Source organism: Ferranicluibacter rubi (assembly GCF_011603255.1).
GTDB classification, from domain to species: Bacteria; Pseudomonadota; Alphaproteobacteria; order Rhizobiales; family Rhizobiaceae; genus Ferranicluibacter; species Ferranicluibacter rubi.
The window spans coordinates 511691-566474 of sequence record NZ_JAANCM010000001.1 but is presented as its reverse complement, the minus strand read 5'-3'; the positions used below and the strand labels follow the sequence as shown (position 1 = coordinate 566474).

General features: G+C 63.9%; 58 protein-coding genes, 2 tRNA genes and 1 other RNA gene (2 of these 61 cut by a window edge). 28 read left to right on the top strand and 33 right to left on the bottom strand.

Annotation, left to right across the window (positions count from 1 at the left end; all coding sequences use genetic code 11):
* Together G8E10_RS02680 and G8E10_RS02675 are read left to right on the top strand one after the other, a co-directional pair.
* Positions 1–438: the 3' portion of an ABC transporter ATP-binding protein gene (locus G8E10_RS02680; RefSeq protein ID WP_167126594.1), read on the top strand. 501 nt of this gene lie to the left of the window's left edge; 438 of the gene's 939 nt are visible here — the last part of the coding sequence; the start codon falls outside the window, past its left edge; the stop codon is at positions 436–438.
* Positions 435–1223 carry an ABC transporter permease gene (locus G8E10_RS02675; protein ID WP_167126592.1) on the top strand — a complete coding sequence of 263 codons (789 nt, stop codon included), beginning with the start codon at positions 435–437 and terminating at the stop codon, positions 1221–1223. Before G8E10_RS02680 ends, G8E10_RS02675 begins: the two co-directional genes overlap by 4 nt.
* An 84-nt stretch (positions 1224–1307) precedes the next feature.
* Here G8E10_RS02675 and G8E10_RS02670 read toward each other — a convergent pair whose 3' ends face one another.
* The 6 genes from G8E10_RS02670 to G8E10_RS02645 form a co-directional block, all read right to left on the bottom strand.
* Positions 1308–1550, bottom strand: a complete 243-nt coding sequence (locus tag G8E10_RS02670; protein WP_110727455.1) for a hypothetical protein — start codon at positions 1548–1550, stop codon at positions 1308–1310.
* 112 nt (positions 1551–1662) lie between these two features.
* The gene (locus tag G8E10_RS02665; RefSeq protein WP_167126589.1) at positions 1663–2394 is read right to left on the bottom strand and encodes a TfuA-like protein; all 732 of its coding nucleotides are present in this window, start codon (positions 2392–2394) and stop codon (positions 1663–1665) included.
* Positions 2395–2407: 13 nt separating this feature from the next.
* Positions 2408–3577 carry a YcaO-like family protein gene (locus G8E10_RS02660; protein WP_167126586.1) on the bottom strand — a complete coding sequence of 390 codons (1170 nt, stop codon included), beginning with the start codon at positions 3575–3577 and terminating at the stop codon, positions 2408–2410.
* 5 nt (positions 3578–3582) lie between these two features.
* Positions 3583–3786 (bottom strand): hypothetical protein, encoded by a 204-nt coding sequence (locus G8E10_RS02655; RefSeq protein WP_092931565.1) that lies wholly within the window; start codon positions 3784–3786, stop codon positions 3583–3585.
* 99 nt (positions 3787–3885) lie between these two features.
* Positions 3886–5772, bottom strand: a complete 1887-nt coding sequence (locus G8E10_RS02650) for a hypothetical protein (protein WP_167126583.1) — start codon at positions 5770–5772, stop codon at positions 3886–3888.
* Positions 5772–6221, bottom strand: a complete 450-nt coding sequence (locus G8E10_RS02645) for a helix-turn-helix domain-containing protein (RefSeq protein WP_110727447.1) — start codon at positions 6219–6221, stop codon at positions 5772–5774. Before G8E10_RS02645 ends, G8E10_RS02650 begins: the two co-directional genes overlap by 1 nt.
* 788 nt (positions 6222–7009) lie before the next feature.
* On the opposite strand from G8E10_RS02645, the gene G8E10_RS02640 reads away from it, so the two are divergent.
* Together G8E10_RS02640 and xth are read left to right on the top strand one after the other, a co-directional pair.
* Entirely contained in the window at positions 7010–7189 is a 180-nt protein-coding gene (locus tag G8E10_RS02640; protein WP_132711754.1) for a hypothetical protein, read from the top strand.
* A 64-nt stretch (positions 7190–7253) separates the two neighbouring features.
* The gene (gene xth / locus G8E10_RS02635) at positions 7254–8027 is read left to right on the top strand and encodes an exodeoxyribonuclease III (RefSeq protein ID WP_167126580.1); all 774 of its coding nucleotides are present in this window, start codon (positions 7254–7256) and stop codon (positions 8025–8027) included.
* Between the two features lie 50 nt (positions 8028–8077).
* Here the strand turns inward: xth and G8E10_RS02630 are convergent.
* Positions 8078–8153 (bottom strand) — tRNA-Ala (locus tag G8E10_RS02630).
* A gap of 216 nt (positions 8154–8369) precedes the next feature.
* Positions 8370–8762 carry a TIGR02300 family protein gene (locus tag G8E10_RS02625; protein WP_092931577.1) on the bottom strand — a complete coding sequence of 131 codons (393 nt, stop codon included), beginning with the start codon at positions 8760–8762 and terminating at the stop codon, positions 8370–8372.
* A gap of 219 nt (positions 8763–8981) precedes the next feature.
* Between G8E10_RS02625 and G8E10_RS02620 the strand changes: the two genes are divergently transcribed.
* The 3 genes from G8E10_RS02620 (at position 8982) to rpsA (ending at position 12279) form a co-directional block, all read left to right on the top strand.
* Positions 8982–9806 (top strand): hypothetical protein, encoded by an 825-nt coding sequence (locus G8E10_RS02620; protein ID WP_167126577.1) that lies wholly within the window; start codon positions 8982–8984, stop codon positions 9804–9806.
* The gene (cmk, locus tag G8E10_RS02615; protein WP_110733120.1) at positions 9803–10435 is read left to right on the top strand and encodes a (d)CMP kinase; all 633 of its coding nucleotides are present in this window, start codon (positions 9803–9805) and stop codon (positions 10433–10435) included. The genes G8E10_RS02620 and cmk overlap by 4 nt, the downstream gene beginning before the upstream one ends.
* A gap of 137 nt (positions 10436–10572) precedes the next feature.
* Positions 10573–12279, top strand: a complete 1707-nt coding sequence (gene rpsA / locus G8E10_RS02610; protein WP_092931583.1) for a 30S ribosomal protein S1 — start codon at positions 10573–10575, stop codon at positions 12277–12279.
* Positions 12280–12415: 136 nt separating this feature from the next.
* On the opposite strand, the gene G8E10_RS02605 is transcribed toward rpsA, so the two are convergent.
* Entirely contained in the window at positions 12416–14770 is a 2355-nt protein-coding gene (locus G8E10_RS02605) for a hypothetical protein (RefSeq protein WP_167126574.1), read from the bottom strand.
* Positions 14771–15056: 286 nt separating this feature from the next.
* On the opposite strand from G8E10_RS02605, the gene G8E10_RS02600 reads away from it, so the two are divergent.
* The gene (locus tag G8E10_RS02600) at positions 15057–16439 is read left to right on the top strand and encodes a nicotinate phosphoribosyltransferase (protein WP_167126571.1); all 1383 of its coding nucleotides are present in this window, start codon (positions 15057–15059) and stop codon (positions 16437–16439) included.
* Positions 16440–16498: 59 nt separating this feature from the next.
* On the opposite strand, the gene G8E10_RS02595 is transcribed toward G8E10_RS02600, so the two are convergent.
* A complete protein-coding gene (locus tag G8E10_RS02595; protein ID WP_167127121.1) occupies positions 16499–17125 on the bottom strand; it encodes a ribonuclease D in 627 nt (208 codons plus the stop codon).
* A gap of 181 nt (positions 17126–17306) precedes the next feature.
* Here G8E10_RS02595 and G8E10_RS02590 point away from each other — a divergent pair, with 181 nt between their 5' ends.
* A complete protein-coding gene (locus G8E10_RS02590; protein WP_167126568.1) occupies positions 17307–17639 on the top strand; it encodes a hypothetical protein in 333 nt (110 codons plus the stop codon).
* Positions 17640–17767: 128 nt separating this feature from the next.
* On the top strand, positions 17768–18799 hold the full coding sequence (locus tag G8E10_RS02585; protein ID WP_167126565.1) for a hydroxyacid dehydrogenase: 1032 nt from the start codon (positions 17768–17770) through the stop codon (positions 18797–18799).
* 47 nt (positions 18800–18846) lie between these two features.
* Here the strand turns inward: G8E10_RS02585 and G8E10_RS02580 are convergent, their stop codons facing one another.
* The 6 genes from G8E10_RS02580 to G8E10_RS02555 all read right to left on the bottom strand — a co-directional run bounded on the left by G8E10_RS02580 (position 18847) and on the right by G8E10_RS02555 (position 22300).
* Entirely contained in the window at positions 18847–19074 is a 228-nt protein-coding gene (locus G8E10_RS02580; RefSeq protein WP_167126562.1) for a hypothetical protein, read from the bottom strand.
* A 171-nt stretch (positions 19075–19245) separates the two neighbouring features.
* Complete coding sequence (locus tag G8E10_RS02575; protein WP_110800359.1) at positions 19246–19449, bottom strand: hypothetical protein; 204 nt, start codon at positions 19447–19449, stop codon at positions 19246–19248.
* A gap of 357 nt (positions 19450–19806) precedes the next feature.
* Positions 19807–19893 (bottom strand) — tRNA-Leu (locus tag G8E10_RS02570).
* A gap of 95 nt (positions 19894–19988) precedes the next feature.
* Complete coding sequence (locus tag G8E10_RS02565; RefSeq protein ID WP_167126559.1) at positions 19989–21458, bottom strand: phosphomannomutase; 1470 nt, start codon at positions 21456–21458, stop codon at positions 19989–19991.
* A gap of 129 nt (positions 21459–21587) precedes the next feature.
* Positions 21588–21947 (bottom strand): YqaA family protein, encoded by a 360-nt coding sequence (locus tag G8E10_RS02560; protein WP_425530813.1) that lies wholly within the window; start codon positions 21945–21947, stop codon positions 21588–21590.
* A gap of 62 nt (positions 21948–22009) precedes the next feature.
* The gene (locus tag G8E10_RS02555) at positions 22010–22300 is read right to left on the bottom strand and encodes an Rdx family protein (protein WP_110727426.1); all 291 of its coding nucleotides are present in this window, start codon (positions 22298–22300) and stop codon (positions 22010–22012) included.
* Between the two features lie 219 nt (positions 22301–22519).
* Between G8E10_RS02555 and G8E10_RS02550 the strand changes: the two genes are divergently transcribed.
* Positions 22520–22969, top strand: coding sequence for a DoxX family protein (locus G8E10_RS02550; protein WP_110800356.1), 450 nt, complete (start codon positions 22520–22522; stop codon positions 22967–22969).
* A gap of 63 nt (positions 22970–23032) precedes the next feature.
* Here G8E10_RS02550 and infB read toward each other — a convergent pair whose 3' ends face one another.
* From infB to rimP, 4 genes are all read right to left on the bottom strand, one after another.
* A complete protein-coding gene (gene infB / locus G8E10_RS02545; RefSeq protein WP_110800355.1) occupies positions 23033–25699 on the bottom strand; it encodes a translation initiation factor IF-2 in 2667 nt (888 codons plus the stop codon).
* A 106-nt stretch (positions 25700–25805) separates the two neighbouring features.
* Positions 25806–26519, bottom strand: coding sequence for an RNA-binding protein (locus tag G8E10_RS02540; RefSeq protein ID WP_132445751.1), 714 nt, complete (start codon positions 26517–26519; stop codon positions 25806–25808).
* 6 nt (positions 26520–26525) lie between these two features.
* Positions 26526–28148, bottom strand: a complete 1623-nt coding sequence (gene nusA, locus G8E10_RS02535; RefSeq protein WP_132711732.1) for a transcription termination factor NusA — start codon at positions 28146–28148, stop codon at positions 26526–26528.
* 82 nt (positions 28149–28230) lie between these two features.
* Complete coding sequence (gene rimP, locus G8E10_RS02530) at positions 28231–28866, bottom strand: ribosome maturation factor RimP (protein WP_281517371.1); 636 nt, start codon at positions 28864–28866, stop codon at positions 28231–28233.
* Between the two features lie 304 nt (positions 28867–29170).
* On the opposite strand from rimP, the gene G8E10_RS02525 reads away from it, so the two are divergent.
* Positions 29171–30802 carry an MFS transporter gene (locus G8E10_RS02525; protein WP_167126553.1) on the top strand — a complete coding sequence of 544 codons (1632 nt, stop codon included), beginning with the start codon at positions 29171–29173 and terminating at the stop codon, positions 30800–30802.
* A gap of 9 nt (positions 30803–30811) precedes the next feature.
* Here the strand turns inward: G8E10_RS02525 and G8E10_RS02520 are convergent, their stop codons facing one another.
* Both G8E10_RS02520 and recR read right to left on the bottom strand, forming a co-directional pair.
* Positions 30812–32065 (bottom strand): lytic murein transglycosylase, encoded by a 1254-nt coding sequence (locus tag G8E10_RS02520; RefSeq protein WP_167126550.1) that lies wholly within the window; start codon positions 32063–32065, stop codon positions 30812–30814.
* Position 32066: 1 nt separating this feature from the next.
* Entirely contained in the window at positions 32067–32672 is a 606-nt protein-coding gene (gene recR / locus G8E10_RS02515) for a recombination mediator RecR (RefSeq protein ID WP_110727410.1), read from the bottom strand.
* Between the two features lie 91 nt (positions 32673–32763).
* Between recR and G8E10_RS02510 the strand changes: the two genes are divergently transcribed.
* Together G8E10_RS02510 and G8E10_RS02505 are read left to right on the top strand one after the other, a co-directional pair.
* On the top strand, positions 32764–33384 hold the full coding sequence (locus tag G8E10_RS02510; protein WP_167126547.1) for an MOSC domain-containing protein: 621 nt from the start codon (positions 32764–32766) through the stop codon (positions 33382–33384).
* Between the two features lie 85 nt (positions 33385–33469).
* Complete coding sequence (locus G8E10_RS02505; RefSeq protein WP_167126544.1) at positions 33470–34018, top strand: hypothetical protein; 549 nt, start codon at positions 33470–33472, stop codon at positions 34016–34018.
* An 11-nt stretch (positions 34019–34029) separates the two neighbouring features.
* Here G8E10_RS02505 and G8E10_RS02500 read toward each other — a convergent pair whose 3' ends face one another.
* From G8E10_RS02500 to ffs, 3 genes are all read right to left on the bottom strand, one after another.
* Positions 34030–34353, bottom strand: coding sequence for a YbaB/EbfC family nucleoid-associated protein (locus tag G8E10_RS02500; RefSeq protein WP_110800348.1), 324 nt, complete (start codon positions 34351–34353; stop codon positions 34030–34032).
* A gap of 23 nt (positions 34354–34376) precedes the next feature.
* The gene (locus G8E10_RS02495; RefSeq protein WP_167126541.1) at positions 34377–36287 is read right to left on the bottom strand and encodes a DNA polymerase III subunit gamma/tau; all 1911 of its coding nucleotides are present in this window, start codon (positions 36285–36287) and stop codon (positions 34377–34379) included.
* Positions 36288–36404: 117 nt separating this feature from the next.
* An RNA gene (ffs, locus tag G8E10_RS02490) (signal recognition particle sRNA small type) lies at positions 36405–36501 on the bottom strand.
* 123 nt (positions 36502–36624) lie between these two features.
* Between ffs and G8E10_RS02485 the strand changes: the two genes are divergently transcribed.
* Positions 36625–37032 carry an HIT domain-containing protein gene (locus G8E10_RS02485; protein ID WP_343289677.1) on the top strand — a complete coding sequence of 136 codons (408 nt, stop codon included), beginning with the start codon at positions 36625–36627 and terminating at the stop codon, positions 37030–37032.
* Positions 37029–37997 carry an NAD(+) diphosphatase gene (gene nudC, locus G8E10_RS02480; RefSeq protein ID WP_167126535.1) on the top strand — a complete coding sequence of 323 codons (969 nt, stop codon included), beginning with the start codon at positions 37029–37031 and terminating at the stop codon, positions 37995–37997. Before G8E10_RS02485 ends, nudC begins: the two co-directional genes overlap by 4 nt.
* Positions 37998–38079: 82 nt before the next feature.
* Here the strand turns inward: nudC and G8E10_RS02475 are convergent, their stop codons facing one another.
* The 3 genes from G8E10_RS02475 to G8E10_RS02465 all read right to left on the bottom strand — a co-directional run bounded on the left by G8E10_RS02475 (position 38080) and on the right by G8E10_RS02465 (position 40932).
* Positions 38080–39141 (bottom strand): porin, encoded by a 1062-nt coding sequence (locus G8E10_RS02475; RefSeq protein WP_167126532.1) that lies wholly within the window; start codon positions 39139–39141, stop codon positions 38080–38082.
* 175 nt (positions 39142–39316) lie between these two features.
* Positions 39317–40171 carry a prephenate dehydratase gene (locus G8E10_RS02470; RefSeq protein ID WP_132664201.1) on the bottom strand — a complete coding sequence of 285 codons (855 nt, stop codon included), beginning with the start codon at positions 40169–40171 and terminating at the stop codon, positions 39317–39319.
* Positions 40168–40932: a 3-deoxy-manno-octulosonate cytidylyltransferase gene (locus G8E10_RS02465; RefSeq protein ID WP_167126530.1), complete on the bottom strand. Its 765-nt coding sequence runs from the start codon at positions 40930–40932 to the stop codon at positions 40168–40170. Before G8E10_RS02465 ends, G8E10_RS02470 begins: the two co-directional genes overlap by 4 nt.
* Before the next feature lie 180 nt (positions 40933–41112).
* Here G8E10_RS02465 and G8E10_RS02460 point away from each other — a divergent pair, with 180 nt between their 5' ends.
* Positions 41113–41775 carry a c-type cytochrome gene (locus G8E10_RS02460; RefSeq protein WP_132445787.1) on the top strand — a complete coding sequence of 221 codons (663 nt, stop codon included), beginning with the start codon at positions 41113–41115 and terminating at the stop codon, positions 41773–41775.
* Positions 41776–41861: 86 nt separating this feature from the next.
* On the opposite strand, the gene G8E10_RS02455 is transcribed toward G8E10_RS02460, so the two are convergent.
* Positions 41862–42806 carry an AEC family transporter gene (locus G8E10_RS02455; protein ID WP_110733103.1) on the bottom strand — a complete coding sequence of 315 codons (945 nt, stop codon included), beginning with the start codon at positions 42804–42806 and terminating at the stop codon, positions 41862–41864.
* Positions 42807–42936: 130 nt separating this feature from the next.
* On the opposite strand from G8E10_RS02455, the gene G8E10_RS02450 reads away from it, so the two are divergent.
* Together G8E10_RS02450 and G8E10_RS02445 are read left to right on the top strand one after the other, a co-directional pair.
* The gene (locus G8E10_RS02450; RefSeq protein WP_110727393.1) at positions 42937–43209 is read left to right on the top strand and encodes a DUF982 domain-containing protein; all 273 of its coding nucleotides are present in this window, start codon (positions 42937–42939) and stop codon (positions 43207–43209) included.
* A gap of 163 nt (positions 43210–43372) precedes the next feature.
* On the top strand, positions 43373–43636 hold the full coding sequence (locus G8E10_RS02445; RefSeq protein ID WP_281517369.1) for a BON domain-containing protein: 264 nt from the start codon (positions 43373–43375) through the stop codon (positions 43634–43636).
* A 26-nt stretch (positions 43637–43662) separates the two neighbouring features.
* On the opposite strand, the gene G8E10_RS02440 is transcribed toward G8E10_RS02445, so the two are convergent.
* Both G8E10_RS02440 and rsmI read right to left on the bottom strand, forming a co-directional pair.
* Positions 43663–44028 (bottom strand): YraN family protein, encoded by a 366-nt coding sequence (locus G8E10_RS02440; protein WP_167126527.1) that lies wholly within the window; start codon positions 44026–44028, stop codon positions 43663–43665.
* The gene (gene rsmI / locus G8E10_RS02435) at positions 44025–44945 is read right to left on the bottom strand and encodes a 16S rRNA (cytidine(1402)-2'-O)-methyltransferase (protein ID WP_167126524.1); all 921 of its coding nucleotides are present in this window, start codon (positions 44943–44945) and stop codon (positions 44025–44027) included. The genes G8E10_RS02440 and rsmI overlap by 4 nt, the downstream gene beginning before the upstream one ends.
* A gap of 231 nt (positions 44946–45176) precedes the next feature.
* On the opposite strand from rsmI, the gene dnaN reads away from it, so the two are divergent.
* Complete coding sequence (dnaN, locus tag G8E10_RS02430) at positions 45177–46295, top strand: DNA polymerase III subunit beta (RefSeq protein ID WP_092931645.1); 1119 nt, start codon at positions 45177–45179, stop codon at positions 46293–46295.
* A 47-nt stretch (positions 46296–46342) separates the two neighbouring features.
* Here the strand turns inward: dnaN and G8E10_RS02425 are convergent, their stop codons facing one another.
* Positions 46343–47254, bottom strand: coding sequence for an arginase family protein (locus G8E10_RS02425; protein WP_167126521.1), 912 nt, complete (start codon positions 47252–47254; stop codon positions 46343–46345).
* A 201-nt stretch (positions 47255–47455) separates the two neighbouring features.
* Here G8E10_RS02425 and pmtA point away from each other — a divergent pair, with 201 nt between their 5' ends.
* From pmtA to G8E10_RS02400, 5 genes are all read left to right on the top strand, one after another.
* The gene (gene pmtA / locus G8E10_RS02420) at positions 47456–48052 is read left to right on the top strand and encodes a phospholipid N-methyltransferase PmtA (RefSeq protein ID WP_132664189.1); all 597 of its coding nucleotides are present in this window, start codon (positions 47456–47458) and stop codon (positions 48050–48052) included.
* A 7-nt stretch (positions 48053–48059) separates the two neighbouring features.
* Positions 48060–48698 carry a histidine phosphatase family protein gene (locus tag G8E10_RS02415; protein WP_167126518.1) on the top strand — a complete coding sequence of 213 codons (639 nt, stop codon included), beginning with the start codon at positions 48060–48062 and terminating at the stop codon, positions 48696–48698.
* On the top strand, positions 48691–49404 hold the full coding sequence (gene pyrF / locus G8E10_RS02410) for an orotidine-5'-phosphate decarboxylase (RefSeq protein ID WP_167126515.1): 714 nt from the start codon (positions 48691–48693) through the stop codon (positions 49402–49404). The genes G8E10_RS02415 and pyrF overlap by 8 nt, the downstream gene beginning before the upstream one ends.
* Positions 49405–49441: 37 nt before the next feature.
* Positions 49442–49729, top strand: coding sequence for a DUF1330 domain-containing protein (locus G8E10_RS02405; protein ID WP_167126512.1), 288 nt, complete (start codon positions 49442–49444; stop codon positions 49727–49729).
* Positions 49730–49841: 112 nt separating this feature from the next.
* Positions 49842–50822, top strand: coding sequence for a complex I NDUFA9 subunit family protein (locus tag G8E10_RS02400; protein WP_167126509.1), 981 nt, complete (start codon positions 49842–49844; stop codon positions 50820–50822).
* A 519-nt stretch (positions 50823–51341) separates the two neighbouring features.
* Here the strand turns inward: G8E10_RS02400 and G8E10_RS02395 are convergent.
* Complete coding sequence (locus G8E10_RS02395; RefSeq protein WP_167126506.1) at positions 51342–52148, bottom strand: undecaprenyl-diphosphate phosphatase; 807 nt, start codon at positions 52146–52148, stop codon at positions 51342–51344.
* 195 nt (positions 52149–52343) lie between these two features.
* Between G8E10_RS02395 and G8E10_RS02390 the strand changes: the two genes are divergently transcribed.
* The 3 genes in view from G8E10_RS02390 to G8E10_RS02380 are tightly spaced (each overlapping or abutting the next) and all read left to right on the top strand, a layout consistent with a single transcriptional unit that may run on beyond the window.
* Positions 52344–53036 (top strand): glutathione S-transferase family protein, encoded by a 693-nt coding sequence (locus G8E10_RS02390; RefSeq protein WP_092931663.1) that lies wholly within the window; start codon positions 52344–52346, stop codon positions 53034–53036.
* Positions 53017–54192 carry a tRNA epoxyqueuosine(34) reductase QueG gene (gene queG / locus G8E10_RS02385; protein ID WP_167126503.1) on the top strand — a complete coding sequence of 392 codons (1176 nt, stop codon included), beginning with the start codon at positions 53017–53019 and terminating at the stop codon, positions 54190–54192. The genes G8E10_RS02390 and queG overlap by 20 nt, the downstream gene beginning before the upstream one ends.
* On the top strand, positions 54192–54784 hold the 5' portion of the coding sequence (locus tag G8E10_RS02380) for an SDR family oxidoreductase (RefSeq protein ID WP_167126499.1). It continues 280 nt past the right edge of the window; 593 of the gene's 873 nt are visible here — the first part of the coding sequence; the start codon lies at positions 54192–54194; its stop codon lies off the right edge, out of view. Before queG ends, G8E10_RS02380 begins: the two co-directional genes overlap by 1 nt.

Genomic DNA, 54784 nt, shown 5'->3' with positions numbered 1-54784 from the left:
CCCATCATCCGCGCCAAGGCGCAGGAGGATCTGCTGGCGATCCAGCGTCTCCTCGGCACCACCATCATTCTCGTGACGCACGACATGGAGGAGGCGTTCTACCTCGCGGACCGTATCGCCGTCATGGACAAGGGCGAACTCGTGCAGTACGGGCCGCCGGCCGAGCTGGTCGAGCGCCCTGCGACGGATTTCGTCGAGACATTGATCGGCGCCACGGAGCGTCCGTTCCGCATGCTGTCGATCGAGACGGCGGGCGCCGCTGTCGAACCCGGAGATGCGCAAGGCGCCGCCATCGCCGCAGCGACGACCCAGCGGGATGCGCTTGCCGAACTTCTGTGGAGCGGCCGGGACGCCGCACCGATCATAGGCGCCGACGGTCAGCCGATCGGCCGCATCACGCTCGATGGGCTGGTCCGGCGTGCTGCGAGGCGCCGATGACGGTTTCTCCCACGACGGCCGACCGTGCAGCGGCACGTCCACGGGCAAGAGCGTGGATACCGCTCGCCCTGCGGGCGCTGCTGCTTGGCACGCTTCTCACCTTCCTCGTCGCGCCCTCGATCTTCGAGCCGATCCTGAAGCCGCTGGTTCAGGACAATGCACCGGCGATCTACAATCAGGGGAGCCTCTTCACCCTGACGCTGCTGCACCTGCGCATCGTCGCCATTGCCACGACGGCGGCTATTCTGGTTGCGGTCACCCTCGCCATTCTCGTGACGCGGCCGTTCGGAGCGGAGTTTCTCGCTTTGTCGCGCAGCCTCGTCAATGTCGGGCAGACCTTTCCCCCGGTCGCGGTCCTTGCTCTTTCGGTGCCCGCCCTCGGCTTCGGGGAGAAGCCGACGCTGGTGGCGCTCTTTCTCTATGGTTTGCTGCCTATCTTCGAAAACACCCTGACGGCGCTGACCACTCTGCCGCCAGCCGTAATGGAGGCCGCGCGGGGTGCCGGCATGACGGACAGGCAGCGTCTGTTCCGGGTCGAGCTTCCGCTTGCAGCCCCGGTCATTCTCGCCGGGATCCGGCTGTCGATCACCGTCAGCCTCGCTACGGCGACGATCGGCTCGACCGTTGCGGCGCGGACCCTTGGCGAGGTCATCATTGCCGGCCTCCAGTCCAACAACCTCGCCTTCATCCTGCAAGGTGGCCTCATCGTCGGCGCGCTCGCCGTGCTCATCTACGATGGTCTCTCGGCGCTGGAAGCCCGCCTGCGCCGCCGCGCCGGCCTCTGATGGGCCCAGACAAGAAAGCCCCGGCCGGAGGCCGAGGCGACGTAGTCCGTTCGTAACCGGACGAAGGCAAAGCCATAATGGCAATTAATGCGCGCGGAGCCTCTGCAGGCTCGAATCGGGGAAGGCGAGACCATCGAAGGTGCTGTCGCCTTCCTGCAGGACCGAGCGCAAAGCGAGATCGAGGCAATGCACCGCATTTTCCATATTGAGATCGATCGCATTCTGCCGGGCGAACACGATCAGTCGGGCGAGGGCCCGGACTTCCTGAGGGTCTCGCTCTGCGTGAGCGACGTCGATATGTTCCGCGTGCGGGTTGCTGAGTGTCATGTTCCAAGCCGTTCCGTTGTCCCGGAATGACTGTAGCGACTGACGCAGGAAATCGCGCGTGACACAGCCGTGACATGCAAAGCGTGACCTGTCACAAGCCCGTGAAGGTTCTTCAAAACATTAGAAGTTTCGCATTTTCGCGGTCCACAAGGTCCCGCCAGAGTGTCGTCTCCTGGAAAACCCAATCAGGCCTTTCGTGCGACCGTCCGACGTCGTGTGCTTTCATCGCGGCGACCAGAAGCAGGGCGTCCTCACGCTTCTTGTTGCGCGCGCAGGCCTTCAGTTCCGCTTCGAGCCGCTTGCGAAGCGTTATGTCCGGCAGCGCGACGCGATCGGCGATCGCCCGCCATGTCCGCTCCTTGAAATACAGCTGTCGTGCTGCCGCCTCGATCCGGTTGCAGAGATCCGGCGTAAGGCTGGCCGGCAGATCGGGCTGCTGCAGCGTGGCGAGGATATTGACCAGAGGTTCGGTAAGGCTCACCCATCCCAGCTCCGCGGGCGCGTGAAGCTGCGCCACATCGGCATCGTCCACCAGCGTGCCATCGGCATAGGCCTGCGCAATGGTGCCGACGCCGACCATTCCGAAGGCACGGCACTCCGCAGCCCGCAGAGCCCCCATGCTGGCGGCACCGAAGACGGCGACACCCTCGGACAATGCGTAGAGGATCTCCTTGTGCCAGACCGGCGCCGTATATTCGAACCCGCCATCGACCAGACCGATCGCGGCGGCACCATCGCGCACGGCGCGATAGAGATCGCCCTGGATCGCCGGCGGCCGGATGTCGAGGCCGGGCGCGACCCGCGCGGCATCCGGCAGAGTCGGCCCGATGAACAGAACCTTCATGCTCGCCTCATCATCATTGTGTCAGTGCTTGGCGGAGCGCGCGCGTCCCGTATCGCTGCCGGCGCTTTCCCTCGGGATTTTCGAGCGCGGGTGCGAGAACCTTCACGACGGCAAAGGGAAGGTCGGGGCGGGAGAGCCGCACCGCGATCATCGGGCCGGCACGCCGCGCATGGAGATGGTCGATCAGAGTTTCGGGCGTGCGCGAAGGCCGGTCAACGAAGTCCCGAGCGCCGGGCACTGCCATCATGGTCTGTCGGGTGCTGTCCGCCAAGGGTCGGTCGTAGTCGGCGGGAAACACGTCGTCCCGCGCACCGCTGATATAGGTCAGGCGCGACTGGGCGCTTTCCGTCATGGCCCGGAGGGCGGCCTGCCGGGGCAGGGGGTGCGCGCCGCATCCGAAGGTCACGTCCACATGCCGCAGCCGCCCCGAGAAGGACGTTCCGCCAGGGCCCAGGAACGCGGCGAAGCAGGGAATATCGAGGTCGCCGGTCACGTCGAACAGACGCAGCGTCAGTCCCGCATCCGCGATTTGGCGTTCCAGTTCGTGAATGGCAGGGCAATCGAAACCGGCAGTGTCCACGCAGGTCGCCTGTCGCGCCGCCTGGGGGCGCAACTGCCAGAGCGCATGCGCATCGCGTTCCACGCGCTCCATCAGCCCATGAAGGATCGCCTCCTCCAGCGTGTTGCCGGAGGCAAGCCCATCGGAGGATTGCCAGTAGCGGCTGTCCCGGATCGTTCGGTCGAGGACGACGGCCTGCCAAGGCACGAAGATCGTCTCGCCGCTCACGAGATCCTGCCCCGCGACCCAGTCCGTTTCCTTGTCTGCCGAAAGCGGATCATGACCGGATGACACCAATCCCGCCAGCGCATGAAAAGCCTGTCCGCGGCGCGTCAGGTCCGCCATGCTCGCTTTAAGCACCGCCACAGCGGGATCGCAGGCGACCGCCCGTTCCAGTGCTTCCATGACGGCGGATGTCCGTGCATCCGCATCCGTCGCACCCTTGCCCTGCGCCACGACGATGGATTTGGCATTGGGCGTGTAGGCGCACCAGACGGGAATACCGATGCGGTCGAGCGAGGTATGCCGCGCGACCCGTGTAATGCCGAAATCGGCGAGAAAAGGTGCAACGCGGTCGAAGGTCTCGGCCGCGGTGCACTGTCTGGCAAAGCTTTGAAGGCGCAATGGCGTCAGTCGAAGAGGCCGGAGAAGGCCTTGTCGGCCGGATCGAGCGCGACGGCGAAGTCCACGCCGCGGATGAACGGCGCGCTGGACGAGCGCAGTTCGCCGGCTCGACCGTCCGTGTCTTCAAGCGGCTTTACAGTGCCCGCCTCGACATCGGCGACATAGAGCTGGCTATCCCCGGGAAAGCCGAAAACAACAGTTTTGGACATGCGATTTCCTTCATGGCGAGAATGAAAAGACAACCGGTTGCGGCCTGAGGTTGAGGGCAGCAGAGGCGGTCTCGGCAGGATCGACAGGCGATTCTGCCGTTAATATCCTGCCCTTGAAAGACCTTCACGGTAAAGCTCTTTCTGCCAGGTTTCGCGTATCGGTAGAACCGACAGCCAGCGGTCGAGGTCGAAATGCGGATTGGCTTCGCGATCCTTGCGTCGGTATCGACGCGCCGTCGGGATGTCTCCGAGCATGGCGAAGGCGGCCGCTCTCAGCCGATCGGCCGAGGACTGGTGGGCCATTCTGCCGATGTAGTCGATGGCATCCTGATAATGGCCGACGAAGTAGCTCGCACCCGCCGCACTCCAGAAATAATCGTCCGGGCTCAGCGGATTGAGCTCGATCGCCCGTTTTATCTTGCGCAGGCCCTCATCGGGCCGCGAGGCATGAACGAGCGAGTCGGCATAGCTGTAGATCGCATCCGCGTAATGCGGGCTGAGGGCCTCCGCGCGCGCTAAGGCCTCGAGGCTCTCGTCGAGGTCGCCGAGATAGAGCTTCGCAACGCCGAGTTCCTTGTAGCCGGCAGCACTTTCGGGGTCCTGCTCGATGGCAAGCCGGGCATGGTCCTCTGCCTTGTGGAGAAGGCCCTTGTCACCGCGCGCCGTCAGCACCCACTCCAGCGAATAGGTGCGTGCGAGCCCGACAAAGCTCGGTGCGAAGTCCCGCCGATACTGAAGCGCCTCGCGAAAGCCGCGACGTGCGCCACGAATGGAGGGCAGGGAAAGGTCCTTCGTCTGGCGGGCGCCGGAGAGATAGGCGCGATAGGCATCGGGGTGATGTTCGTATTCGACCAGGGGATTCTGATTGCGCTGCAGTTCCGTCGCGATGCTGTCCGCGATGATCGTCGCGATCACCTTGCGGTGCGAGGAAAAGGGAACGTCGAGGTCGAAGCGCTGCGCCCAGATGACCCGATCGAGCGGAACGAAGATGATCTGTACCATCAGGCCTTCCGCGCAGAGTGTCGTATCCACGAGATAGGAGACGGCATGCGTTTCCAGCATGGCGATCTTGTCGTTGCTTTCCTGGATCCGCTTGGCGGTGTGGGGCGCGACGATCGAGATGTTGCGCAGGGTGCAGAGGCTGATGGCGATGTCGTCGATCAGGGCGGCGACCGTTCCGGTGAGTGTCCGCGATGCGCCGACCCGCAAGGCCGGCGGCAAGAGCGCCAGTCTCGGCAGCGATGCCGTTACCGTCAGCGCGCGTTGCACGCGCGGCACGACCTGGGCGTAGACGGGCAGGCGCGTGTCCGATGACGTGCTTCCGGGCGTGGCCGTCGCTCTTAGGGTCGGCAGCGAGGCCTGCCCGTCGGCGGTCGAGAGCATCGCCTGCCGTGCCGACGGAGCATTGTCCTCAAGAAGGGCCCGAACCGGCTCGTCATGCACATTGCGCTCGAGGAGCAGAAAGGCAGCTTCCCGCATCGCTGCGGTATCCGGGCTGGCAGAGGCCTCGCCGGGAAGGGAAAGCAGCCGCTCGCGCAGGCAGTGATAATGCGTATCGATCTGCAGATCGGCCCAGCGGCGCAGGGGGCCGTCCGGGAGCTTGCCGCCGAGGAAGCGTTCCCGAAGCAGCGCCAGCATGGTTTCGAGCGACGTCTCGTCTCGCCGGAAGCAGCCGGCATCTATGGTCAGGCGCTGTCCGTCGTCACCCAGCGTGATGGATGTGTCGTCGATATCGAGAATCACGCTGCGATAGGCTAACTGCGCCTTGCGAATGCGCGAGACCATCTTGCGCAGGTTTATGTGCTGCGCCTCCCGGTCAGCCTCCGGCCAGAGAAGGGCCGAGGCTTCGTCCCGTCGCAGGACGGGACGGTCTCCCAGGCGCAGCATGCAGACGAGCAACAGGGCCTTCTGCGGAAAGGCGAGGTCTTCGCCGCACGCCGTTTTCAGGGCCAGATTGCCGAAGGTCTGCAGCCGCAGCGGTGACATCAGGAGGCGTTGGCGGAAGCCTGCACGGCGGGAGCATCCGCCGGCTGCCGGGCGGCAGCCTCTTCGCCCTGCGCCAGCGACGTCACGAGGGCGACGACCGTCTTGCGGATGTCGGGGCTCTTGATGGAGGAGAACGCCTTGTTGAGCGACAGGCCTTCGCGCGTGGACAGAAACGCATTGACCGCGTCGAAATCCGCGGCTTCCGGCCGGGTTTGGTCGCTCGGGTTGTCCTGAAAGAAGTAGCTGATCGGCACGCTCAGAATGTCGGCGGCGGCCTGAAGCCGGCTTGCGCCCATCCGGTTCACGCCCTTCTCATACTTCTGGATCTGCTGGAAGGTAATGCCCAGCCGGTCGCCCAGCGCCGTCTGGCTCATCCCGAGGATAAGCCGGCGCGCACGAACACGACCTCCGACGTAAATATCGATCGCATGGGGGGCCTTCGCGTTCATAGTCGCTCCTGCAGAAATACCGGCTGAATTCTCGTTTGCGCGAGAATGTATGATTTTTCAGAAAGAGCAATGAATTTCCCGCAGGGTTGCGACTGCGAGCTCACGGCACTTCTGGTTAGCAACCGATAACGTTTTCCGCCTCGATCCGCTACCCTTTTTGGCAAGCAAGCAGATCGTCATGTTCGAGGATTGACACGCGCCATTGTCTCGAATGTCGAAAGCTTAACGATATGCAGACACCGCCAACGCTGCTCCGGGCTCACATAAACCCTTATATTGGGACCCCTATATCTGGAGGTGCGAGAGCCGCTTTGGAAACGATGAAGATTTGGTCAATATCGGTGGCTCATTTCGAGCGGTATGTTCCAGCTGCATAGCTGCACTGCAATATCACGACTTTCGGATCTTCGGTTTTACCGTATGATGGTCCTCATCGAAGCACGCACCTCCTCCCGCGTCCTTCGAGTTTCAGGGCTCCGATCCTCCTCCCCGGACCCCTGTAGGAATAGCGGCACTCCTCCTCCCAGCTGCTGTTCGGTTCTTTTGGAAAGCCTGCCGCACCTCCTCCCGCGGCAGGCTTTTCAGTTTCTGGAGGAGGTTTCCCAGTCCTCACGCTTGATCCCTCCTCGTCCTGCACCGTTTGCCTCCATGGTGCTGAAGCGTGCCTGTCTGGCATCACGCCACTCCTGATGCAGAGCCATGCGATGCGCGTCCCGCGCCAGAGCCCGAGACGCATCCTTTTGCTGGATATCGCGTTACCCCGGTATCGTTCGCCAAAGGAGAAGGCCATGTCCAAGCGGGAATTGATCGATACGGGTACGGACAAGCGCTATGTCCGCCGCGACGAGGAAGGCCGTTTCAAGGAGAGCGTCGATGTCAGCCGCTCGCTATCGGCCGACGCACGCCATGATGCGAAGACGACGGCGAAGCCCGGAGAGGGTGACAAGGGCGACCGGCACGGCGGCTGACGCTTCGGACCAGATGGCCTGCCTTCTCATGGTCAGGCCGCACGGCTCGAGAGCGGGACGGCACATGCGGATTGCGACCTACAACGTTAATGGTATCAACGGTCGGCTCGACATCCTTCTGCGCTGGCTGAAGGAGAGCCGCCCGGACATCGTCTGTCTGCAGGAACTGAAAGCCCCCCAGGCCAGGTTTCCCAAGCAGGCTCTGGAAAAAGCGGGCTACGGTGCCGTCTGGCATGGCCAGAAGGCGTGGAACGGCGTCGCCATTCTTGAGCGAGATGCCGTACCTATTCTTACGCGACGCGGCCTTCCCGATCGAACCACTGACGACGAAAGCCGCTACATCGAAGCCATCGCCGGCGGTGTGATCGTCGGTTGCCTCTACGCACCGAACGGCAATCCGTATCCCGGACCGAAATTCACCCGAAAGCTGGACTGGTTTAAATCTCTGACGCGCTACGGCGAAACGCTTCTGGAGTTCGGCATGCCGGCCGCACTTATCGGCGACTTCAACGTCATGCCCACAGATCTCGACGTCTACAATCCCGCCCGCTGGCAGGACGACGCACTTTTCCGTCCCGAGGTCCGCAAGGCCTATCGCGACCTCGTCGAAACCGGCTGGACAGACGCCGTCCGCGCGCTGCACCCCGACGAGCAGATCTTCACCTTCTGGAAATATCTCCGCAACGCCTTCGCCCGCAATGCCGGCCTGCGCATCGACCACTGCCTCCTCAGCCCCGATCTCGCACCCCACCTCACCGCCTGCGGCGTCGACCGTCACGTCAGGGGATGGGACAAGACCAGCGATCACGCGCCAGTCTGGATCGAGCTATCGCTGTAAGAGCGCGGTGAAACGCTGGAGAGTGAGAGGAATTCGTATCGAAAGAGATTTGGTGGAGCTAAGCGGGATCGAACCGCTGACCTCTTGCATGCCATGCAAGCGCTCTCCCAGCTGAGCTATAGCCCCATAAAGGGTCCGGCAAGGCCGGTTCCGGGTACCGCCGGCGCTTCGTGCCGGGCAGGTGCGGCTTATTACTTCCGCTTCCCGGAGATGGCAAGCCATAAAATTGGTGGCATCGATATTTTGTTGAAATCCCGACGAAAAAGCTCTGCCGTAGGCCAAAAGAAAGGCCTGCCTCTCGCGGGGAAAGGCAGGCCTTGAAACGTTCGATGATGGAAACGATCAGACTTCGTCGTCGTCGTCGTTGACGCCGATCAGGTCGGACAGGCCGTCATTGTCGTCGTCTTCGTCTTCCTCGAGGAAGGTGTCGTCGTCGTCATTGTCGATCTCGACTTCGTCATCGCCCAGATCCGGGATGTCGTCGCCGTTCGCGCCCTCGTCGGCCTCTTCCAGGGAGACGAGTTCGACCTCCGGGTTCTCGGTGTCGACTTCGGCGACGTCCTCTTCCTCGGCTGCAGCCTTTTCCATGACCTTGGCGACGGATGTCTCCTCGAAGAAGGAGAGCGGATAGGACTTGCCGGTGTACGGAGACACGATCGGGTCCTTGTTCAGGTCATAGAACTTGCGTCCCGTTTCCGGGTCGATGCGCTTGGTTCCGAGTTCCGCTTTTGCCACTGTCGATGCCTCTTGAACGGCCGGACGAACCGGCGTCAGCCGGAATGCCGGCGGTAAACCTAAGATGAATTAGCCGGTCCCCTTAATCGTAAGGGCGGAAACTGTCAAAGCCAAAACGTGAATGGCAACGGTTTCCATGCGCGGGAAGGGGTTGTAAGGCGTTGCCGGACGGCGGACTGCCCGCCGGGCGAAGCAAGATATCATAACGACGGAATCACGATGATCTTCCTCTGGCGCTTCCTCCTGGTTCTTGTTCTCACCGCCCTGACGCAGATCGGAGGCCTTGCCTATCTCGTCTCGCTGGGGCTGGCGCGTCTTGCCGGGTGGCGCAAGGGCGTGGCGACCTTCTCTGTGTTTCTTGTCGTCTATGCCGGGGCGACAGTCCTCACACAGTCTGTCGCGCCGGTCTTCGGACGGGTGCCGCTGTCCTGCGGGCAGGCGGATATGCCGCTGGCGGTCCGGTCGCCGCTCTTCTGCGCGCTCAATCGCAACTACGTGACGCCCGCCATGAAAACCGCTGCGCTCGCCCTCGCGCGCCACATGGAGACGACCTATCCCGGCACTGTCACGCTGGCACTCGATGCGAACTTTCCGTTTCTCAGCGGCTTCCCGCTTCTTCCGCATCTCTCGCACAATGACGGCAGAAAGCTCGATGTGGCCTTCTACTATAGGGCACCCGACGGCGAGCCGCTGAACGGCGTCACGCGCTCGCCGCTCGGCTATTTCGCGTTCGAACAGCCGCAGCCCGGCGACGTGCTTCCCTGCGCCGGGCGGCACGACCTGTTGAGCTTTCGCTGGGATCTCGATGTGCTGCAGCCGATGTTCATGCGTCTGCCGCTCGACGAGGCCCGAACCGCTGCCGCCGTTTCCTGGCTTTCGACGCGTGGGCAGGATCTCGGTGTGGAAAAGATCTTCATCGAGCCCCATCTTGCCAGGACGCTCGGCGTGGAGAACGAGATCGTCCGGTTTCAGGGATGCCGCGCAGCGCGTCACGACGACCATATTCATTTTCAGGTGAGACCCCACATTTCAGGTGAAACATGACATTCATTATTGCCATCGATGGACCGGCTGCGGCGGGCAAGGGCACGCTTTCGCGCCGGATCGCCGAAACCTATGGGTTTCACCATCTGGATACCGGACTGACCTACCGCGCGACCGCCAAGGCGCTGCTCGATGCCGCCCTGCCGCTCGATGACGAGGCGGTTGCGGAGGCCATGGCGTTCAAGGTCGATCTGGCTGGGCTCGACCGTTCTGTCCTTGCAGCCCACGAAATCGGCGAAGCCGCGTCGAAGATCGCGGTCATGCCGGCTGTCCGCCGCGCGCTGGTCGAGGCGCAGAAGGCATTTTCCGGACGTATCCCCGGTACGGTGCTCGACGGGCGCGATATCGGAACGGTCGTCTGCCCGCAGGCGCAGGTCAAGCTGTTCGTCACGGCCTCGCCCGAAGTGCGCGCGCGGCGTCGTTTCGACGAGATGACGGGACACGGTGTGCCCGCCGATTATCTTGCCGTGCTCGCCGATATCATCAAGCGCGACGAGCGCGACATGGGCCGCGCCGACAGCCCCTTGCGCCCCGCCGAAGACGCGCACTTGATCGATACCTCGGAAATGGGTATAGAGGCGGCGTTTTCAGCGGCGAAGTCAGTGATCGACGCCGCGTTAGCGCACTAGCAGTCCGAACCGACCGTCCCCGCGCCGGAATTGTTCCCGATACGATGCCCTATGGGGCAATCGGGAGCGGAGGGTCATCGGATATGATCAACGCAAACCCCCGGCGCCCGTGCCTTGCGGCACGACCAGGAGTATTCATGTCTGAAGCACAACCCACCCGCGACGATTTCGCAGCGTTGCTGCAGGAATCCTTCGCCCAGCAGGATCTGGCCGAAGGCTACGTCACAAAGGGTGTGATCACGGCCATCGAGAAGGACGTCGCTATCGTCGACGTCGGTCTCAAGGTCGAAGGCCGCGTCGCTCTGAAGGAATTCGGCGCGAAGGCCAAGGACGGCACGCTGAAGGTCGGCGATGAAGTCGAAGTCTATGTCGAGCGCATCGAAAACGCTCTGGGCGAAGCCGTTCTGTCGCGCGAGAAGGCTCGCCGCGAAGAAAGCTGGATGCGCCTGGAAGTGAAGTTCGAAGCCGGCGAACGCGTCGAAGGCGTCATCTTCAACCAGGTCAAGGGCGGTTTCACCGTCGATCTGGATGGTGCCGTTGCCTTCCTGCCGCGCAGCCAGGTCGATATCCGCCCGATCCGCGACGTCACCCCTCTGATGCACAACCCGCAGCCCTTCGAAATCCTCAAGATGGACAAGCGTCGCGGCAACATCGTGGTTTCGCGTCGTACGGTTCTGGAAGAGTCCCGTGCCGAGCAGCGTTCTGAAATCGTTCAGAACCTCGAAGAAGGCCAGGTCGTTGACGGCGTCGTCAAGAACATCACTGATTACGGTGCGTTCGTCGACCTCGGCGGCATCGATGGTCTGCTGCACGTGACCGACATGGCATGGCGCCGCGTCAACCATCCGTCGGAAATCCTGAACATCGGCCAGCAGGTCAAGGTTCAGATCATCCGCATCAACCAGGAAACCCACCGCATCTCGCTCGGCATGAAGCAGCTCGAGTCGGATCCTTGGGATGGCATCGGTGCGAAGTACCCGGTCGGCAAGAAGATCTCCGGTACCGTCACCAACATCACCGACTACGGTGCATTCGTCGAGCTGGAGCCGGGCATCGAAGGCCTGATCCACATCTCGGAAATGTCCTGGACCAAGAAGAACGTACACCCCGGCAAGATCCTGTCCACGACGCAGGAAGTCGACGTTGTCGTTCTCGAAGTCGACCCGACCAAGCGCCGCATCTCGCTCGGCCTCAAGCAGACGCTCGAGAATCCGTGGCAGGCATTCGCGCACAGCCATCCGGCTGGCACGGAAGTTGAAGGCGAAGTCAAGAACAAGACCGAATTCGGCCTGTTCATCGGCCTCGACGGCGACGTCGATGGCATGGTGCACCTGTCGGATCTCGACTGGAACCGTCCGGGCGAGCAGGTCATCGAGGAATACAACAAGGGCGACATGGTCAAGGCCGTCGTTCTCGATGTGGACGTCGACAAGGAGCGCATCTCGCTTGGCATCAAGCAGCTCGGCAAGGATGCGGTCGGCGAAGCCGCCACGTCCGGCGAACTGCGCAAGAATGCCGTCGTTTCGTGCGAAGTCATTGCCGTCAACGACGGTGGCCTCGAAGTTCGTCTCGTCAACCACGAGGACATCACCTCGTTCATCCGTCGTGCCGACCTGTCGCGCGACCGTGACGAGCAGCGTCCTGAGCGTTTCTCGGTCGGCCAGACCGTAGACGCCCGTGTCACGAACTTCTCCAAGAAGGACCGCAAGGTCATGCTTTCGATCAAGGCGCTGGAAATCGCCGAAGAGAAGGAAGCCGTCGCACAGTTCGGTTCGTCCGACAGCGGCGCGTCGCTCGGCGATATCCTGGGTGCAGCCCTCAAGAACCGCGGCGGCAACGAGTAATCGTTGCCGGGTTCGACAGTCTGTCGAACATGGTTTGAAACAGAAAGGCCCGCGGCGAGACATCGCCGCGGGCCTTTTGCATGAGGTCGGTGCCGGAACGGACGTGACGTCGGCGGTCAGGGTGGTCCCGAGGCGTTCAGGGAAGGTCCGAAAGGCGCTGGTAGAGATCGTAGGCGTCGTGACGCTCGCCGTCGTCTTCCACGGGCGGTTCGGTAGCAGGCGCTTCGTCATGCTCTGAGGATGAGCCACTCTCGCCATCCTCACCCCCGGCAAAGCCCGCCTCGTTCTCCCGGCGCTCGCGACGAGGCTCTTCGTCCTCGACCTGTACGCTGCCGGCATCGGCAACAGGGAGGTAGGGCACGAAGGGATAGCCGATCGTTTCACGAGCGATGACGGCCTCCATTCCGCGCGGCAGAAGCGGCACGGGAAGGGCATCCTCGCCCGGGTGCTGAGGAGCAGGCGCCTGCGTGGCGCGATCCTCGTCGATGCCCGTCAGCAGGTCGGATGTGACGCCGTGGTGTGCGGACGGACGGGGAACGGTGGCCTCGTCCTGTTTCTCTGGAGAGACGTGGGGCTCTTGCGGTGCGGGCGCCTCTGAGGTCTCGCTGAGGCTGCCGGACAGCATGTAGAACAGCGTCTCCCATTCATCGAGTTGCCCGATCGTATTCGCGACCTCGCGGACACCGGTCGTCATCAGGGCGATTTCGACTTTGGGCAGGAGACGATCGAGCCCTCGGGCATCGGACTCGGTCGAACGATGCGCATTTACGCTGCGATCCTCATCGAGGGAGGCACCGAGTCGTCGCGCCCGTTGCCCGTTATGCTCCGGCACGGCGGAACGGTCCGGAATATCTCCGGCCGATGGCGACGTGGCAGGCGATCCAGCCTCCTGTTGCGAGCGTGCAGCAGGCATGTCGGATACGATCGTGCGCCCCCGAAAGGTGATCGTCTCCTCGATGGGACGAAGTCCTGAGGGACGCGGCTGGCCTTCTGCCTGTTGCGGGGCAAGGCGGTTTGCCGTCGTGGCGAGAGCCGGCACCGTCTTCGGTGCAGGTTCACCCTCTTGCGCTGAGGGTGGCGAAGAAGCAGCGGCCGTCTGATCCATCAGCATCCGCGTTGTGTTGCGGGGCGTTTGTTGGGGTCCGGAAAACGCCTGCGGGGCGGACGGCGTGGTGGGCTGTGCCGCGGGGCGCGCTTCGTCTGTTCCGCTCGTCGCTATGGCCGGCACCGCCACGGAGCCCTTGGTTAGCGGATCGGTTTGGGATATCGGACGCAGCGAAAGGGGCGCCATGTGCTCGCCCGTGCCGGCTTCATCCGGTTGCAGGAGGGCGGTTGCCGCTTCAGCCCCTGTCGGCGTCTGGCTGCCGACATTGGCGATGCCATGCCTTGCGAGAACGGATGCTTCTGCCTCGGAGATCGTATCGCTTGTCGGGGACGTGGCGGGCGATGAAGCCGCAGGCCCCGCGCGGGGTGGCTGGTCTTCCGTTGCTGGCTGCGTGTCCAAAGCGGCTGCGATGTCAGGTGACACAGAACGGCGCTCGGGTACGAGAGTTTCCGGCAGTTCAGGCATTTCTTCCGGCATTGAGACGGCGGTCAGGCGCGCGTTGGGCGTCTCGTCATCCCCGATCTTCGGTGGCGATCCGGTATCACCCGTCTCGACGTCGGGCGCAGCCATATCCGCACCGGACGGATCGACTTCGGTCGGGGGGTGATCCGTGCTGCGGTCGAGCAGGACATCGACGGCATGTCCCCTGGCGATGGCGACGGCCTGCGCGAGCGCATGGGCGTCGGAGGCGAGGAAGGCTGCGACCTCCCGCAATGGCGGCACGGGTTCGTCTGCTGTCTGCGGGATGGCGTTGGACAAGGGGGCATGCGGCGCCCGCGCTGTCGTCTCGGGAGAGAAGGCCTGCCCCAGTGCCTGCTGCAGATGCGGTGCACCGGGTGCCACGCCGGGCGCCTGCGAGAAGGCCATGCGGGTGGGAAGCGGCGCCTGGATGGTCGGCTGGCGAAAGACAGGCTGGTCATCGTCGTCCGGGAAGAGGGCGGAGACGGGATCGGGATGCCAGAGACCGTCGCGCGTCAGCGGCAGGTCGATCCGCAGATCGAGCGTCAGTGCCGGCCGCAACGTTTCCACCAGCATCTTCAGGGCTGCGAGCAGCGGCTGCTGGTCGAGCTGCTTCTCGAGCAGCGCACGGGCAGTGGGCGGCAGAACGTCCATATGGGCGGCCAGCCGGCGTGTGAAGTCGCGCAGGCTTTCCTGTGGCTGCGGCGGAAAATCGACGATCCGGGCCAGGGCTTCGGTCAGGCGCGCCAGCGCAACGCGGGTTGCCGGATCGGCATTCGCCATGTCGCGCAGCACGATCTCGATGACGTGGAGGATGGCATCGAACCGCTTCGTTACAGCAGACGGCAGCGCGTGCCGGTCCTTTGCCGTACCGCCATCGGTCAACGCTGCGGCGGCACTCCGGGAAATGGCGGCCGATGTCTGCATGGCAGTCTCCGTCCATAATCCGGCCAGGGCCGGGTGCAGTTGCTGAAAAGCGACGCAGGGAACGGGTGTGCCCTGCCGGCCGGCGGGTTCAGGTGCGGCAGAAATGCCGGCGTCATGATGTCGATGGGCGCGTCATGCGCATGCCCGACAGGATACACCTGGAGGCAGCACGTGCCGGGAAAAGAGCCGGCTTGGCATGAATGTCTCCAGATTAGCGCAACATGGTTACGATATCGTTACCGGACTGCGGATCACATGCCGCGCGATGGACGGAAGGCCGAACGATATGAACTGGGCAAATCTCATCCTCAACACCGACAGCTACAAGCTCAGCCATTTCCTGCAATATCCGCCGGAAACAGCCGCGATTTCCTCCTATATCGAAACGCGCGGCGGCAGCGATCTCATCGACGTGGTGTTCTTCGGTCTCCAGATCTTCCTGAAGGATGTGCTGAGCCACCCGGTGACCATGAGCGACGTTGCCGAGGCCGAGGAGGTGGCGCAGGCGCACGGCCTGCCGTTCGACCGCGCCGGCTGGACGCATATCGTCAACGCGCATGGCGGCTACCTGCCGCTGAGGATCGAGGCGCTGCCGGAGGGCACCCTGACGCGCCGGGGCGTGCCGCTGGTTCAGGTCGTCAACACGGACCCTGCCTGCTGGTGGCTGACATCGCATATCGAGACGGCCCTCTTGCGCGCCGTCTGGTATCCCTCCTCGGTGGCCAGCAATGTCCGCAAGGTGAAGCTCGCGCTGCGCGACGCGCTGGAGCGCACGGCCGACGAACCCGAGCTGCTGCTGCCATCGCGCCTGCTCGATTACGGCGCCCGTGGCGTCGGCGCTTTCGAGCAGGCCGGCATCGGTGGTGCCGCCCATCTCGTCCACTTCACGGGCACCGACACGCTGTCCGGCGTCCTCACGGCACGTCGATGCTATGGCGCAGCCATGGCCGGGCGCTCCATGCCCGCCTCCGAGCACTCGACCATGACCGCCTGGGGCGGCGACCGCGAGGCGGATGCCTATGCCAACATGGTCTCGCGCTTCGCACCCTCCGGCGCCTTCGCCGTGGTGTCCGACAGCTACGACATTAATCAGGCGGTTTCCTTCATCTGGGGCAAGCAGCTGCGCGACGCGGTCAAGGCCGCTGGCGCCACCGTCTATATCCGCCCCGACAGCGGCGACCCGATCGAAACGCCGGTGCAGGTGGTGCAGCAACTCGACTACCGCTTCGGTGCCACCCAGAACCGCAAGGGGTTCAAGGTTCTCGACCGTTGCGTCCGGGTGATCCAGGGCGACGGCATCACGCTTGCCGACATGAACCAGATCCTGAACCGGCTGGAGGCCTTCGGCTACTCGGCGGAAAACATGACCTTCGCCATGGGCGGCGGCCTCCTCCAGAAGGTCAACCGCGATACCTATGCCTTCGCCATGAAGGCCAATGCGCGACAGGACACGAGCGGCCGCTGGCACGATGTGTGGAAGCGCCCGGCCACGATGAACGTCAAGGCCTCGAAGGCCGGTCGCCAGGCCGTTATTTCCGGCATGGCGGGCCTCGAGGCCGTGCGGTTCGACGCGCTGGCCGGCCGCGAAAATCATCTGCGGCCCGTTTGGCAGGACGGCCGCCTGTTGAAGGACTGGTCGTTCGAGGAGGTCCGTGCACAGGCACGGTGACATCAAGCCATCGCCGCGCCAGGCGGTGGGCAAGCCACCGCAGACGTGACGGCACCCGCTCAGCTGTGCGCGAAGATGTCCGTGTCGTTCCAGCCGAGCAGATCGAGCTTCGCACGGGTGGGCAGGAAGGCGAAGCACGCTTCCGCGTGCTCGATCCGCCCATCGCGTATCAGGCGCTGGTTCAGCGTGTCGCGCAGCGCATGCAGGTGCAGCACGTCAGAGGCGGCGTAGTCCAGCTGTGCCTGTGTCAGGGTCGGTGCGGCCCAATCGGACGACTGCTGCTGCTTGGAGATGTCGATCTCCAGCATCTCCTTCAAATTGTCTTTCAGACCGTGGCGATCCGTATAGGTGCGGGCGAGGCGCGAGGCGATCTTCGTGCAGAACACCGGCGTCGTGGTGACGCCGAAGGTGTGGAAGAGCACGGCGATATCGAAACGGCCGTAATGGAAGATCTTCTGCCGCGCCGGATCGGCGAGCATTCTCACGAGATTGGGCGCCGACGTCTGCCCCGCCGCGATCTGCACGATATCGGCCGTCCCATCGCCCGGCGAAAGCTGCACGAGGCAGAGCCGATCGCGACGCGGCACAAGGCCGAGCGTCTCGGTATCGACCGCGATCGCGCCATTGTAGCGGGCAGCGTCTTCGGCGGCGATATCACCTTCGTGAAACCGTATTGTATTCGGCATGAAATTCCCCACATCATCATCCTGCCCGATGGGCAAGCTGCCGCCCATATCGACGGTCAGGGCTGTCACGACAGTGTTGCCCTCGACCGGTGGAAAGCGCAGGCGGTATAACGCGGAACCGGCTTCGATGCGATAGCGATCGCTCAAAGGCCAGATGATGGGCGAAAGTGGGGCGTGAGCCATGGGACGAACGAGCATGCGGAACCGGTCGATCGTCCTTGTCGGCATCTTCGCGGCGCTAGGCGCGATGACGATGCCGGTTGCTGCACAACCGCAACAGCCGGTGGCGACGTTCGACAGCCTGCCCGGCGTCGTGCCGCTGGATCCGATCGGCACGACCAGCAATCTGCGCTGCGAACAGGCCCTCATCGACCGCGCACAGGGCAATATCCTGCCCAATCGTGGGCCGCGCTACCACACGGTCAATGTCTGCAGCCGCGATGGCGGCCCCGAATTCGTCTCTCCCCGCCTGCCGCCATCGAACTATCGGCAGCTTCGCGGCTTCAATTATTGACGTAACCTCCGGATGTCCTGCACGCGTTCCGTCTGGTACTGAAGACCGTCTTCAATCGCGAGAGATTGGAGCAGAGGGCCATGTCTCGCTCTGTGGGATATGGCTGGATGGATGCGGGAGGAATGCGAATGTCCGAAAACGAAAAGCCGCTGGTGATCAGCGCGCCCGAGCCGCGAACGCTCGATCTCATTTTCACGCCGGAAGCCCTCGGCGTCTTGCACGACCGATACCGGGTCGTGGAGGTAGAGGCCGATACGGTCGCAAGTCTCGATGGAGATATTCTGGGGACGGCGCGCTTCGTGCTCGGCCAGCCGCCGCTCGATTCCGCGACGCTTGCACGCATGCCGGAACTGCGCTCCATCCTCAACGTGGAAAGCAACCTGATCAACAACATGCCCTATGAGGTGCTGTTCGAGCGCGGCATCCATGTCGTCACCACCGGGCAGGTGTTTGCCGAGCCGGTCGCGGAAATGGGCCTCGCCATGGCACTCGGGATCGCGCGCGGGCTTGTCGATGCCGATCTCGATTTCCGCCAGGGGCGTGAGCTCTGGGGTGGAGACGGCAACCGGACGGCAAGGCTTCTCAGTGGCTCCAACGTCGGCATCATCGGCTTCGGCGATCTCGGCAAGGCACTGAACCGCGTTCTCACCGGCTTCCGGACGGTCACGCGCGTGTTCGACCCCTGGTTGCCCGCTTCGATCCTGAAAGACAACGGCGTCGTTCCGGCGGATCTCGACACCGTGCTGTCCGAGAGCGATTTCATCTTCGTCGTGGCGGCCGTGACCAGCGAGAACCAGAATTTCCTCGATGCGCAGGCCTTTGCGAAGATGAAGAAGGGCGCCGCCTTCATTCTGCTGAGCCGCGCCAATGTGGTGGATTTCGACGATCTGATGGCCGCCGTCGAGACGGGCCACATCGTCGCCGCCAGCGACGTCTTCCCGGAAGAACCGCTGCCGCTCGACCACAAGGTCCGGACCTTGCCCGGCTTCCTGCGGTCCGCGCACCGGGCAGGGGCCCTCGACAGCGCGTTCAAGAAGATGGGCGACATGGTGCTGGAGGATATGGACCTGATGGATCGCGGACTGCCGCCCATGCGCTGCAAGCGCGCGGAACGCGAGACCGTGTCGCGCATGCGCTCCAAGCCCGTCACCAATAACTAAAGCATGTCGCCTGAAACTGTACCGCGGCTTCGGGAGCCCGACATGCTTTAAGGAGATGCCGCGATCGGTCCCTCGGGATTGATCCTGCGCATCGCCACCAGCAGCGCCGTCTCGCTCGTATGGCCTGTCTTGTAGAGAGCGAGCAGCACGGTCGCGACATCGCGGCCGTCCGCACTGTCGATGGGCGCGCCGATTTCCTGACACCAAAGATCGAGCGCCCGATAGACGACATCGATCTCCGTTTGCTCGAGCGCCATATCCGATAGAAACGACATGAAGGCTCCCTTCCTCTGCAGGAGGGCGGACTGTAGCTGCATCATGTCGGTCTCGACATCGCTAAATCTCGTGCATGTCGCGCAAAAGTGCGCAGCGATTTTGCGATAACGACATGCAGAAAAACAAAAACGTAAAGCGTGCCAAGCGAATCTGAAAGATCGCGCCGCGCTTTAGGAGGCCGCTTCCGCCCGCACGGAGGCGGCGGACGCCTCCATCAGCGATGCGGCGATCGCCATGGCCAGAAGCTTGCCTTTCGCGCGAACCGCCCCCGTATTCGCATCGCGTGCCGACACGGCAAGGTCCATGCCTTCCCGCATCAGGATCTGCTGCGCCCGCAGCACGGCCCAGTTTTCAACGTTATCGTTCTTCCCCATCACGACACCCCCTTCGCTTGATCATAAAGCTCGACGCGTTCCCTCCGGGGTGCAAAACGGACGCGCCGCGAATCATGGAAACATGTTCAAGAAGATGCGAAATCTCGCCTCCTGAGAAGCGTGACTTCTGCACGATGAAAAGTAAGAGTTTTGTGACGGGCAGTTCGGAGGCGGCGTTTCGACGACGCTTTGCAGACTTTCGATGCAGACCGGAGGCGTTCTCTCAGGCCGACGTCCCCGGATGACCTCGATGCGCGCACAGCACGTCGATCGCTCAAGGCCGCACTACGGCCTACAGTGTCCCATAACGCCAAAAGCCCTGCATGAGCAGGGCTTTATGGGTAGTCTTTGGGAATTTGGTGCCCAGAAGAGGACTCGAACCTCCACACCCTTTCGGGTACCAGCACCTGAAGCTGGCGCGTCTACCAATTCCGCCATCTGGGCGACGAGCGGGGATGTAAAAGGCCGGGCGTCTGGTGTCAACAGTGATTTTGAAGATTTCACGACACCTTGTGCAAGGCTTTGTATTCGTTATCTTTTCATTCTGCCGCTTTGTTGGGGTCTGTCGCCTGTCCGGTGGTGGCCTGTTCGGCCCAGGCGCGAATGCGGGCAAGGCCGGCTGTCAGCAGGGCGATAGCTTTCTCTTCCGTCTCCGCTTCGACGTAGCAGCGCATTTCCGGCGCGTTGCCGGAGGGACGAAGGTGGACGATGCTATCATCGGCAAGCGTTATCCTAAGGCCGTCGATATCGCTGACGGACGTAGGTACGCCGAGCGGCTCCACGAAGGCAGCAAGTGCTGCGGGGCTGCTCCGAAGGTGCTCCATCAAGGCCTGGCTCGTTTCCACCGGAAACCGCTCCAGACGGTCGCTGAGGGCGATCGGGAGGTTATAACTGTTCACGATGACGGAGAGCGGCTGGCGGCGCTGAGCGGCCTGTTGGAGGACGGCCAGCACAGGCAGGAAGCAGTCGCGGGTCGGAAGGGCGGCTAGTATTGTGCCATTCACCGTCACGGCACTCCCCGTCAGCGTTCCGCCATTGGCCTCGAAGCCGACCACACGGTCGTGTCCGGCCTTCGCCGCGTCCTGCATGCCGGCGATGACGAAGGGGGAGCCGACGCGGGTCCGCAGGATGTCCGTCGTACCGCGGCGCTCCAGCCCGGAATTCGACGTCACCGGTGTCACGGTGATGGTAGCGCCGAGGAACTCAGCGGCGATCAGGCCAAGAAGATCCCCCCGGATCGGTTCGCCGGCTTCGTTGCTGACGAGCGGCCGGTCGCCGTCGCCATCGGCAGACACGATCGCGTCGAGGCGATGTTCGCTGGCCCAGCCGCGCAGCGCCGTAATCGTCTCCGGGGAAACCGCTTCGGTATCCACCGGAATAAAGGTTTCCGAGCGCCCGAGCGGCACGACGTCGGCACCGTAATGCGTGAGAACATCGACGAAGAGATCGCGCGCGACCGTGGAGTGCTGGTAGACGCCGACCCTGAGGCCGGAGAGCGCGCGCTCGGGCAGAAGGCGCACATTCCGGGCGACGAACAGATCGCGCACCGTCGCCTCGATGGTCGGCACCTCGGCTGGTGTCGCATCGATCGCGGTCTCGCTGGCCCGCAGCGCTTCTGCGGCTTGCGTGATCGCCTGCTCGTCCGCCTTGGCGATCTCGCCGTCCGGGCGGTAGAATTTGATGCCGTTGCGGTCGGCGGGGATATGCGAGCCGGTGACCATCAGGGCCGCGGACCGGGTGGCCAGCGCATGCAGCGCGAGGGCCGGCGTCGGCACCGTGCCACAGTCGAGAACGCTCAAGCCGGCCCGCAGAAGGGCACCTGCGGCGATAGCGGAGATCGCCGGGCTGGACGCACGGAAATCCCGGGCGATGAGGACGGTATCGCCGGGCTTTGCCTGGCCGGTGGAAAGAAGATAGTGCGCAAAGGCCGTGGCATAGAGCGCGGCAGCCGGACCTTCGAGATCGACGGACAGGCCACGAAGCCCGCTGGTTCCGAATTTCAGGCTCATGTCGCGTCTCTCCTGCGGCTTATCGTGTCTTCGATGCGTTACTGGAGGCAGGAATATCGCAAACCTATGACGCATCATAGGCATGGGAGCATTGCGCGGCGGAGAAATGGAGATGCGGTTAGAGACACCTCATCCGAATACCCAGACCAGCACGGCATAACGCGCAGCCTTGCCGATGGTGACATAGACGAGAAACGGCAGCCACGGCATGCGCAACAGCCCGGCTGCCAGCGTCAGCGGGTCGCCGATGACGGGCACCCATGAGAGCAGCAGCACCGGCTGGCCGTAGCGCTGGAAGATCGCCTCTGCCCGCGCACGACCTTTCTCCGAGACCGGAAACCAGCGCCGTCCTTCGAACCGCAGGAAAAAGCGCCCGAGGACGAAGTTGACGACAGCACCGAGGACGTTGCCGGCGGTTGCCAGAAAGAAAACGAGACCGCGGGGCAGGGCGGGATCCTGAAGGGCTGCGATGACAGCCGCTTCGGACAGGCCGAAGAGAAGCGTGGCGGACAGGAAAGCGGCGGCAAAGACGCCAGCGAGGGCTGCAAGGCTCAAGAGGCGGGCCGATCCGTATGTCCGAGATCGCGCTCGGGCGCGATGATGTCCCGAACCCGCTGCTTCAGCTCCTTCGGGCCGGGAAAGCCGCCATCGCGCTTGCGCTCCCAGATCAGCGTCTCATCGACGCGGATCTCGAAATTGCCGCCCGTTCCCGGGATTAGCGCGACTTCGCCAAGAGCGTCCGGGAAGGTCTGCAGCAACTCCTGCGCCATCCAGCCGGAGCGCAGAAGCCAGTTGCACTGCGTGCAATAGAGAATGCTGACACGGGGTTTTTCCTGGCTCATGGCCCTGCTCCTTCGGCGTGACGGTTGCGGATGAGGCTTACTGCATTCTCGACGACACCGAAACGGTTCGCGGGCCGCCGGTTTCGTTTCTCATGGGAGCTTTCACGTAAATGTTAACGAAAAGCCTCATGTTTTTTGACGGATCGTCTTGCGATGGCGGGCAACTGCGGGAAGACGGGGAGGGCAACGCTTTTGCCCCGAACCCAGGAGTCATTCCTCATGACCGATATCGTTACCGGCCGCCCGCGGCCGATCTTCCCGGCCCTCCAGCGCCTCTATCGCCCGTTCGATACGACGGCGGAAACCGTCCTGCGCGTCGTTGCAGGCGTTCTTCTCGTCACCCACGGCTTCGGCAAGATCACCAACCCCTTCGGTGCCGTCGGCATGGTCGAGGGTTTGGGCTTCTATCCCGGCGTCTTCTGGTCGCCGCTGCTGGCCGCCACCGAGTTCTTCGGCGGCATTCTCGTTGCCATCGGCCTGTTCACGCGGCCTGCGGCCTTTGCCTCGATGATCGTGCTTCTGGTCACCGTCTACTTCCACGGCATCGTCAAGGCCGAGGGGCTGGCCGGCGCCGAGAAGTCGATCCTGTGGGCAGCGATCTTCCTCTACTTCGCCGTGCGCGGCTCGAATGCGCAGTCGGTGGATGCGAAGCTAGGTCGCCAGATCTGAGTCGACCAGACACAAAAATGGCGGCCGAAGCCGCCATTTTCAAACCTTTGATCCACCGTCGCCTTACAGCGTGCGGGTGATGTGCTCCACGCGGAAGCACTCGATCGTGTCGCCGGAACGGATGTCTTCGTAGTTCTCGAAGGCCATACCGCATTCCTGACCGACCGGCACTTCGGAGACTTCGTCCTTGAAGCGCTTGAGGGTCTTGAGCTTGCCTTCGTGGATGACGACGTTGTCGCGCAGCAGGCGGACGCCCGCACCACGCTCGACCTTGCCTTCGACCACGCGGCAACCCGCGACCTTGCCGGTCTTGGTGATGTTGAACACTTCCAGGATTTCGGCGTTGCCGAGGAAGGTCTCGCGACGCTCCGGCGAGAGCAGGCCCGACATCGCTGCCTTCACGTCATCCACCAAGTCGTAGATGATGTTGTAGTAGCGGATCTCGATGCCCGAACGCTCGGACGCCTGGCGTGCCTGGACGTTGGCACGAACGTTGAAGCCGATGATCGCCGCATCCGACGATTCCGCCAGCGCGATATCGGACTCGGTGATCGCACCGGCCCCCGAATGAACGATGCGGGCACGAACCTCGTCGGTGCCGAGACGATCGAGCGCACCGATGATGGCTTCGACCGAACCCTGCACGTCGCCCTTGATGACCAGCGGGAACTCCTTGAACCCGGTGTTCTGCAGCTTGCTCATCATCTGTTCGAGCGAACCGCGCTGGCCGGACTGGCGGGCAACCGCCTTGTCGCGCGTCAGGCGCTGGCGATACTCGGAGATCTCGCGGGCGCGTCCTTCGTTCTCGACGACGGCGAAGCGATCGCCGGCAGCGGGTGTTCCCGACAGGCCGAGGACTTCGACAGGGGTCGCCGGGCCAGCTTCCTTGACATGGTCGCCCTTGTCGGTGACGAGCGCGCGCACGCGGCCCCACTGGTCGCCGGCAACGATGATCTGGCCAGGCTTCAGCGTGCCCTTCTGGACGAGGACGGTCGCAACCGAGCCACGACCGCGGTCGAGCTGGGCTTCGATGACGATACCTTCGGCCGTCCGGCTCGGATCGGCCTTGAGGTCGAGGATTTCGGCCTGCAGCAGGATCGCCTCAAGCAGCTTGTCGAGGTTGAGCTTGTTCTTGGCCGACACTTCGACGTCGAGAACTTCACCGCCGAGCGATTCCACGAACACTTCGTGCTGCAGAAGCTGCTGGCGCACCTTCTCCGGGTTGGCTTCGTGCTTGTCGATCTTGTTGATCGCAACGATGATCGGAACGTTGGCAGCCTTTGCGTGGCTGATCGACTCGATCGTCTGCGGCATGACGCTGTCGTCGGCCGCAACCACGAGGATCGCGATGTCGGTGGCCTGCGCACCACGGGCACGCATGGCCGTAAAGGCGGCGTGGCCGGGCGTGTCGATGAAGGTGATCTTCTGGCCGTTCTTCTCGACCTGATAGGCACCGATGTGCTGCGTGATGCCGCCGGCTTCGCCCGAGACGACGCTCGTCTGGCGGATGGCGTCGAGCAGCGAGGTCTTGCCGTGGTCGACGTGGCCCATGATGGTCACGACCGGAGGACGCGACACCATCTCACCAGCATCGTCGGCCTGGTTGAAGATGCCTTCTTCAACGTCGGATTCCGATACGCGCTTGACCGTGTGGCCGAATTCGGCAGCGATGATCTCGGCCAGGTCGGCGTCGATGACGTCGCCGGGCTTCATCATCTGGCCGTCCTTCATCAGGTACTTGATGACGTCGACGGCACGTTCGGACATGCGCTGCGACAGTTCCTGAATGGTGATGGTTTCCGGCAGAACGACTTCGCGCATGACCTTTTCGCGCGTTTCCTGCATCTGGCTGCGGCGGAACTTCTCCTGCCGGCGACGCATGGCGGCGAGCGAGCGGCCACGGGCATTGCCGTCGTCGTCGAGCGCTGCTGTCAGCGTCAGCTTGCCCTTGCGGCGTTCTTCTTCGGTCTTCGGACGCGCCGGAGCCTTGGCAGGCTCGGGGCGAACCGGCTTGCCGCGAACCGGCACGGCGCCGGGACGGGCAGGGCGCGTGTCCTCGGCTTCATTGGTGCGGCGCGTGCGCACGCCATTCGCATCCGTCGTGATGACGGGGGCGGGGCGCTCGACGACGGGGGGAGCAGCAGCGGCTGCGGCAGCAGCAACCTTTTCGGCCTCGGCGGCAGCGGCAAGCGCGACCTTCTCGGCTTCGCGCTCTGCGGCAGGACGGGCAGCCTCTTCCGCCTCGCGGCGGGCGGCTTCTTCGGCTTCGCGCTTCAGGCGCTCGGCTTCTTCGATCTTTCGCTTCTCTTCAGCGATGACGCGTGCCTTGGCTTCCTCGGCATCGCGGATCTGGGCTTCGGCGAGGGCGCGGCGGCGCGCATCGATTTCACCGGCCGACAGCTGGTTCAGGACGACGCCTGTGCGCGGACGTGCCGGATCGGGCCGCGGAGCCTGGGGCTGCGGGCGAACCGTGGTCTGCTGCATGGGGCGTGTTTCTGGCGGGCGCGGCTGCGGCGCACGCACGGGAGCCGCAACCGAGGCGATCGGAGCGACCGGCTTCTCGTCTTCGGGCCGAGTGGGGCGGCGTTTGCGGGTTTCGACCACGACAGCCTTCGTGCGGCCGCGGCCCATGTCCTGGCGGACTGTGCCCTGGCTCACGCCGGAGGGGCGCAGCGTCAGAGTCTTCTTGCCGGCTCCGCTCAGGGTCTTGTCGTCGTTGTTATCGGTCATTCCGTTCCGTTCCTAAGATCGAAGCCGGATGCGTATCACCAGACCCCGTCGTTCGATTGTCGTCTTACCGTATTGCGGTCGTCACGGCCGTGGCCGGTGTCCCGCGTCATAATGTCGGCTGGGAAGCGTCGCCGAAGGCACGGGGGGACATTTCGCCCCGGTATCTTTCCAGCATGTTTGCGCGCTTCACTACACCCTCACCCGCCTGCCCTGCAAGCGCTGCGGCATGGATAAAAGAATTACTTCCGAGCAGCGTATCCAATTCCTCTCCGGTGAAGAAGCGGAAGGTTGGTATCTGCTCGCCGTCATCGGCGACAAAGCTCATGGCCTTGCGCGCCTGGTCTATTTTCCGCACACCGTCGGGTGCGGCCGTCGAAGCGTGGAACGTGGCGATGGCCGCCATTCCGCGAACCGCCTGTTCCACCTTCGAAGCCCCGGTGATGAACTGCGCGGCCTTGCGCGCCATGTTCATCATGCCGATCAGTTGCTGGACCAGAAGCCTGTCGACCTCGTCCAGAAGCTCGGGGCCGGGCTTGGCCTCCGCCGTCTTCAGCGCCCGCGCAAAAAGCTTGCGCTTGATCGCCGTTTCCAGAACCGCCCGTTCGGCGGTGACCCAGCAGCCGCGTCCCGGCAGCTGGCGTTTCAGGTCTGCAACCACCCGGCCGTCCGGCCCCGCGACGAAGCGGATCAGGCCGTCATCGGCCGGACCGCTTGCGCGGGTGACGATGCACATGCGCCCGTTGAGCGGCAAGTCGTCATCCTCTGCGGGGACGTTTACATCGTCCGGTGCCATGTCTGGCTGGTTGGTCACGGAATTCATGAGGGATCAGGACGCGGCTTCCGCCTCGTCCTCCTCACTCTCTTCCACTATTTGGAGTGCCTCGGTCTCGCGTGCAAGGTCTTCTTCCGTAATCCAGCCCGCAGCCAGGCGTGCTTGAAGGATCATGGTTTCCGCTTCCGTACGCGAAACTTCCAGCTTGGAGAACAGGCCTTCGAAACGCTTGGTCTCGCCGTCCTTGCGCTCCGACCAGCCGACGAGGTCGTCGGCGGCGCAGCCTGCGAAGTCTTCCATCGTCTTGATGCCGTCCTGGCCGAGTGCCACGAGCATCTGACCGGTCATGCCGTTGATCGTGCGCAGCTCGTCACCGACGCCGAGCGCCTTGCGCTTCTCGTCCATCTCGGCTTCGAGCTTGTCGAGATATTCGCGGGCGCGGGTCTGGATCTCGCTGGCGGTCTCCTCGTCGAAGCCTTCGATCGAGGCGATCTCGTCGAGCTCGGCATAGGCGAGTTCCTCGACCTGTGCGAAGCCTTCGGACGCCAGGACCTGGCCGACCATTTCGTCCACGTCGAGCGATTCCATGAAGAGGTTCGTACGCTCGTTGAATTCCTTCTGGCGGCGCTCGGACTCTTCGGCTTCCGTCATGATGTCGATGTCCCAGCCGGTCAGCTGCGATGCGAGACGGACGTTCTGGCCGCGACGGCCGATGGCGAGCGACAGCTGCTCGTCAGGCACGACGACTTCGATGCGCTCTGCGTCTTCATCGAGAACGACCTTGGACACTTCGGCCGGCTGCAGGGCGTTGACGATGAAGGATGCCGGGTCCTGGCTCCACGGAATGATGTCGATCTTCTCGCCCTGAAGCTCGCCGACGACGGCCTGGACGCGCGAACCGCGCATACCGACGCAAGCGCCGACCGGATCGATCGACGAATCGTTGGAGATGACGGCGATCTTGGCGCGCGAACCCGGATCACGGGCAACCGAGCGGATCTGGATGATGCCGTCGTAGATTTCGGGCACTTCCATGGTGAAGAGCTTGACCATGAACTGCGGATGCGTACGCGACAGGAAGATCTGCGGACCGCGCTGTTCGCGGCGCACGTCGTAGACGTAGGAGCGGACGCGGTCGCCGTAGCGCATGTTTTCCCGCGGGATCATCTCGTCACGGCGGATGATGCCTTCGCCGCGGCCGAGATCCACGATGACGTTGCCGTATTCGACACGCTTGACCGTGCCGTTGACGATCTCGCCGATGCGATCCTTGTATTCGTCGAACTGGCGGTCACGCTCGGCTTCGCGAACCTTCTGGACGATGACCTGCTTGGCGGACTGTGCGGCGATACGGCCGAAATCCATCGGCGGCAGCGGATCGGCGATGAAGTCGCCGAGCTTGGCGTCCGGGTTGCGGTCGCGCGCCAGTTCCAGCGGGATCTGCGTGCCGTAGTCTTCAGCAACCTCGACCACTTCCAGGAGACGCTGCAGGCGAATCTCGCCGGTCTTGGAATTGATGTCGGCGCGGATGTTGCTTTCCGAGCCGTAGCGCGAGCGCGCCGCTTTCTGGATCGCGTCGGCCATGGCGGCCAGCACGATTTCGCGGTCGATCACCTTTTCGCGCGCGACGGCATCCGCGATCTGCAGAAGTTCGAGCCGGTTAGCACTGACTGCCATGGGGTAGGTCTCCGTAGGTCGAATAGTCCGGGTGGTGCCTCTCAGGCCACGCTCCAGAGGAGAAGCGCCGGCCGGGCGCGTGTCATTCCTGCGAAGGGGTCTCGTCGTTGCCTTCGAGCTCTTCGAAATTCTCGTTTGCCGCCTCGCGTGCGGCCTTGGCCTTCTTGTCGGCCGTCAGCGCGTCGCGGATCAGCTCGTCCGTCAGGATCAGCTTGGCTTCGGCAAGCGCCGAGAAAGGCACGACCACCGTCGGCGCTTCGTCCGGACCCGCCTGGTCGCGCTCGATGGTGAATCCGTCCGCATCCGCACCGAGGATGACGCCGCGGAATCGCTTGCGGTTTTCCACGAGGACCGAGGTCTCGAACTTGACGAGATGGCCGATCCAGCGGACGAAATCGCCCTTGCGCACCATCGGCCGGTCGATACCCGGCGAAGACACTTCGAGATGATACGCCTTGCCGATCGGATCGTCCACGTCGAGAACCGGCGAGATCGCAGAGGAAACCGCTTCGCAGTCTTCGACCGTCATCGTGCCGTCGGTCCGCTCGGCCATGATCTGCAGCGTCGCACCGTTCTGGGCCGAAAGCCGCACGCGCACCAGCTGGTAGCCCATGGGCATCAGCACGGGTTCGATAATGTCGGCAACGCGGCGATCGATCCCGGTCTCGGTGATCAGGCGCGGTTCCTGCTGGATGTCTGCCGTGTCGATGTCGGACAAGCGATGTCTCCCGTCATGCATGTTCTGTCATGATGGTAATAAAAAAGAGCGGGTCCTTGCGGGCCCACTCTTCATCAACCGATCAAGAATTTGAGCGTCATATACGCCGCATCGGCCGCAATTGCAAGCGTCGCGCCGATGGGTACTCCACGGCGAATTTCGCCTGTCGCGGCGGGTTGCCACGCGGGACCACCGGGCTACATTGCACTCGAGGACCTCAGACAGCCTGACGATGCCTTTCCTGCGTTGCGGTCATTCCGCCGTTTGGTGCGCGAGGGCCGTGTGCGTGAAGAAGGAGACTGCCGTGCCAGATCGATCATCGCCTTTGGCACCCTTCAGACACGATACCTTCCGCATCATCTGGATCGCAAGCCTTGCCTCCAATTTCGGTGGCCTCATCCAGTCCGTCGGTGCGGCGTGGATGATGACCTCGATCTCGACCTCGGTGAACATGGTCGCTCTGGTGCAGGCATCGGTGACGTTGCCCATCATGCTGTTTTCGCTGATCTCCGGCGCGCTGGCCGACAGTTTCGACCGGCGGCGGATCATGCTGGTCGCGCAGTTCTTCATGCTCACCGTGTCCGCGCTGCTGACGGCGTTCGCCTGGTTCGGGCTGATCACGCCCTGGCTGCTCCTGATGTTCACCTTTCTCATCGGCTGCGGAACGGCGCTGAACAACCCGGCCTGGCAGGCCTCCGTCGGCGACATGGTTCCACGCGAGGATCTGCCGGGCGCCGTGTCGCTGAACAGCATGGGCTTCAACATGACGCGCAGCGTCGGCCCGGCCATCGGCGGCGTCATCGTCGCGGCGGCGGGTGCGGCTGCGGCTTTCGCGGTGAACACGCTCACCTATTTCGCGCTCATCACCGCATTGCTGCGCTGGAAACGGACGCCGGCGCTGAACGCGCTGCCACGCGAGCCGCTGGCGCGTGCGGTCGGGGCGGGCCTGCGCTATGTCGCGATGTCGCCGAACATCCTCAAGGTCATGCTGCGCGGCTTTCTCTTCGGCCTCTCCGCCAGCGCCATCCTTGCCCTTCTGCCGCTGGTCGCGCGCGATCTAGTGGCGGGCGGGCCCCTGACCTATGGTGTCCTGCTCGGCGCCTTCGGCATCGGTGCGATCGGCGGCGCGCTGCTCAGCGCCCGGCTGCGCGAGCGTCTGGCCGGCGAAGCGGTCGTGCGCATCGCCTTCCTCGGCTTTGCCCTGTCCGCGGTCATGGCTGCGCTCAGCCGGTCGGAGATCATAACGGGCTTGGCGATGCTCATGTCAGGTGCCGGCTGGGTGCTGGCCCTGTCTCTGTTCAACACAACGGTGCAGCTTTCCACGCCGCGATGGGTGGTTGCCCGGGCGCTGTCGCTCTACCAGACCACCACCTTCGGCGGCATGGCGCTCGGCAGCTGGGTCTGGGGTGTGGCCGCGGAAGAATACGGTCCCTCGACGGCCCTCGTCGCCTCGGCCGTCGTCATGCTGGTCGGGGCGGCCGTCGGCCTGCGCTTCGCTTTGCCGGAGTTCAAGGCGCTCAACCTCGATCCTCTCGGCAGTTTCACCGAGCCGATGCTGAAGCTCGACCTGAAGCCGAGAAGCGGGCCGATCGTCGTGATGATCGACTACGAGATCGATCCAGCCGACGTCGAGGCGTTCCTTTCGATCATGACCGAGCGTCGTCGCGTTCGTATTCGCGACGGTGCCGGCCAGTGGACGCTGATGCGCGATCTGGAGCGGCCGGAGATCTGGACGGAGACCTATCATGTGCCGACATGGGTCGAATATGTTCGCCACAACCAGCGGCGTACCCAGGACGACGCGGCAATCCACGAGCAGCTCCGCGCGCTCCATCGCGGCGAAAACGCGCCCTATGTGCACCGGATGATCGAGCGCCAGACCATCCTGCCGCACGAATACGAGCAGTTCAAACGGCAGGTCGATATCGGCCACTGAGCTTGTGATTTACCGCAGTTTTGCTTTCAGCCCCGCATCCGGAAAACACGTCGCCGCAAGGCCGTTCTTCTCCTGCCACTGCCCGAGGGAGCGCCGGGTCTTGTAACCGGCGAGACCGTCGGCCTTGCCGATGTCGTAGCCCTGTGCTTCCAGCCGCTTCTGCATGGTCAGCACGTCCGAGCGCAGCATCTTGCCGACATCGCCCCAACTGCCTTGGAAGGACCCGCCATTCGCGCCGATCCGGTCGGCGAGATTGCCGATGAAGAGGGCGTAGAGGTCGGAATTGTTGTATTCCTTGATCACGTAGAAATTCGGCGTCACCAGGAATTCCGGCCCATGGCGCCCGGCCGGCACCAGCATCATGCCGCTGGCCTTCGCCTCGCTACGGGGAAATGCCTGGCCGGAGATACGGGTGATGCCGGTCGCGGCCCACTGACCGAGGGGCTTTGCAAGGTCCGGCCCTTCCTGCGCGCAGGAAACGTTCTGCGGGATCGACACCTCGAAGCCCCAGTCGCGCCCGCGCTGCCAGCCTTTTTCCGAAAGGTAATGCGCGATGGAGCCGAGCACGTCCGGCACGGAATTCCAGATATCGCGCCGCCCGTCGCCGTCGAAATCAACGGCATAGGAGAGGAAGCTCGAGGGTAGGAACTGCGGCTGGCCCATGGCGCCCGCCCAGGAGCCGCGCATGTCGGCTTCATCAACGTCGCCGCTTTCAAGGATGTGCAGGGCGGAGATCAGCTCGCGGGTGAAGAGCTCGCCGCGGGTCGACATGAAGGCTTTCGTCGCCAGCACATCCAGCACCGGATGCGGGATCTTCGCCCGGCCGAAGCCTGATTCGCGGCCCCAGATCGCCAGCACGATCGGCCCGGGCACGCCATAGGTCTTCTCGATCCGCCGCAGCGTGGCGGCATGCGTCGAGGCAAGGCTGCGGCCGGTCGCGGCGAGCCCTTGCAGGCGTTTTTCCGAGAAGTAAGCGCCGGGAGAGGCGAACTCCGCCTGGCTCTGCTTCTGCTCGCCCTGCGGCTTGGAGCCCGGCGGCACGAGGTCCGGCAGGTCCCAATCGAGCTTTACATCCGCGAAGGCCTTGTCGAATGCGCCTTTGGAAATGCCGCCCTTCTGCGCCTGCGGCCAGAGATCGGTCTGCAGCCAGCGGCGGAACTGGGCTTCGGTTTCGGTCTTGGAGGCGGCGAGCGCGGGAATGGCAGTGGAAGCGCAGAGGAGGGCGGCGAGTGCCGCACGGCGGAGATGCTTTAGGAATGTCATGTCAGATAACCGTTCTCGCCCGCAAAGCCGCGGTCAGTGTACCGTCGTCGAGATAATCGAGCTCGCCCCCGACGGGAACGCCATGGGCAAGCCGGGTGATGCGAACGTCCAGCCCGTCAAGCTGGTCGGTGATGTAGTGCGCTGTCGTCTGGCCCTCGACGGTAGCGTTGACGGCGATGATCAGCTCGCGCACCTCGCCCTTGACGACGCGGTCGACAAGTCCGCGGATGTTGAGATCGTCAGGCCCGACGCCATCGAGCGGCGACAGCGTGCCGCCGAGCACATGATAGGCCGTGTTCATGGCGCCGGTGCGCTCCAGCGCCCAGAGGTCGGCGACATCCTCGACCACGATGATGCAGCTGTGGTCGCGCCGCTCGTCGGTGCAGACGCTGCACGGATCGCTCGTATCCACATTGCCGCAGCAGGAGCAGATCCGGACCTTCCGGTGCGCCTCGACCATCGCATCGGCGAGCGGTCCGAGCAGCTGATCCTTCTTCTTGACCAAGTGCAGTGCGGCCCTGCGCGCCGAGCGCGGCCCGAGCCCCGGCACCTTTGCCAGAAGCTGGATGAGTTTTTCGATTTCGGGGCCGGTGACTCGCTTTGCCATGAGGCGCGTTCTATCCCATATGCCGTCGGAGTGAAAATGCTTTGCAACCGCACAGCTATGATCCGCGATGGCGGAGGAAAAGAGGTGGACCATGAAGATCGACGCCGTCTGCATCGGCCATGCCACCGTCATCGACGGCAAGAAGGCGAAGACCGGCATCGTCAAGCATCCGCAGGGCGGCACCGTCATCGTCGATGCCGCGGGGCTTGCCGGCGATGCCGTCTGCAATCGGAAACATCATGGCGGACCGGATCAGGCCGTCTACGGTTTCGGCTCTCTGGATCTGGCGGCATGGGCGGATGAACTTGGGCACGCCGTCGAGCCCGGCCTGTTCGGCGAAAACATTGTCATTTCAGAGATCGATAGCCGGACAATCGCGGTCGGCGACCGGTTCGAGACGGAAGGCGTGACGCTGGAGGTCACCTCGACCCGCATTCCCTGCTCGACACTGTCGCTGCGGCTGAACGATCCCGGTTTCGCCCGAAGGTTCCGCACGGTGGCCCGGCCTGGCTTCTACTGCCGCGTGCTGCGGCCGGGCATGCTCAGCGTGGGCGACGACATTACTTATCGGGCTTTCCAAGGCCCCAGGATCACGATGTCGGACATGCTCAGGGCCTCGGTCAAAAGCCTGTCGGACGAGGAGCGGGCCCGCTACCGTGCGGCCCCGATCAGCAAGCGCGTCCGCGCGCAGCTGGATGCCTTCGCGCCTTAACCATTTCTTAAGGATCCGCTTCGCGCGCGCATTTCTCTCGGCTATGTCGTTGGCATGCCCATGGGGCTGGCGATGGAGAGATGCGATGGCTTGGGCAGACAGGATCAGACGGCAGGCCGGATGTCTCGCGCTCCTTCTTCTCGTCGCGGTGCCCGCAAGCCATAGCCTCGCCAAGACCTGCACGCCGTCCGGCAGCGAAGCGTCGCGGCTTCAGCGCCAGATCGCATCCAACATGGCCATGGCACGCAACCACGCCTGCACCGTCGAAAGCGGCGGCTTTGCCTGCCGGGAAATCGCCGGTCGCATCGCGCAGGCACGCGCCGAACTTGCCGCCGTGCCGTCCGCGTGCAAGCCCGTCATCCGCACGGTGCGTGAAGAGAGCAAGCCGAAGCCGAAACGCGTCGTCCGGAAGCCGATCAAGACAGCGCCCGAAGCCGCGGCCACGCTGCCGGTCCTGACGGTGGTGGCCCCCGAGACAATGCCGGCCATCGAGCCGACGGTTGTCGCGATCCTCGACAACGAGCCGACGATGGTGCTTTTCATGAATGTCAGCCTGCGTGGCACGAAGACGGATATTCCGAGATTTCCGCGCAAGGTGCGCATGGTCGGTCCGGCATTTCTGCCAGGGCTCTGACCGGAAATGCTTTAAAACGGCAGCTTCATGCCGGGCGGGATCGGCAGGCCGGCGGTCAGTTCGCGGGTCTTTTCCGCGGTGATCGCCTCGGCCTTGTCCTTGCCGTCCTTATGCGCGGCAACGATGAGATCCTCGAGGATCTCGACATCGTCTTCCTTGAAGAGGGACGGGTCGATCTTAAGGCTCTTCAGAGCACCCTTACCATCCAGCCGGACGGTGACGAGGCCGCCGCCGGAGGTGCCGTCCACTTCGAGAAGAGCGATTTCCTCCTGAAGTTTCTCCATCTTGGCCTGCATTTCCTTGACCTTGCCCATCATACCCATGATGTCGCGCATCGTCCGTCTCCTCTGCTGATCAATTAATGTTCGATATCGTCGCCGGGAAGGATGTCGCCCTCATCGGACTCGGCCACGGCAGCGACCTCGGGCGTTTCGTCCAGCTCGATCTCCGACACCTTGATGCGGACATCGACCATTTTCGATCCGGGAAAGCGGGCGAGGATGGCGGCGACATCGGGGTCCTGGCGCGCATCGTTGAAGCGCTGCTCCTTCGCCGCCGCTTCGGTCTCGACCATGGTCGGCTGGCCGGGCTCGCGGCTCACCGTCACCATCCAGCGGATGCCGGTCCATTCTTCCAGCCGCCGCTGCAGGTCGGTCACCAGCGTCTTCGGCGCATCGTCCGGGATGTTGAACTCCAGCCGGCCCGGTTCGAGCCGCACCAGCCGCACGAAATTCCGCACCAGCGTCTTCAGGAGAATGTCGCGGTTCTTCTGGCAGAGATCGACGATATCGGCGACGGAGCGCAGCGGCACGACCGGTTCGGCCGGTGCCGGTTCCGGTTTGATGTCGACCTGTCCCCGCTCCTGCACGGTCGGAAGCTCGGCTTCGGGCACGGCGCGCAGCATGGCCGCACCATTGGCCGTCATCCGCGAGGGCATGACCGGTTCGCCGGCGCGCGCCTGAATGCTGCTCTGGCCCTGCGACGCCACGGACGACGTCGTGCCGTTGCCACCGCCATTGCCGGGGGCCGGCCCGCGCGGCGCTGGACGACCGGCATCGCTGCCCGACATTTCCAGCAGCCGGCGCGCGGCATCTTCCGGGGAGGGGAGGTGGGCCGCATGCGTCAGCCGGATCAGCACCATTTCGGCCGCACCCGCCGGACGGGCGGCATTCTCCGTCTCCGGTATGCCCTTCAAGAGCATCTGCCAGATCCGCGACAGCGTGGAGACGGCAACGGCTGCGGAGAATTCCGCGCCGCGCACCCGCTCGACCTCGCTCAGCGACTGGTCGTTGGCAGCTTCTGCCGAAAACTTCAGCTTGGTCACGAGATGCGTGAAATCGGCAAGATCGGTCAGCACGACCGCCGGGCTGGCGCCCGCTTCGTACTGCCATGCGAACTCTTCCAGCGCCGCCTTCACGTCGCCGCGCACCACATGGCCGAAGAGATCGACGATGCGGGCGCGATCGGCAAGGCCGAGCATGCTGCGCACCGCGTCGGCTTCGACGATGCCGCCGCCATGGGCGATCGCCTGGTCGAGCAGCGACAGGCCGTCACGGGCCGAGCCTTCGGCGGCGCGCGCGATCATCGCCAGCGCTTCGGCCTGCGCCGTAATGCCTTCCTTGCCGAGAATGGTGGAGAACAGGCCGACCAGATCGGTCGCCGCAATCCGCCGCAGGTCGAACCGCTGGCACCGTGACAGGACGGTGATCGGGACCTTGCGGATTTCGGTCGTTGCGAAGATGAACTTCACATGCTCAGGCGGCTCTTCGAGCGTCTTCAAGAGCCCGTTGAAGGCCTGCGTCGAGAGCATGTGCACTTCGTCGATGATATAGACTTTGTAGCGGGCGGAAACGGGCCGGTAGCGCACCTGCTCGATGATCTCGCGGATGTCATCGATGCCGGTGTGGGACGCGGCGTCCATCTCGATCACGTCGACATGCCGGCCTTCCATGATCGCCTGGCAGTGTTCGCCGGGCGTGCGAAGGTCGATCGTCGGCTTGTCGATCTCGTCAGTCTTGTAGTTCAGGGCACGCGCAAGGATACGGGCGGTGGTCGTCTTGCCGACGCCGCGCACGCCGGTCAGCATATAGGCCTGGGCGATGCGCCCGGTCTCGAACGCATTGGTCAGAGTCCGCACCATCGGCTCCTGCCCCACCATCAGGTCGGAGAAGTCTTTCGGTCGGTACTTACGGGCAAGCACACGATAGGCCGCCGGCTTCTCGGCCGGGGCGGGCGCTGCGTCAGGAGATGGGATGGTGATGTCGTTCATGCGCCCCGCCGCTGGTTCCGTCTGTCCGGACAGTCGGCAAGCTTTAGACGCGGCAGCGAGCTTGCGAACGGGCGGCCCTGGTCTGATGGTTCAAGGTCTCTCGTGAAGACCCTGAGGGTGGGAGGCTGGCACGATGACCCGTGCCGGGCTCGTTGGGGCTGCTTCCTTCCGGACCTGACCCGGTTGGCGAGTGGCTCGTCCACCACCAACCTCCCGACCTTCATATCGGCAATATCGAAACGGAATGCAAGTCGGCCCTTGGAAGAATCTGGCATCCCTGTCAGAACTTGGACAAAGACGACGCATGCCGGGACGACGCATGCCGGAAGGAGGAACCGTGACCCCGTTCGATCTCGACCCGCGCCTGGCGCGTGACAGCGACCTCGTGGCCCATCTCGATCTCTGCCAGCTCCGGCTGAGCCGGGACGCCCGCTGGCCCTGGCTCATCCTCATCCCCGAGCGAAACGCCATCAGCGAAACGTTCGAGCTGTCGCCCGAGGAACAGGCGACGCTGTCGCACGAAACCAATCGCGTCGCCGCCGCGCTGAAACAGGTGACGGGGGCGACAAAGATCAATATCGGCGCGCTGGGCAATATCGTCCGGCAGCTCCATGTCCATATCGTCGCCCGCACTGAGGGGGATGCGAACTGGCCTGGCCCGATCTGGGGCTTCGGCACGGCGGAAGCCTGGGATGCGGCAAAGCGCGACGATGTCCTCAACCGTCTGACGGAATCCCTGACATGACCCACGCCATTTTCGACCTCAAGGGACCCCATCCCGAACCGAGCTCGCTCGTTGCTTTCGCCGAAAATCATCTCGTGCGCGATAGCGAACACCGAAGCGACGATTGCCTGGAAGAGGCGCTGAAGACCGAAGGCGCACATCTCTTCGCGTTCGCGGAGGGCAAGCTGGTGGTCAAGCATGACGAAAACGTCATCGACCCGCTGTTTGCGCCTTACGAGATCGCCGCTCTTGAGCCCGATCTCGATGCCGCCATCCTTCTCGGCCGGCTGCCATCGGGCGAGCCGCGGATCGCCGTGCCGGTCAACCGGACGGAAGCGACGCTCGAGGAGCCGTTCAAGCTCGCCGACGGCCGCAGCCTCTACCGGCAGGCGATGCTGCCCGACGAACTCCTCGGACAGTTCGCGCAGGCCGCAAGCCTGATCGCCTGGAACGCCGCCAACCGCTTCTGCGGCAAGTGCGGCAGCCCGATGGAGGCCAAGGGCGGTGGATATCGGCGGGTGTGCACGGCCTGCGGCCATCTGGCGTTCCCACGCACAGACCCCGTCGTCATCATGCTGACGATCGACGTCGAGCGCGATCTCTGCCTGCTCGGCCGCAGCCCGCATTTCCCGGAAGGCATGTATTCCTGCCTTGCCGGGTTCTTGGAGCCGGGGGAGACGATCGAAAATGCCGTGCGCCGCGAGACGCTGGAGGAATCCGGCATCCGCACCGGGCGCGTGCGCTACCATGCCTCGCAACCCTGGCCCATGCCGCACAGCCTGATGATCGGCTGCTACGCGGAAGCACAGTCGATCGACATCCGCATGGACGATCTGGAACTGGAAGACTGCCGCTGGTTCACCCGTGAGGAAACGCGCGCCATGCTCGCCCGCAATACGGGTCAGGACGCGAGCCACCACTCCATCCCGCCCAAGGGCGCCATCGCCCACCAACTGATGCGCGACTGGCTGGACTGGCCGGCCTGACAGAAATGCCAGAGCTGGAAACGAAGGAACCGGCGCGGGCGCCGGTTCTCATCTGTCGATATCGCTTTGAAGAGACGCGTGATCAGAAGTCGCGCTGGAAGCGGATCGTGCCGCCGAAGGCATCGCCATCGCCGCGCTCGCCGTCGAACTTGGTGTAGTTGAATTCCGGCTGCACCTTGAAGTTATCGACGATCATGTATTCCATGTTGAGGGCCGTCGCGAGCGTGCCGTCGTCTTCATAGGCGACCTGGCCGTTGATGGACGTCTTGTCGTTGACCGTCGCCGTGAAGCCGCCCCAGGCCGCCCAGTCGCCGTTCCAGGGCCCGTAATAATTGCGCTGACGGGTGTTGCCCAGGCCCTTGTCGTTGTCCCAGTCGGACTGGTAGCCGGCCATGATGAAGATCTTGAACACGTCGTTGAAGACGACATCGGCGCGAATCTTGCCGCCGAAGGCATCGGCTTCCGTATCATAGCCGCCGATGATGAACAGGCCGCCCCAGTCTTCCTGAATACGGGCGCCAGCCAAGGGATGCGCGCCCTTGTAGTCTTCTGTCGGACGGCCGGCGAAGCCGGTGTCGTAGGTGCCGCCGCCTTCTTCGAGGCCGATGAACGCCGAAAAGCCCTTGTCGCCGCCCCATTGGTAGCTGACCTGATTGGTCCGACTGCCGGTATAGTCGATGACGTCGTCGTTGATGATGTTGCCGGCCGAATTCAGGAACAGGTCGTAGCGCGAATCATTGACGCCGGCCATGAAGCCGCCGAGCGTGATGAAGCCGGAATTGATGTAGCTCGTCGTCTCGCCGCCGCTGGCCTCCGACCGCATTTCGATGAAGGAGCGCAACTGGCCGTATTCGGTATCGCTGCGGGCGTCGAGCGTCAGGGTGCCGCGCGTGAAGGGCGACCAGGCCTGATCTTCGCCGTCATAGGGGCTGTCGCCGACATTGTTGTCGAAGCGAACGTAACCGCCGATTTTCAGGCAGGTTTCCGTGCCCGGAATGTAGAAGAAGCCTTCGCCGAAGGCGTCGCAGACACGGACATATTCCATGGCTTCCGGTTCTGCTGCGACGATCGCATCGGCCGCCTGCGCGCCGGCGGTGATGGAAAGAGCGGCCGTCGAGGCCAGGAAAAGCGTTCTGATGATCATGGTAGGCGTCCTCCGGATGCCGCCATTTCCGCGGCTGTCGAAACGAGAGGCAAGCACGGCCTGGCCGCAAATCAGTCACCTCTTTGCCGTACGCAATCACTTTCGCGCGACAAACACTACCCCACAATTCCGGTCCGTCCGCCCGTGCGCGAAGGATTTCGCAGCGGCGCGACTTTTATAACACGCGCCGCATCGGGTGCGCCGGATACGAGCCGAGGATCCGGACCTTCTCGGAGAAGAACCGCAGCTCCTCCAGCGCCCGCTTCACGTTCGCATCATCCGGATGTCCGTCGATATCGGCGTAGAATTGCGTCGCGATGAATTTTCCGCCGATCTGGTAGCTCTCCAGCTTCGTCATGTTGATGCCGTTCGTGGCAAAGCCTCCAAGTGCCTTGTAGAGCGCGGCGGGGATGTTGCGCACATTGAAGACGAAGGTGGTGACGATGACGTCGCTCGCCGCATCGCGCCGGATGGGCTTCTCGTCGCGCGAGAGCACGACGAAGCGCGTCACGTTGTTTTCGGTGTCCTCGACGTTCTCGGCAACGATGTCGAGCTTGTAGAGGTTTGCCGCGAGCCGTGGCGCAAGGGCGGCCATGGAGCGGTCGCCGGTCTCGGCCACGAGCTTGGCGGCACCGGCGGTATCCCCGGCCACGACGGGCTTCCAGCCATTGGCCCGCACGATCTTGCGGCATTGGCCGAGCGCATGGATGTGGCTGTGCACCGTTCGGATCTCGCTGCGCGACACGCCCGGCAGCACCATCAGCTGAAACCGGATCGGCATGAAATATTCGCCGATGATGTGCAGGCGCGATTCCGGCAGGAGGTGGTGGATATCGGCGACCCGGCCAGCGATGGTGTTCTCGATCGGGATCATCGCAAGGTCCGCCTCGCCGTTCTCGACGGCGAGAAACGCGTCCTCGAAGGTCTGGCAGGGCAGGGGATCCATCGTCGGGAACATGTCCCGCGAGGCCATGTCGGAGTTGGCGCCGTATTCGCCCTGGAACGAGATGCGGTTCGTGACGGGCATCATGATGCGGCTCCGGTGGGGTTCGAAAGCAGCCGGCGTGCGGCCTCGAGATCGTCAGGCGTATCGACGCCGAGCGGAATGGAGCTGACGATTTCCACGTCGATGCGCATGCCGGCCTCCAGCGCCCGCAGCTGTTCGAGCGATTCGCGCTTTTCGAGCGCCGAGGGCGGCAGGGCGACGAACCGTTCGAGAGCGGAACGGCGGTAGGCGTAGAGGCCGATATGGTGATAGAGCGGTCCGGCCCCGTGGGGTGCGGTCGCGCGGGTGAAATACAGCGCCCGCATCCGGCTGTCCGACAGCGGCGCGCCGACGACCTTCACGACATTGGGGTTGGTCTTTTCCGCCTCGTGTACGATCTCGACGGTCAGCGTCGCGATATCCACGGCCGGATCTTCCAGCGGCCGCAGGGCTGCGCGGATGGTCTCCGGCTCGATCGTCGGCAGGTCGCCCTGCACATTGATGACGGTCTCGATCGCGCCGTCCGGGTCGCACAGGGTCAGGGCCTCATAGATGCGGTCGGAGCCGGACGGGTGGTCGGTGCGCGTCATCACGGCCTCGAAACCGGCAGCCGTCACGGCATCGAATGTATCCTGGTGATCGACGGCGACGACGATGCGTCCGACTTTGGCATCGCGCGCACGTAGGGCCACCTGCACGATCATCGGCAGCCCGCAGATGTCGGCCAGCGGCTTGCCGGGAAGCCGCGTGGAGGCCATCCGCGCCGGGATCAGCACGAGTGTTCTGGCCAAATTGTCGCTTTTCATGCCGAGCCCTTCAAAACGCACGCGAAAAGTGCCAGAAGTGGTTCGTCCGGCACGGATATCGCTGTTGCAACGCTTGGTCAAAAGACATAGCTTCCGCACGATTTCAAGGTGCCGGGGCAGATTGTTCATATCGGCGGCGCGCGCATATGCTTGAAGCCGGACGCAAGGGGAGGTGTGTTGATGAACTCGCATGTAAACATGGCCGTGGGAGCCTTTCTCGGAACGGTCTTCGTGCTGATGTCCGTATCGATCGCCTCCGAAGGCATTTTCCATTCCGAAGCACCGGAAAAGCCGGGCTTCGCCATCATCGCCGAGGAGACGGCGGGCGAAGCGGGAGCAGGTGCTGCGGCCGAAGCCGAGGTCGACATCAAGCCGCTCTTGGCCAGCGCCGATGCGAACGCCGGCGCAGCCGTCTTCAAGAAGTGTGCTGCCTGTCACACCATAGAGAAGGGCGGGCCGAACAAGGTCGGCCCCAATCTCTGGGGTGTCGTCGAACGGCCGATCGCCTCGCATGAGGGCTTCGCCTATTCGGCCGGCATGAAGACCTTCGCCGAAGCCAACAAGACCTGGACCTACGACCACCTGAGCTATTTCGTCGAAGCGCCAAAGAAGCATGTGCCCGGTACCGCCATGGGCTTTGCCGGCGTGAAGAAGCCGGATGAGCGCGCAAACCTCATCGCCTGGCTGCGTGGCCAGGCCGATGCCCCGGTCGCCCTTCCCGAGGCTTCGGCGTCCGCAGCGCCTGTAGCCGCTCCGGCCGAAGGCGCCGCACCCGCCGCTCCTGCTGCCCCCGTTGAAGGTGCCGCACCGGCTGCTCCGGCGCCTGCTGCTCCCGCGAACTGAGCCGGAATATTCTCCAGGCAGATCCTTTCGAAGCCCGGCTCGTGCCGGGCTTTTTCATGTCTGGATGGCGGACGTTTCGCGGGGGTTCAAAGAAGCACATAGGCCCAGGCGGAGACGGTGACGACGCCGAGGGCGGTGGTCAGCGTGATGGTCGAGGATGCAAGGCCGTGGCCCACGTTGAAGTGGTTTGCGATCAGCCAGGCATTGACGCCCGTGGGGACGGCGGAGGTCAGCACCAGCGCTGCCGTCCAGTCACGGTCGAGGCCGAGCAGATGGCTGGCTCCGAAGACGCAGGCGGGCAGCACCACGAGCTTCAGCGCGCTGGTGAAGGCTGCAAGGCCGAGATTGCCCGAGAGGCCGTATTTGTCGAGCGCCATCCCGATGGAGATCAGCGCGGCGGGGCCGGCGACCGCCGCGGTCTGGTCGATGGCGATCTTGAGCGGTCCCGACAGCGGCAGGTTCGCCACATGCATCAGCGCGCCGCAGACCAGCCCGATCACCAGAGGGTTGCGCACGAGGTTCCGCAGGATGCCGCGGGCGAGCGCCAGCGGGCTCTGCGCCACGCCGCCATTGGTCTTGCGCTCCGCACGCTCCATGAGGATCGTGCCGGCGATCATCATCACCGGAAGATGAACCGAGATGAGGATGGACAGCGCGACGACGCCGGCATCGCCCACATTGCGCGAGACGAGCGGCAGGCCGATGAAGATCGTGTTGGCGAAGGCCGAGGAAACACCGGCGAGAACGCCGATGCGCCGGTCCCGCCCGAAGCCGAGCGTGGCGACGAGATGGCCGAGCGTCCAGACGACCGCGACGCCGGAGAAATAGGCGACCCATAGCGGCCAGGGCGAGCCCCCGGTGAAATCCGCCGTCGCGATGGTGCGAAACAGCAGGATGGGCACGGAAACCTTGAAGACGAAGTCGCCGAGCGCATCGCCCACGGCCGGCTTCAGATAGCCCGTGCGCACGATCACCCAGCCGGCAAAGATGAGAACGAAGAGGGGAAGGACATTGATCAGGACGTCGGACATGAGGCTCTCCGTGCCTCTACCGCATAGACTGCTTCGCACGCGCTCCGCAACCTTTCCGTTTGCGACGCAATGCCAGCGTAAGTTTCGACTGTCATAATACGGACCGGTACCCGCAATGGAGGGATTGGACATGGCGGTCAGCGAAAAATGGTGGCAACAACCCGTTTTGCTCGAATTGGACGGCATCGGAGATTATCGCGCCGTTCGCAATACGCGGGAGGCGGCGGAGGTCCTGCTCGACAGATGGCCGACCCATGAGGGCGTTGCCTACAAGGCCGCCATCCGGATGTGCCGCTATGTGCTCAACGGCGAGCAACCCGCCGACTACGCGCGCGAGGATTTCATTGCCGCTGCGGTCGAGGCCTATATTCATGTCGATGAGAGCCGTCCTTCAGCCTCTTGACGCCTGCGGTCGCGCCGGTGTTGGCACCCCGCCAACCACACGGCACATGATGGAACATCCAAGGATATCCGGCGTTTGCACATCAACCAAAACGCTGATCGGCAATAGGCTCCGGCAGGGGCCAAGAGCAGGAAGCGGCCAGCAAGCAACGAGGGATGCGGGCATGCCGATGGACAAGCAAATGTATTGCCGACGCGACGACGAGCCCCACCTGCGGGACGACGATCTCGCGGGCAAGGTTGCCCGGTACATCCAGTATGTCGCGCTGGTGGATACGGCCCACCTCAACGTCATCGCCATCGGACGAACCATCATCCTCTCCGGCTCCGTTGCCAACGAGGCAGAGCTTGGTTGCGTTGAGCAGGCAGCGGCGTCGGTGATCGGTGTTCATCTTGTCGAGAACAACGTCACCGTCCGCCGCCACTGAGCATTCCCCAAGCCCTCAACGCCTGGCTAGAACGCATCGCGGATATGGACCGGCCAGCGCCAAGGCCTGATGGCCATGATGTCGTAGCGAATGGAAAGGCGATCCGCGTCTCTCTGTTTTTGAAGCCAGAGGTCGCTCGCCCCGCGAATGCGTGCCTTCGACTGCTCGCTAACCGCAAAGATCGCCGTATCGACGGTTGCGCGCGCTTTCACCTCGACGCAAGCGATGAGATTGCCACGCCGGGCGATGATATCGATCTCTCCGAGCTTCGTGCGGTGGCGGAAGGCGATGATCCGGTAGCCGCGCAGCATGAGCGCCAAGGCAGCGAAATATTCCGCAAGCGCGCCCTTTCGAACCGCCTGCAAGCGCCGCCGGTCTGCCGTTCCCGTCACGGCTGCTCTTTCAGCGCCAGAAGCCGGTCGTAAAGCGTTCGCCGGTTGAGGCCCGTCACTTTCGCCGCCTCGGTTGCCGCCTTGCCGGCCGGCAGTTCAGCCGACAGACGGGTCAGCAGTGCGTCCACATCCCGCTCGTCCGGTGCCGCCTCTTCCGGTGGCGGGCCGATGACCAGCACGATCTCACCTTTGACGACAATATCGCCGCCATAATGATCGGCAAGCGCGCCGAGCGTTCCCCGCCGGAATTCTTCGTAGGTTTTGGTCAGTTCACGGCAGACGACGGCAGCGCGCTCCCGGCCGAGCGTTTCTGCCGCACCCACCAGTGTCGCGCCGATCCGGTGCGGCGATTCGAAGAAGATGAGCGTCGCCGGTACGCGGGCGAGTTTGGCCAGCCTGTCGCGGCGCGCCTTGTCCTTCGAGGGCAGGAATCCGGCAAACAGGAAAGCCTCGTTGGAAAGGCCGGAGCCGACCAAGGCGGCCAGCGGTGCGGAGGGTCCGGGAAGCGGCACCACCCGGTGCCCCGCCTCGATGGCCGTCTGGGCAAGCCGATAGCCGGGGTCGGAAACCAGCGGCGTGCCCGCATCCGAGACGAGCGCGACCGAGCGGCCCGCATCGAGCGCGGCGATCAGCCGGGGGCCGGCCTCGTTGGCATTGTGCTCGTGATAGGCATAGGGGCGGTTGGTAATGCCGTAGCGATCCAGCAGAACGCGGGTGACGCGGGTGTCCTCGCAGGCCAGCACATCGGCGCCTGCCAGCGTTTCCAGCGCCCGCAGGGTGATGTCGCCGAGATTGCCGATGGGCGTTGCCACCAGATACAGCGCCGGCTCGATCGGCCGCGCGTCCACGATCGTGTCGTGGACGCGGTAGCTGCGCGGCCGTGTGCCGGCATCCCGTTCTGTTGTCTTATCCTTCATGCAGTCTTTATGGGCGAGCCGGCTCCTGCCCGCAAGCCGGTGCGCTGAACGATAATGGTGGGTAGTTCGGCTTCAGGGTCGGCTTGGCTCTTGCACTTCGCCACAGTGTAGTGCCATTTTGCGCGTCCATATCCACGCCGCCCTTCGGCCGCCCGCGGCCCGGTGGTCGAGGCGTTCAAGAGTTCATGCCGGGAAGCGTCTTCCGGTCCTGATGGAAAGCGACAGCATCACATGCGCATTACGATCGAGCGGTCCAATCTTCTCAAATCGCTGAACCATGTCCACCGGGTCGTCGAGCGCCGGAACACCATTCCGATCCTGTCGAACGTGCTGCTGCGGGCCGAAGGCGAAAGCCTCGACATGAAGGCGACCGACCTCGATCTCGAAATCACCGAGGCGACGCCCGCCCAAGTCGAGCAGCCGGGCGCCACCACCGTGCCGGCCCACCTTCTCTACGACATCGTGCGCAAGCTGTCGGATGGTTCGGAAGTGCGGCTTTCGACCAATGCCGAGGGCACGGCGATGACTGTTGCCTCCGGCCGGTCGAAATTCTCGCTCCAGTGCCTGCCGCAGTCGGATTTTCCGGATCTGAACGCCGGCACCTTCACGCACAAGTTCACCATGAAGGCGACCGATCTGAAGATGCTGATCGATCGCACGCAGTTCGCGATCTCCACGGAGGAGACGCGTTACTACCTGAACGGCATCTACATCCACACGATCGAAAGCAAGGGCGACCTGAAGCTGCGCGCCGTGGCGACCGACGGTCACCGCCTCGCGCGCGCCGATCTGGAGGCGCCGTCCGGCTCCGAAGGTATGCCGGGCATCATCATTCCCCGCAAGACGGTGGGCGAGCTGCAGAAGCTGGTGGACCAGCCCGACGCAACCGTGACGCTGGAAATCTCCGACGCCAAGATCCGGATGAGCATCGGCTCGATCGTCATGACGTCGAAGCTGATCGACGGCACGTTCCCGGATTACCAGCGCGTCATCCCGGCCAACAATGAGAAGGAACTGCGGATCGACTGCCAGTCCTTCGCGCAGGCCGTCGATCGCGTCTCTACGATTTCCTCCGAGCGCGGCCGCGCCGTCAAGCTCGCGCTCGCCGATGGGCAGCTGACGCTGACCGTCAACAATCCCGACAGCGGCAGCGCGACGGAAGAGCTGCCGGTCGGCTACGACAACGAGCCGCTCGAAATCGGCTTCAACGCCAAATACCTCCTCGACATCACGGCCCAGCTTTCGGGAACCGAAGCCGTCTTCATGCTCGCGGATGCGGGTTCGCCCACTCTCGTGCGCGACCTTGCCGGTGAAGATGCGCTGTATGTGCTGATGCCGATGCGGGTGTAGTCTACACCTGCTGCGGCAGGCCATATCTCCATAGAAAGCCGGGCCGTTTACCTCTGGCGGATGATCCTGCCGATGGCGTTGACGACCAAGCGTGACGCCGTCAACGCCGAGATGCCCCCAATGTCGGCCGGCGGAAAAAGCTCGACCAGATCGAACCCGACGAGCCGGCCACGCGTGCCGACGCCGGCGATGATGTCGATCACCTGCGTATAGGTCAGCCCGCCCGATGACGGTGCAGCCACGCCCGGCATCATGCTCGGGTCGAGACCGTCGCAATCCACCGTTATGACGACCTTCGCTCCCTCCGGGATATGCCGAAGGGCTGCTGCGACACCGTCGGCGTGAACCTGCCGTGCGGTAATGAGGTTGCTGCCAAAGCGCAGCGCATCCTCGACCTCGACACGGCGCGCACTGCCGATACCCCGCATGCCCACCTGAACGATGCCTGCGACATGGGGCATCTCGCTCGCCCGCCGCATGGGGCTTGAATAGCCGTATCGCTCACCGTGCAGGGTGTCTCGCCAGTCAATATGAGCATCGATCTGGACGATCCATATCGGCCCTGCGTCCGCAAAGCCCGAGAGGAACGGAATCACCACGGAATCGTCGCCGCCGAGAAGAATCGGAACGGCACCCGTTGCGAGAAGCTCCCGTGTCGTCGCTTCGATACGTGCCCGGTTGCCCGCATTGTCCTCCATTCGGGTCGGCACGTTCCCAAGATCGACGCAGCAAGGCGCGCCTTCCTCGAAGAGCGGGCCGCCAAGATCGAAATCCCAGTGATCGATCAGGCCAGCATCCTCCTGGCTTGCTGCCCGAATGGCGTCCGCGGCGAGCGCATATCCGCTGCTGTCTTTGCCCGCATAGGTGCTTCCGTGCCCTGCACCGAAGACGGCGGCGATAGGCTTGGTGTCCTGAGGAAGGCGATCCGGAAAGCCGAGGAAGGAAGATGCACCGTTCATTCTGGAGCTCCGTGCTGTTTCGAGCAGCAGTCTACACGCTGGCCACCATTCTCGCAGCCAATGTTCGGATCGCGTCAGGCATGTCGGCTAGGCTTAAAGTTAACAACGAAATGACGCAAAGAGAACGGTTTTTGTCGCCTAGGGTTTTTGAATGCGGTATGACAGCGAACGCTCAAGCAGCGAGTCGGAGTGGAGACGAGTATGAATTTGCGTTTGAAAGAGCGTTTCGGCAAGAAATTCGATGAGGAAATCCGGTTCTTCAAGGGCTGGCGCAGCAACATGAAGGCCGTCGGTGCGATCACGCCGACCTCGTCGATTGCGGCACGGCGGATGGCGAGCGTCATCGATACGGGCTCCGGTCTTCCAGTCCTCGAACTCGGGCCCGGCACGGGCGTAATCACCAAGGCGATCCTCGATCATGGCGTGGCGCCCGAGCAGCTCGTTTCGGTCGAATATTCGAGCGATTTCTACAATCAGCTCCTGAAGCGCTTTCCCACGGTCGAGTTCATCAACGGCGATGCCTTCAATCTCGGAACGACGCTCGGCCGTCGGGCCAGCGACCAGTTCGATTGCGTCATCTGCGCCGTGCCGCTCCTCACCATCCCGATGCATCGTCGCGTCGCGCTGATCGAGGATCTGCTGACGCGGGTGCCCGTCGGCCGCCCGGTGGTGCAGATTTCCTACGGCCCGCGCTCGCCGGTCGCCAATATGCCGGACCGGTTCCGCACAGAACAGCTCGACTTCATCATGCGCAACATCCCGCCGGCACGGCTCTGGATCTACCGCAAGACCCACTGAGGCCCTCATGTTCGGTCTCTATATCAGCCACCCCGAGGTCGCGATCGATCCGGACGTGCCGATCCCGCGCTGGGGGCTCTCCGAAAAGGGTCGCCAGCGGGCCCGGACTGCCGCCGCCTCCGGATGGGCGCGCCGCATCGGTCGTATCGTCTCCTCGGACGAGACGAAGGCGCTGGAGACGGCAGCCATTTTTGCCGAAGCGTCGGTCGTGTCGGTCGAGGTGCTGGCGAACGCCGGCGAGAACGACCGCTCGGCGACAGGCTTCCTGCCGCCGGCGGAGTTCGAGGCGGCAGCGGACAGCTTCTTTGCCGAACCTGCCGCGAGCTTCCGTGGCTGGGAAACGGCCGATGACGCTCAGGCCCGCATCGTTCGCGCCGTCACGTCCGTGCTCGACGCGCATGATCCCTCGATCCCGATCGCCTTCATCGGCCATGGCGGCGTCGGCACGTTGCTCTACTGTCATCTCTCCGGCATTCCCATTTCGCGGGCGCACGATCAGGGGCCGGGCGGCGGCGGCAATCTTTTCGCGTTTCCCCTCGGCAGCTCGCTGCTAGATGCCGGCGACACGGCTTTTCCCCTTGCCCGCAGGCGTCCGGTGTGCAAGTGGACCCGCATCGAGGACTGGCAGGGGTGGACGGATGGCTGAGGCAGTGCGCGACAGGTTGATCATCGGTCTCGACGTTCCCACGATCGCCGAGGCGCAAGGCATCGTCGATGCCATCGGTGACGACGGGCAGTTCTACAAGATCGGCTACCAGCTGGTCTTTGCCGGCGGTCTCGACTTTGCGAGAGACCTCGCCGCATCGGGCAAGAAGATCTTCCTCGACATGAAGCTTCTCGACATCGACAACACGGTCGCCAAAGGCGTCGAGAACATCGCGCGCATGGGCATGACCATGCTGACGCTGCATGCCTATCCGAAAGCCATGGCCGCTGCGGTCGAGGCCGCGAAGGGTTCCGGCCTCTGCCTGCTCGGCGTGACCGTGCTGACCTCGATGGATGCCGACGATCTGACGGCCGCCGGCTATGCCGACGATCCCCGCGCGCTCGTGCTGCGCCGGGCAGCGCAGGCCCGCGAAGCGGGGATGGGCGGCATCGTCTGTTCCGCAGAGGAGGCCGCGATCGTTCGCGAGGTCGTCGGTCCCGATCTCGCCGTGGTCACGCCCGGCATCCGGCCCGTGGGGGCCGACAAGGGCGACCAGAAGCGGGTGATGACCCCGTTCGATGCGATCTCGGCCGGTGCGAGCCACCTCGTCGTCGGGCGGCCGATCGTGAAGGCGGAAGACCCGCGGGCTGCAACGCGCGCTATCCTCGACGATATGCGCCGCGCGGCCTGGCCGAGCAACGACTGACCGTTTCAACACCGCACGTTTCAAGAAGGAGATCGCCATGGCCAAAGGATACTGGATCGCCCGCGTCGATGTTCGCGATGCCGAGCGCTACAAGGATTACGTCTCGGCGGCCAAGCCCGCCTTCGAGGCATACGGCGCCGTCTTCCTCGCGCGCGGCGGACCGGTGGAAAAGCTGGAAGGCGACATCCGGGCGCGCAATGTGATCATCGAATTCCCTTCGGTGGAGGCCGCCGTCGCCTGCTACCATTCGCCGGAATACCAGATCGCCGCGGCCATCCGCCAAGAGGTCGCCGATGCCGACATGCTGGTGGTCGAAGGCGTCTGAGCCGCGCTGCCCGTCTGCGACATGTTGCGCCGCATGATACCTTCCCGTAGGAGGCGAGGTAAGCTATATCGCATGTCTGATCCTGCCTGAAAAAACACCGGAGCGCCGTTCCATGACCCTGTCCAATCTTCCCCCGCTCGTCACCGTCTTCGGCGGATCGGGATTCGTCGGGAGGCACGTGGTGCGCGCGCTTGCTCGGCGCGGTTTCCGCATCCGGGTCGCCGTGCGCCGCCCCGATCTGGCGGGCTTCCTTCAGCCGCTCGGCAATGTCGGCCAGATCTCCTTCGTCCAGGCGAACCTGCGCTACCGCCAGTCGGTCGATGCGGCCGTTCAGGGCAGCGATCACGTCGTCAACTGCGTCGGCATCCTCTTCGAGGCCGGCCGTAACACGTTCGATGCCGTGCAGGATTTCGGCGCACGTGCCGTGGCCGAGGCCGCCCGCAGCGTCGGTGCATCGCTGACCCACGTCTCCGCGATCGGTGCGGATGCCGGCAGCGGGTCCATCTACGCCCAGTCGAAGGCGAAGGCCGAAAAGGCTGTGATGGAAATCACGCCGGATGCGGTCATCCTACGCCCCTCGATCGTCTTCGGTCCGGAAGACGGCTTCTTCAACAAGTTTGCCCAGATGTCGCGCTTTTCGCCGGCCCTGCCGCTGGTCGGCGGCGGCAAGACCGCGTTCCAGCCGGTCTATGTCGCGGATGTCGCGGAAGCTGTCGCGAAGGCCGTCGAAGGCAAGGTCGAGAAGGGCCGGATCTACGAACTCGGTGGCCCGGAAGTGCTGACCTTCCGCCAGTGTCTCGAAATCATGCTGAAGGCGATCGATCGCAAGCGCGCGCTCATCACGCTGCCCTTCGGCGCCGCATCCCTCATCGGCAGCATCGCCTCCATGGTGCCGCTCATCGCGCCGCCGCTGACGTCGGATCAGGTGACGCTGCTGAAGAGCGACAACGTCGTCTCGCCGGCGGCCGAAGCCGAAGGACGCACCTTCAAGGCCTTCGGCATCGAGCCGACGCTGGTCGAGGCGATCATCCCGAGCTACCTCGTCCGCTACCGGCCGCAGGGCCAGTACACCCGCTCCGGCAAGGCTGCTTGAGCGCTGACGAACGACAGAATGAACCAGCCGCCGGCTTATCACCGGCGGCTTTCGTTTGTCCGGGCGAGGCGGCGTTGCAGTTCTGCCGCACTGCACATTTGCCGTCGGCCTTTACCGGCGATTCAACATGTTGCGTTATTGCTTGTGCCGGTGCTGGAGCATAGACAGCAGCCGCGTGCCTTTGTCAGGATCAGGGCACGCCATTCCGACATCTCGAAAGGCTAGAGAGTAAATGGGTAAGTCGATCGCAATCTTCTTTGCGTGCGCGGCATTGGTCATCGTTGCAGGCTCGTTTGCCGCTCCGAAGACCGTGGCAGGCAGCCACGATAACTGTGCGCCGGCTTATGGCGTCGATCCTTGCACGACCTCGTCGATCGGTCTCGTTTCCGGTCGCTGACGCCGTCTTGCAGCCGTGATGTTTCATCGGCTGGCGATATGAATTTCTGAGGGTATGGCGGGGGCCAGGAAACCGCATGCAGACCGTGATCCGGCTGCATGCGGTTTTTTCTTGTTGAAGCGTCAGCCGAAAACGGTGAGGCCGATGAGGCCGACCGTGCCGACGACGATGCGCCAGATGGCGAACGGGGCAAAGCCGCGGCTGGACACGAAGGCGAGCAGCGAGCGCACCACGAGCAGCGCCGAGACGAAGGCGGCGATGAAGCCGACCGCGATCAGCGACGCATCGTTGAAATCCAGAACGTCGCGATTTTTGTAGAGATCCAGAACCGTCGCACCGAGCATGGTGGGGATGGCGAGGAAAAACGAAAATTCGGCGGCCGAGCGTTTGTCGGAGCCCATCAGGAGCGAACCGGCAATGGTCGCGCCGGAGCGGGACGTGCCGGGGATCATGGCGAGGCACTGGAACAGACCGATCTTCAGCGCGAGCGCCGGCGTGTAGTCCATCATGTCGTGGTAGCGCGGCTTCAGCGGCATGCGATCGATCGCGTAGAGAATGATGCCGCCGACGATCAGCATGACGCAGATCAGCTTCGGCGTCTCGAACAGCACGTTCTTGATGAAGTCATGAGCCAGAAACCCGATGACCGCCGCCGGCAGGAAGGCGAGCAGGATGAGAAGCACGAAGCGCCGGGCCTTGGGATCGCTGGGCAGCGCGATCAGGATCGACCAGAGCCGCTGGAAATAGACGGTGAGGATGGCGAGGATCGCGCCGAGCTGGATGATGATCTCGAAGGTCTTCCCCTTCGACTCAAAGCCCAGAAAATGGCCTGCCAGCAGGATATGCGCCGTGGAGGACACGGGAATGAACTCGGTCAGGCCTTCGATAAGGCCCAGAATGAGCGCACTGAAGATCGAATGTTCGGGCATGAGGTAAAGTTTCCTTTAAGCAAAGGAGTTTAAGGGTTCAAGAACCGGGGGAGGGCCGATTCGCTTGAGTTCGGGAAAGCTTGCTTCTATAGCTGCGACGAGCGCTGTCTTATAGCTGCCTTCTCTCTGCCATTGCCAGACGAAACCGCGCCCCGCGATCCAACCTTGAAAACCTGTTCCGAGACAGACGCATCGATGCCCACACTCTATCACCACCCCATGTCCACAGCGTCCCGTTTCGTCCGGCTCATCCTGTCGGAATACGGCTACCAGACGGATCTGACGGAAGAGCAGCCCTGGGAAAAGCGACGCGATTTTCTGGCGCTCAATCCGGCTGCGACGCTGCCCGTCTATGTCGATGACAGCATGCGGGCTTTGTGCGGCGCCGCCGTCATCTCCGAATATCTCGACGAGACCAATGGTGTCCTGAAACGCGAGCGCCGGCTTCTGGCGGAAGACCCGTTCCAGCGTGCGGAAATCCGCCGCCTGACCGAATGGTTCCTCCTGAAGATGGAGGCGGACGTGACGCGCCCTCTGGTGCGCGAGCGGATCTTCAAGCTGCAGATGACGGCAGAGCAGGGCGGCGGCGCGCCTGACTCGAAGATGCTGCGTCTGTCGCGCGCCAATATCCGCCAGCATATGAAGTACCTGTCCTGGCTTGCAGGGTCGCGCACCTATCTGGCGGGCGATCGCCTGTCCTATGCGGATCTCGCGGCGGCGGCGGCCCTCTCCGTGCTCGACTATATGGGCGAGATCGACTGGACGGAGGCGCCGGCCGCCAAGGACTGGTACCAGCGCCTGAAGTCGCGCCCCTCCTTTCGCCCGCTGCTGGCCGAGCGCGTGCGCGGCCTGACCCCGGTATCGCATTATGCGGACCTCGACTTCTGATCCGCAACGCCGCGCGGACGGCGCAACCCTGCGCCGCCGTGCGAGCCTCACGGCCTTCCTGAAGGCCGAAGCACGCGACAAGGGCTTCGACGTCTGTCGCGTCACGACGCCGGACACGATACCCGACGCACCGGCCCGCCTCGCGGATTTCCTCGATCACGACTATCACGGCACCATGGACTGGATGGCCGAGACCGCCGAGCGGCGTGCGGACCCGCGCACGCTCTGGAGCGAGGTGCGCTCCGTCGTCATGTTCGGCATGAACTATGGGCCTGACCACGACCCGCGCGCGGTGCTCGACCTGAAGGATCGCGGCGCCATTTCCGTCTATGCCCAGAACCGCGACTACCACGATGTCATCAAGGGGCGTCTGAAAGAGGTCGCGACACGCTTTGCCGCGCGGGCAGGCGCCGACGTCAAGGTTTTCGTGGATACGGCGCCGGTGATGGAAAAGCCGTTGGCCGAGCAGGCGGGCCTCGGCTGGCAGGGCAAGCACACCAATCTCGTCAGCCGCAGCTTCGGCTCATGGCTGTTCCTCGGCAGCCTGTTCACGACGGAAGACCTTGAGATCGATGCGCCCGAGCGCGATCATTGCGGCTCCTGTCGCGCGTGCCTCGATGCCTGCCCGACGGATGCCTTTCCAGCACCTTACAAGATCGACGCGCGCCGCTGCATCTCCTACCTCACGATCGAGCACAAGGGGCCGATCGACCCCGCGCTGCGCCCGGCCATCGGCAATCGCATCTATGGCTGCGACGACTGTCTCTCGGCCTGTCCCTGGAACAAGTTTGCCGCCGTCGCGAGCGAGATGAAGCTGAAGGCCCGCGCCGATCTCGCCGCGCCATCGCTCGCCCTTCTCCTCGCGCTGGACGATGCCGGTTTTCGCGCGCTGTTCTCCGGCTCGCCGGTCAAGCGCATCGGGCGCGATCGTTTTGTGCGCAACTGCCTGATCGCCGCCGGCAACTCCGGCGATCCCGCGCTGGTCGGCCCATGCCGCGCGCGCCTCACGGATGCCGCGCCCGTGGTGCGCGGCATGGCCGTCTGGGCGTTGTCCCGGCTGCTGTCGCCCGACGCTTTCAGGGAACTTGCCCGAGAGCGATCTCTGGAAGATGACAGCGAGGTCTTGGAAGAATGGATACGAGCAGGAGCCGCATGATGGACATTCTCATTCTGGGTGCCGGTTTTTCCGGCGCAGCCATTGCCCGCCGTCTCCTGCCGGAGTCACGCTCGGTCGCCGGTACCACCCGCTCGCAGGAGCGGCGGCAGACACTCGTCGATATGAGCCTCGATGCGCTGATCTATGACGGCGAAACGATCTCTCCCGAGCTCCGTGCTGTGATGCAGCGGACGACGCATCTCGTGCAGTCTATCGCGCCCGGCAAGGCCGGCGATCCGCTGATGCGGCCGGGAATGCCCGATATCACCACCCTTATGCCGAACCTCCGTTGGGCCGCCTATCTCTCGACCGTCGGCGTTTACGGCGATCACAAAGGGGCATGGGTGACCGAGGATGCACCGCTCGAACCCGTCTCAGACCGGTCCAAGGAGCGCGTCGAGGCGGAGCAGGCATGGCTGGAGCTTGGACAGGCCGCAGACATCCCTGTCGCCGTTCTCAGGCTCTCGGGCATTTACGGGCCGGGCCGCAACGGCTTCTGCAATCTGGCGAATGGCACGGCGCGGCGACTGGTGAAGCCCGGGCAGGTGTTCAACCGCATCCGCGTCGAGGATATAGCAGGCTCCGTCGCGTT

Bases quoted from the DNA above. Each gene is read 5' to 3' on its own strand.
- G8E10_RS02675 (WP_167126592.1), top strand. From the start codon at position 435: ATGACGGTTTCTCCCACGACGGCCGACCGTGCAGCGGCACGTCCACGG.
- G8E10_RS02670 (WP_110727455.1), bottom strand. From the start codon at position 1,550: ATGACACTCAGCAACCCGCACGCGGAACATATCGACGTCGCTCACGCA.
- G8E10_RS02665 (WP_167126589.1), bottom strand. From the start codon at position 2,394: ATGAAGGTTCTGTTCATCGGGCCGACTCTGCCGGATGCCGCGCGGGTC.
- G8E10_RS02655 (WP_092931565.1), bottom strand. From the start codon at position 3,786: ATGTCCAAAACTGTTGTTTTCGGCTTTCCCGGGGATAGCCAGCTCTAT.
- G8E10_RS02650 (WP_167126583.1), bottom strand. From the start codon at position 5,772: ATGTCACCGCTGCGGCTGCAGACCTTCGGCAATCTGGCCCTGAAAACG.
- G8E10_RS02645 (WP_110727447.1), bottom strand. From the start codon at position 6,221: ATGAACGCGAAGGCCCCCCATGCGATCGATATTTACGTCGGAGGTCGT.
- G8E10_RS02640 (WP_132711754.1), top strand. From the start codon at position 7,010: ATGTCCAAGCGGGAATTGATCGATACGGGTACGGACAAGCGCTATGTC.
- xth (WP_167126580.1), top strand. From the start codon at position 7,254: ATGCGGATTGCGACCTACAACGTTAATGGTATCAACGGTCGGCTCGAC.
- G8E10_RS02620 (WP_167126577.1), top strand. From the start codon at position 8,982: ATGATCTTCCTCTGGCGCTTCCTCCTGGTTCTTGTTCTCACCGCCCTG.
- cmk (WP_110733120.1), top strand. From the start codon at position 9,803: ATGACATTCATTATTGCCATCGATGGACCGGCTGCGGCGGGCAAGGGC.
- rpsA (WP_092931583.1), top strand. From the start codon at position 10,573: ATGTCTGAAGCACAACCCACCCGCGACGATTTCGCAGCGTTGCTGCAG.
- G8E10_RS02605 (WP_167126574.1), bottom strand. From the start codon at position 14,770: ATGCAGACATCGGCCGCCATTTCCCGGAGTGCCGCCGCAGCGTTGACC.
- G8E10_RS02600 (WP_167126571.1), top strand. From the start codon at position 15,057: ATGAACTGGGCAAATCTCATCCTCAACACCGACAGCTACAAGCTCAGC.
- G8E10_RS02595 (WP_167127121.1), bottom strand. From the start codon at position 17,125: ATGCCGAATACAATACGGTTTCACGAAGGTGATATCGCCGCCGAAGAC.
- G8E10_RS02590 (WP_167126568.1), top strand. From the start codon at position 17,307: ATGGGACGAACGAGCATGCGGAACCGGTCGATCGTCCTTGTCGGCATC.
- G8E10_RS02585 (WP_167126565.1), top strand. From the start codon at position 17,768: ATGTCCGAAAACGAAAAGCCGCTGGTGATCAGCGCGCCCGAGCCGCGA.
- G8E10_RS02580 (WP_167126562.1), bottom strand. From the start codon at position 19,074: ATGTCGTTTCTATCGGATATGGCGCTCGAGCAAACGGAGATCGATGTC.
- G8E10_RS02575 (WP_110800359.1), bottom strand. From the start codon at position 19,449: ATGGGGAAGAACGATAACGTTGAAAACTGGGCCGTGCTGCGGGCGCAG.
- G8E10_RS02565 (WP_167126559.1), bottom strand. From the start codon at position 21,458: ATGAGCCTGAAATTCGGAACCAGCGGGCTTCGTGGCCTGTCCGTCGAT.
- G8E10_RS02555 (WP_110727426.1), bottom strand. From the start codon at position 22,300: ATGAGCCAGGAAAAACCCCGTGTCAGCATTCTCTATTGCACGCAGTGC.
- G8E10_RS02550 (WP_110800356.1), top strand. From the start codon at position 22,520: ATGACCGATATCGTTACCGGCCGCCCGCGGCCGATCTTCCCGGCCCTC.
- infB (WP_110800355.1), bottom strand. From the start codon at position 25,699: ATGACCGATAACAACGACGACAAGACCCTGAGCGGAGCCGGCAAGAAG.
- G8E10_RS02540 (WP_132445751.1), bottom strand. From the start codon at position 26,519: ATGAATTCCGTGACCAACCAGCCAGACATGGCACCGGACGATGTAAAC.
- nusA (WP_132711732.1), bottom strand. From the start codon at position 28,148: ATGGCAGTCAGTGCTAACCGGCTCGAACTTCTGCAGATCGCGGATGCC.
- G8E10_RS02520 (WP_167126550.1), bottom strand. From the start codon at position 32,065: ATGACATTCCTAAAGCATCTCCGCCGTGCGGCACTCGCCGCCCTCCTC.
- recR (WP_110727410.1), bottom strand. From the start codon at position 32,672: ATGGCAAAGCGAGTCACCGGCCCCGAAATCGAAAAACTCATCCAGCTT.
- G8E10_RS02510 (WP_167126547.1), top strand. From the start codon at position 32,764: ATGAAGATCGACGCCGTCTGCATCGGCCATGCCACCGTCATCGACGGC.
- G8E10_RS02505 (WP_167126544.1), top strand. From the start codon at position 33,470: ATGGCTTGGGCAGACAGGATCAGACGGCAGGCCGGATGTCTCGCGCTC.
- G8E10_RS02500 (WP_110800348.1), bottom strand. From the start codon at position 34,353: ATGCGCGACATCATGGGTATGATGGGCAAGGTCAAGGAAATGCAGGCC.
- G8E10_RS02495 (WP_167126541.1), bottom strand. From the start codon at position 36,287: ATGAACGACATCACCATCCCATCTCCTGACGCAGCGCCCGCCCCGGCC.
- nudC (WP_167126535.1), top strand. From the start codon at position 37,029: ATGACCCACGCCATTTTCGACCTCAAGGGACCCCATCCCGAACCGAGC.
- G8E10_RS02475 (WP_167126532.1), bottom strand. From the start codon at position 39,141: ATGATCATCAGAACGCTTTTCCTGGCCTCGACGGCCGCTCTTTCCATC.
- G8E10_RS02470 (WP_132664201.1), bottom strand. From the start codon at position 40,171: ATGATGCCCGTCACGAACCGCATCTCGTTCCAGGGCGAATACGGCGCC.
- G8E10_RS02465 (WP_167126530.1), bottom strand. From the start codon at position 40,932: ATGAAAAGCGACAATTTGGCCAGAACACTCGTGCTGATCCCGGCGCGG.
- G8E10_RS02460 (WP_132445787.1), top strand. From the start codon at position 41,113: ATGAACTCGCATGTAAACATGGCCGTGGGAGCCTTTCTCGGAACGGTC.
- G8E10_RS02455 (WP_110733103.1), bottom strand. From the start codon at position 42,806: ATGTCCGACGTCCTGATCAATGTCCTTCCCCTCTTCGTTCTCATCTTT.
- G8E10_RS02450 (WP_110727393.1), top strand. From the start codon at position 42,937: ATGGCGGTCAGCGAAAAATGGTGGCAACAACCCGTTTTGCTCGAATTG.
- G8E10_RS02445 (WP_281517369.1), top strand. From the start codon at position 43,373: ATGCCGATGGACAAGCAAATGTATTGCCGACGCGACGACGAGCCCCAC.
- rsmI (WP_167126524.1), bottom strand. From the start codon at position 44,945: ATGAAGGATAAGACAACAGAACGGGATGCCGGCACACGGCCGCGCAGC.
- dnaN (WP_092931645.1), top strand. From the start codon at position 45,177: ATGCGCATTACGATCGAGCGGTCCAATCTTCTCAAATCGCTGAACCAT.
- G8E10_RS02425 (WP_167126521.1), bottom strand. From the start codon at position 47,254: ATGAACGGTGCATCTTCCTTCCTCGGCTTTCCGGATCGCCTTCCTCAG.
- pmtA (WP_132664189.1), top strand. From the start codon at position 47,456: ATGAATTTGCGTTTGAAAGAGCGTTTCGGCAAGAAATTCGATGAGGAA.
- G8E10_RS02415 (WP_167126518.1), top strand. From the start codon at position 48,060: ATGTTCGGTCTCTATATCAGCCACCCCGAGGTCGCGATCGATCCGGAC.
- pyrF (WP_167126515.1), top strand. From the start codon at position 48,691: ATGGCTGAGGCAGTGCGCGACAGGTTGATCATCGGTCTCGACGTTCCC.
- G8E10_RS02405 (WP_167126512.1), top strand. From the start codon at position 49,442: ATGGCCAAAGGATACTGGATCGCCCGCGTCGATGTTCGCGATGCCGAG.
- G8E10_RS02400 (WP_167126509.1), top strand. From the start codon at position 49,842: ATGACCCTGTCCAATCTTCCCCCGCTCGTCACCGTCTTCGGCGGATCG.
- G8E10_RS02395 (WP_167126506.1), bottom strand. From the start codon at position 52,148: ATGCCCGAACATTCGATCTTCAGTGCGCTCATTCTGGGCCTTATCGAA.
- G8E10_RS02390 (WP_092931663.1), top strand. From the start codon at position 52,344: ATGCCCACACTCTATCACCACCCCATGTCCACAGCGTCCCGTTTCGTC.
- queG (WP_167126503.1), top strand. From the start codon at position 53,017: ATGCGGACCTCGACTTCTGATCCGCAACGCCGCGCGGACGGCGCAACC.